52 protein-coding genes and 4 tRNA genes (2 of these 56 cut by a window edge) are annotated in these 55520 nt (G+C 59.4%); 30 read left to right on the top strand and 26 right to left on the bottom strand.

Annotation, left to right across the window (positions count from 1 at the left end; genetic code table 11):
* The 3 genes from ampC to ACA057_RS21585 form a co-directional block, all read right to left on the bottom strand.
* Positions 1-1118 carry the 5' portion of a class C beta-lactamase gene (gene ampC / locus ACA057_RS21595; RefSeq protein WP_497349974.1) on the bottom strand. 4 nt of this gene lie to the left of the window's left edge, so 1118 of the gene's 1122 nt are visible here — the first part of the coding sequence; it begins with the start codon at positions 1116-1118; the stop codon falls past the left edge of the window.
* 236 nt (positions 1119-1354) lie between these two features.
* A complete protein-coding gene (gudD, locus tag ACA057_RS21590; RefSeq protein ID WP_497342153.1) occupies positions 1355-2698 on the bottom strand; it encodes a glucarate dehydratase in 1344 nt (447 codons plus the stop codon).
* A gap of 24 nt (positions 2699-2722) precedes the next feature.
* A complete protein-coding gene (locus tag ACA057_RS21585) occupies positions 2723-4069 on the bottom strand; it encodes an MFS transporter (RefSeq protein ID WP_497342151.1) in 1347 nt (448 codons plus the stop codon).
* A gap of 281 nt (positions 4070-4350) precedes the next feature.
* On the opposite strand from ACA057_RS21585, the gene ACA057_RS21580 reads away from it, so the two are divergent.
* Positions 4351-5064 (top strand): FadR/GntR family transcriptional regulator, encoded by a 714-nt coding sequence (locus ACA057_RS21580; protein WP_497342149.1) that lies wholly within the window; start codon positions 4351-4353, stop codon positions 5062-5064.
* Between the two features lie 92 nt (positions 5065-5156).
* A complete protein-coding gene (locus tag ACA057_RS21575; RefSeq protein WP_059406509.1) occupies positions 5157-5387 on the top strand; it encodes a hypothetical protein in 231 nt (76 codons plus the stop codon).
* Positions 5388-5483: 96 nt separating this feature from the next.
* On the opposite strand, the gene ACA057_RS21570 is transcribed toward ACA057_RS21575, so the two are convergent.
* A complete protein-coding gene (locus ACA057_RS21570) occupies positions 5484-6392 on the bottom strand; it encodes a DMT family transporter (protein ID WP_497342147.1) in 909 nt (302 codons plus the stop codon).
* Positions 6393-6488: 96 nt separating this feature from the next.
* Between ACA057_RS21570 and ACA057_RS21565 the strand changes: the two genes are divergently transcribed.
* Positions 6489-7352, top strand: a complete 864-nt coding sequence (locus ACA057_RS21565) for a LysR family transcriptional regulator (RefSeq protein WP_401362862.1) — start codon at positions 6489-6491, stop codon at positions 7350-7352.
* 122 nt (positions 7353-7474) lie between these two features.
* On the opposite strand, the gene trhP is transcribed toward ACA057_RS21565, so the two are convergent.
* Positions 7475-8812 (bottom strand): prephenate-dependent tRNA uridine(34) hydroxylase TrhP, encoded by a 1338-nt coding sequence (trhP, locus tag ACA057_RS21560; RefSeq protein WP_497342144.1) that lies wholly within the window; start codon positions 8810-8812, stop codon positions 7475-7477.
* A gap of 162 nt (positions 8813-8974) precedes the next feature.
* Here trhP and ACA057_RS21555 point away from each other — a divergent pair, with 162 nt between their 5' ends.
* Positions 8975-10045 carry an AI-2E family transporter gene (locus ACA057_RS21555; RefSeq protein WP_497342142.1) on the top strand — a complete coding sequence of 357 codons (1071 nt, stop codon included), beginning with the start codon at positions 8975-8977 and terminating at the stop codon, positions 10043-10045.
* On the opposite strand, the gene ACA057_RS21550 is transcribed toward ACA057_RS21555, so the two are convergent.
* The 3 genes from ACA057_RS21550 to ACA057_RS21540 form a co-directional block, all read right to left on the bottom strand.
* Positions 10042-10224 (bottom strand): hypothetical protein, encoded by a 183-nt coding sequence (locus tag ACA057_RS21550; RefSeq protein WP_401362868.1) that lies wholly within the window; start codon positions 10222-10224, stop codon positions 10042-10044. The genes ACA057_RS21555 and ACA057_RS21550 overlap by 4 nt on opposite strands.
* Positions 10225-10335: 111 nt before the next feature.
* A complete protein-coding gene (locus ACA057_RS21545; protein WP_003179723.1) occupies positions 10336-10530 on the bottom strand; it encodes a hypothetical protein in 195 nt (64 codons plus the stop codon).
* A gap of 236 nt (positions 10531-10766) precedes the next feature.
* Positions 10767-11141 (bottom strand): hypothetical protein, encoded by a 375-nt coding sequence (locus ACA057_RS21540; RefSeq protein WP_497342140.1) that lies wholly within the window; start codon positions 11139-11141, stop codon positions 10767-10769.
* A gap of 245 nt (positions 11142-11386) precedes the next feature.
* Between ACA057_RS21540 and ACA057_RS21535 the strand changes: the two genes are divergently transcribed.
* Positions 11387-12205: a shikimate 5-dehydrogenase gene (locus ACA057_RS21535; protein WP_497342138.1), complete on the top strand. Its 819-nt coding sequence runs from the start codon at positions 11387-11389 to the stop codon at positions 12203-12205.
* 118 nt (positions 12206-12323) lie between these two features.
* Positions 12324-12842, top strand: coding sequence for a cupin domain-containing protein (locus ACA057_RS21530; RefSeq protein WP_497342136.1), 519 nt, complete (start codon positions 12324-12326; stop codon positions 12840-12842).
* Positions 12843-12969: 127 nt separating this feature from the next.
* Here ACA057_RS21530 and ACA057_RS21525 read toward each other — a convergent pair whose 3' ends face one another.
* The 3 genes from ACA057_RS21525 to moaA form a co-directional block, all read right to left on the bottom strand.
* Complete coding sequence (locus tag ACA057_RS21525; protein ID WP_497342134.1) at positions 12970-13617, bottom strand: YceH family protein; 648 nt, start codon at positions 13615-13617, stop codon at positions 12970-12972.
* 332 nt (positions 13618-13949) lie between these two features.
* On the bottom strand, positions 13950-14849 hold the full coding sequence (locus tag ACA057_RS21520) for a bestrophin family protein (RefSeq protein ID WP_497342132.1): 900 nt from the start codon (positions 14847-14849) through the stop codon (positions 13950-13952).
* A 4-nt stretch (positions 14850-14853) separates the two neighbouring features.
* Positions 14854-15852 (bottom strand): GTP 3',8-cyclase MoaA, encoded by a 999-nt coding sequence (gene moaA, locus ACA057_RS21515; RefSeq protein ID WP_497342130.1) that lies wholly within the window; start codon positions 15850-15852, stop codon positions 14854-14856.
* Between the two features lie 227 nt (positions 15853-16079).
* Here moaA and ACA057_RS21510 point away from each other — a divergent pair, with 227 nt between their 5' ends.
* On the top strand, positions 16080-16589 hold the full coding sequence (locus tag ACA057_RS21510; RefSeq protein ID WP_401362975.1) for a DUF1993 domain-containing protein: 510 nt from the start codon (positions 16080-16082) through the stop codon (positions 16587-16589).
* Positions 16590-16793: 204 nt separating this feature from the next.
* Here ACA057_RS21510 and sstT read toward each other — a convergent pair whose 3' ends face one another.
* A complete protein-coding gene (sstT, locus tag ACA057_RS21505) occupies positions 16794-18026 on the bottom strand; it encodes a serine/threonine transporter SstT (protein WP_497342128.1) in 1233 nt (410 codons plus the stop codon).
* Between the two features lie 282 nt (positions 18027-18308).
* Here sstT and ACA057_RS21500 point away from each other — a divergent pair, with 282 nt between their 5' ends.
* Positions 18309-19463 (top strand): MFS transporter, encoded by a 1155-nt coding sequence (locus ACA057_RS21500; RefSeq protein ID WP_497342126.1) that lies wholly within the window; start codon positions 18309-18311, stop codon positions 19461-19463.
* Positions 19464-19467: 4 nt separating this feature from the next.
* On the opposite strand, the gene nhaR is transcribed toward ACA057_RS21500, so the two are convergent.
* The gene (nhaR, locus tag ACA057_RS21495; RefSeq protein ID WP_497342124.1) at positions 19468-20367 is read right to left on the bottom strand and encodes a transcriptional activator NhaR; all 900 of its coding nucleotides are present in this window, start codon (positions 20365-20367) and stop codon (positions 19468-19470) included.
* A 135-nt stretch (positions 20368-20502) separates the two neighbouring features.
* Between nhaR and ACA057_RS21490 the strand changes: the two genes are divergently transcribed.
* Both ACA057_RS21490 and ACA057_RS21485 read left to right on the top strand, forming a co-directional pair.
* Positions 20503-20745, top strand: coding sequence for a hypothetical protein (locus tag ACA057_RS21490; RefSeq protein WP_059406525.1), 243 nt, complete (start codon positions 20503-20505; stop codon positions 20743-20745).
* Positions 20746-20774: 29 nt separating this feature from the next.
* Positions 20775-21524 carry a TerC family protein gene (locus ACA057_RS21485; protein ID WP_497342122.1) on the top strand — a complete coding sequence of 250 codons (750 nt, stop codon included), beginning with the start codon at positions 20775-20777 and terminating at the stop codon, positions 21522-21524.
* Positions 21525-21600: 76 nt separating this feature from the next.
* Here the strand turns inward: ACA057_RS21485 and ACA057_RS21480 are convergent, their stop codons facing one another.
* Positions 21601-21771, bottom strand: a complete 171-nt coding sequence (locus ACA057_RS21480) for a hypothetical protein (RefSeq protein WP_401362901.1) — start codon at positions 21769-21771, stop codon at positions 21601-21603.
* A gap of 167 nt (positions 21772-21938) precedes the next feature.
* Between ACA057_RS21480 and ACA057_RS21475 the strand changes: the two genes are divergently transcribed.
* The 3 genes from ACA057_RS21475 (at position 21939) to ACA057_RS21465 (ending at position 23198) form a co-directional block, all read left to right on the top strand.
* On the top strand, positions 21939-22667 hold the full coding sequence (locus ACA057_RS21475; protein WP_497342119.1) for a C39 family peptidase: 729 nt from the start codon (positions 21939-21941) through the stop codon (positions 22665-22667).
* A 92-nt stretch (positions 22668-22759) separates the two neighbouring features.
* The gene (locus ACA057_RS21470; RefSeq protein ID WP_059406528.1) at positions 22760-22966 is read left to right on the top strand and encodes a DUF6021 family protein; all 207 of its coding nucleotides are present in this window, start codon (positions 22760-22762) and stop codon (positions 22964-22966) included.
* A 16-nt stretch (positions 22967-22982) separates the two neighbouring features.
* Complete coding sequence (locus ACA057_RS21465) at positions 22983-23198, top strand: hypothetical protein (RefSeq protein WP_497342117.1); 216 nt, start codon at positions 22983-22985, stop codon at positions 23196-23198.
* Positions 23199-23270: 72 nt separating this feature from the next.
* Here the strand turns inward: ACA057_RS21465 and pbpG are convergent, their stop codons facing one another.
* Positions 23271-24209 (bottom strand): D-alanyl-D-alanine endopeptidase, encoded by a 939-nt coding sequence (pbpG, locus tag ACA057_RS21460; RefSeq protein WP_497342115.1) that lies wholly within the window; start codon positions 24207-24209, stop codon positions 23271-23273.
* Positions 24210-24448: 239 nt separating this feature from the next.
* Entirely contained in the window at positions 24449-25303 is an 855-nt protein-coding gene (gene folD, locus ACA057_RS21455; RefSeq protein ID WP_497342113.1) for a bifunctional methylenetetrahydrofolate dehydrogenase/methenyltetrahydrofolate cyclohydrolase FolD, read from the bottom strand.
* Positions 25304-25577: 274 nt separating this feature from the next.
* Between folD and ACA057_RS21450 the strand changes: the two genes are divergently transcribed.
* From ACA057_RS21450 to ACA057_RS21400, 11 genes are all read left to right on the top strand, one after another.
* Positions 25578-25654: transfer RNA gene (locus tag ACA057_RS21450), tRNA-Arg, on the top strand.
* Between the two features lie 32 nt (positions 25655-25686).
* Positions 25687-25762: transfer RNA gene (locus tag ACA057_RS21445), tRNA-His, on the top strand.
* A gap of 58 nt (positions 25763-25820) precedes the next feature.
* A tRNA-Leu gene (locus ACA057_RS21440) sits at positions 25821-25905 on the top strand.
* 78 nt (positions 25906-25983) lie between these two features.
* A tRNA-His gene (locus tag ACA057_RS21435) sits at positions 25984-26059 on the top strand.
* Positions 26060-26460: 401 nt separating this feature from the next.
* Complete coding sequence (gene tig, locus ACA057_RS21430) at positions 26461-27771, top strand: trigger factor (protein WP_401362914.1); 1311 nt, start codon at positions 26461-26463, stop codon at positions 27769-27771.
* A gap of 92 nt (positions 27772-27863) precedes the next feature.
* Entirely contained in the window at positions 27864-28499 is a 636-nt protein-coding gene (gene clpP / locus ACA057_RS21425; RefSeq protein ID WP_010458706.1) for an ATP-dependent Clp endopeptidase proteolytic subunit ClpP, read from the top strand.
* Positions 28500-28610: 111 nt separating this feature from the next.
* The gene (gene clpX, locus ACA057_RS21420; RefSeq protein ID WP_497342110.1) at positions 28611-29894 is read left to right on the top strand and encodes an ATP-dependent Clp protease ATP-binding subunit ClpX; all 1284 of its coding nucleotides are present in this window, start codon (positions 28611-28613) and stop codon (positions 29892-29894) included.
* A 251-nt stretch (positions 29895-30145) separates the two neighbouring features.
* Positions 30146-32542, top strand: a complete 2397-nt coding sequence (gene lon / locus ACA057_RS21415) for an endopeptidase La (RefSeq protein WP_059406533.1) — start codon at positions 30146-30148, stop codon at positions 32540-32542.
* A gap of 147 nt (positions 32543-32689) precedes the next feature.
* Positions 32690-32962: an HU family DNA-binding protein gene (locus ACA057_RS21410; RefSeq protein ID WP_024674124.1), complete on the top strand. Its 273-nt coding sequence runs from the start codon at positions 32690-32692 to the stop codon at positions 32960-32962.
* A 233-nt stretch (positions 32963-33195) separates the two neighbouring features.
* Complete coding sequence (locus ACA057_RS21405; RefSeq protein ID WP_497342107.1) at positions 33196-35067, top strand: SurA N-terminal domain-containing protein; 1872 nt, start codon at positions 33196-33198, stop codon at positions 35065-35067.
* A 204-nt stretch (positions 35068-35271) separates the two neighbouring features.
* Complete coding sequence (locus ACA057_RS21400; RefSeq protein WP_497342105.1) at positions 35272-36108, top strand: DUF2242 domain-containing protein; 837 nt, start codon at positions 35272-35274, stop codon at positions 36106-36108.
* Between the two features lie 348 nt (positions 36109-36456).
* Here the strand turns inward: ACA057_RS21400 and ACA057_RS21395 are convergent, their stop codons facing one another.
* Positions 36457-37497: an AraC family transcriptional regulator gene (locus ACA057_RS21395; protein ID WP_497342103.1), complete on the bottom strand. Its 1041-nt coding sequence runs from the start codon at positions 37495-37497 to the stop codon at positions 36457-36459.
* Positions 37498-37500: 3 nt separating this feature from the next.
* Positions 37501-38631, bottom strand: coding sequence for a carbon-nitrogen hydrolase family protein (locus ACA057_RS21390; RefSeq protein ID WP_497342101.1), 1131 nt, complete (start codon positions 38629-38631; stop codon positions 37501-37503).
* Positions 38632-38838: 207 nt separating this feature from the next.
* Between ACA057_RS21390 and ACA057_RS21385 the strand changes: the two genes are divergently transcribed.
* Together ACA057_RS21385 and ACA057_RS21380 are read left to right on the top strand one after the other, a co-directional pair.
* Complete coding sequence (locus ACA057_RS21385; RefSeq protein WP_497342099.1) at positions 38839-40878, top strand: oxidoreductase; 2040 nt, start codon at positions 38839-38841, stop codon at positions 40876-40878.
* Between the two features lie 156 nt (positions 40879-41034).
* A complete protein-coding gene (locus tag ACA057_RS21380; protein WP_497349972.1) occupies positions 41035-41961 on the top strand; it encodes a 1-aminocyclopropane-1-carboxylate deaminase/D-cysteine desulfhydrase in 927 nt (308 codons plus the stop codon).
* A 23-nt stretch (positions 41962-41984) separates the two neighbouring features.
* Here ACA057_RS21380 and ACA057_RS21375 read toward each other — a convergent pair whose 3' ends face one another.
* The 3 genes from ACA057_RS21375 to ACA057_RS21365 all read right to left on the bottom strand — a co-directional run bounded on the left by ACA057_RS21375 (position 41985) and on the right by ACA057_RS21365 (position 44889).
* Positions 41985-42545 (bottom strand): cytochrome b, encoded by a 561-nt coding sequence (locus tag ACA057_RS21375; RefSeq protein ID WP_497342097.1) that lies wholly within the window; start codon positions 42543-42545, stop codon positions 41985-41987.
* 265 nt (positions 42546-42810) lie between these two features.
* Positions 42811-43638, bottom strand: coding sequence for a phosphonoacetaldehyde hydrolase (phnX, locus tag ACA057_RS21370; protein WP_497342095.1), 828 nt, complete (start codon positions 43636-43638; stop codon positions 42811-42813).
* A gap of 141 nt (positions 43639-43779) precedes the next feature.
* On the bottom strand, positions 43780-44889 hold the full coding sequence (locus ACA057_RS21365) for a 2-aminoethylphosphonate--pyruvate transaminase (protein ID WP_497342093.1): 1110 nt from the start codon (positions 44887-44889) through the stop codon (positions 43780-43782).
* A gap of 109 nt (positions 44890-44998) precedes the next feature.
* Here ACA057_RS21365 and ACA057_RS21360 point away from each other — a divergent pair, with 109 nt between their 5' ends.
* The gene (locus ACA057_RS21360) at positions 44999-45862 is read left to right on the top strand and encodes a LysR substrate-binding domain-containing protein (protein ID WP_497342091.1); all 864 of its coding nucleotides are present in this window, start codon (positions 44999-45001) and stop codon (positions 45860-45862) included.
* Positions 45863-45889: 27 nt separating this feature from the next.
* Here ACA057_RS21360 and ACA057_RS21355 read toward each other — a convergent pair whose 3' ends face one another.
* Complete coding sequence (locus ACA057_RS21355) at positions 45890-46762, bottom strand: LysR family transcriptional regulator (protein ID WP_497342089.1); 873 nt, start codon at positions 46760-46762, stop codon at positions 45890-45892.
* 267 nt (positions 46763-47029) lie between these two features.
* On the opposite strand from ACA057_RS21355, the gene ACA057_RS21350 reads away from it, so the two are divergent.
* Both ACA057_RS21350 and ACA057_RS21345 read left to right on the top strand, forming a co-directional pair.
* On the top strand, positions 47030-48355 hold the full coding sequence (locus tag ACA057_RS21350; RefSeq protein ID WP_497342087.1) for an MFS transporter: 1326 nt from the start codon (positions 47030-47032) through the stop codon (positions 48353-48355).
* Between the two features lie 72 nt (positions 48356-48427).
* The gene (locus ACA057_RS21345) at positions 48428-49819 is read left to right on the top strand and encodes an FAD-dependent oxidoreductase (RefSeq protein ID WP_497342085.1); all 1392 of its coding nucleotides are present in this window, start codon (positions 48428-48430) and stop codon (positions 49817-49819) included.
* Between the two features lie 3 nt (positions 49820-49822).
* On the opposite strand, the gene ACA057_RS21340 is transcribed toward ACA057_RS21345, so the two are convergent.
* Complete coding sequence (locus ACA057_RS21340) at positions 49823-51253, bottom strand: type VI secretion system Vgr family protein (protein WP_497342083.1); 1431 nt, start codon at positions 51251-51253, stop codon at positions 49823-49825.
* A gap of 218 nt (positions 51254-51471) precedes the next feature.
* Between ACA057_RS21340 and ACA057_RS21335 the strand changes: the two genes are divergently transcribed.
* A complete protein-coding gene (locus ACA057_RS21335; protein ID WP_059406548.1) occupies positions 51472-52179 on the top strand; it encodes a YebC/PmpR family DNA-binding transcriptional regulator in 708 nt (235 codons plus the stop codon).
* Between the two features lie 130 nt (positions 52180-52309).
* Here ACA057_RS21335 and ACA057_RS21330 read toward each other — a convergent pair whose 3' ends face one another.
* From ACA057_RS21330 to ACA057_RS21320, 3 genes are all read right to left on the bottom strand, one after another.
* On the bottom strand, positions 52310-53623 hold the full coding sequence (locus ACA057_RS21330) for a leucine-rich repeat-containing protein kinase family protein (protein ID WP_497342081.1): 1314 nt from the start codon (positions 53621-53623) through the stop codon (positions 52310-52312).
* 122 nt (positions 53624-53745) lie between these two features.
* Complete coding sequence (zapE, locus tag ACA057_RS21325; RefSeq protein ID WP_497342079.1) at positions 53746-54870, bottom strand: cell division protein ZapE; 1125 nt, start codon at positions 54868-54870, stop codon at positions 53746-53748.
* Between the two features lie 265 nt (positions 54871-55135).
* Positions 55136-55520: the final stretch of an ABC transporter substrate-binding protein gene (locus ACA057_RS21320; protein WP_497342077.1), read on the bottom strand. The gene runs 662 nt beyond the window's last position; 385 of the gene's 1047 nt are visible here — the last part of the coding sequence; the start codon falls outside the window, past its right edge; the stop codon is at positions 55136-55138.

Genomic DNA, 55520 nt, shown 5'->3' with positions numbered 1-55520 from the left:
TCTGGGTGGGTCAAGGCGTTCAATACCGTGTGAGCGATTTTGACTCGGTCCGGGATCGGGTAGTTTTTGTTGGCCAAAATCACGATGCCGATACCCTTCGAGGGTACGTACGCGATGTAAGCACCGAAGCCACCCGTCGAGCCGGTTTTGTTGATCAGCACGTTTTCCGGTTGCGCTCGAGGCGGGTTCAGCCACTGGACTGCGTGTGCTTCCATGGCCATTGGCGTCGAGTTGCCGGCGAGCCATTTATCGAGGCTGATCGGATAGTTGTAAAGCTCCCAACCCAGGCCCTGAGTCATGTCGCCGACCGTGTAATAGCCGGTGTGAGTCGTGGCGATGGCTTGCTGCAGAGGTTTTTCCAGGCTCTCGGGTTTCATGTTCGCCTCAACATACCGGATCAGGTCCGCTGCGCTGGTCTTCACGCCATACGCCTCTGAGTCCAGCGCTCCCGGCGTGACACGCACCGGTTGGTCCTGCTTGTCGTAGCCCTGAGCGTACAGCCCCATCTGATCCTGCGGCACCTTGAGGTAGGTGTGCTTCAACCCGAGTTTCGGCAACAGGGTGTTTGCCATCACGTCATCAAACGGAGCGCCCAGGGTGTGCGCCGCGAGGTAACCGAACAATCCAATGCTTGGGTTCGAATACAGCCGATGGCTGCCAGCGGCATAGGTCGGTTTCCACTGTTTGAAATAGCCGAGCATCTTGTCCGGTGCGTCGGCTTCGCTGGGGAATTGCAGGGGCAGGCCGCCGGCGCTGTAGGTGCCGAGTTGCAACACGCTGATGGTGTCGAACGCGCTGCCACGCAATTCAGGAAGAATATGGCTGGCTTTGTCCGACAGGGAAATTTTGCCGCTGGCCTGGGCGTAGGCGGCGAGGGTGGCGGTGAAGGTTTTGCTCACCGAGCCGATCTCGAACAGGGTGTTTTCAGTAACGGCGTTGCCGTTTTCTTTCGAGGCCACACCGTAGTTGAAGTAATGCGGCTTACCGTTGACGGTCACGGCCACGGCGATACCGGGAACGGCCTGGGCTTGCATGACCGGTCGTACGGCGGCATTCACCACCGTCTCGATGTTATCCAGCGCAAAACACGGGCCTGTGGCGAACAAGGCTAAACCCATCGCCAGGATTTTTGGGCTGGCAACGCCGGTAAGGGTTTTCATCGATTTGTGAGAGTTCATTGCGCTGACCACTGATTTCAGAGCGGTTATTAAAACCCGGCCGCGATGATCAGGCCAAATTTCTGTGGGAGCGAGCTTGCTCGCGAAGACGGCGGCACATCCTGCATCGATGTGACTGAGAGACCGCTTTCGCGAGCAAGCTCGGCTCCTACAGGGTTGCGGTGTTTTTCAGAGCGCTAGCGCACCAGGCATGGCCGCTTGTTATCGAACGTCCACCCGGGAATCAAAAACTGCATCGCCACGCTGTCATCCCGCGCACCCAATCCCATGCCTTTGTACAGTTCATGGGCCTTGGCCAGTTGATCCATGTCCAGTTCCACCCCCAGCCCGGGTTTCTTCGGCACCTGTACGCAGCCGCCGACGATTTGCAGTGGCGCCTTGGTCAGGCGCTGGCCGTCCTGCCAGATCCAGTGCGTGTCGATGGCGGTGATTTCACCCGGCGCGGCGGCCGCGACGTGGGTGAACATCGCCAGGGAAATGTCGAAGTGGTTGTTGGAATGCGAGCCCCAGGTCAGGCCCCACTCGTGGCACATCTGCGCCACGCGGACCGAGCCTTGCATCGTCCAGAAGTGCGGGTCGGCCAGCGGAATATCCACTGATTGCAACTGGATCGCGTGGCCCATTTCCCGCCAGTCGGTGGCGATCATGTTGGTCGCGGTTTTCAGGCCCGTGGCACGGCGGAACTCGGCCATGACTTCGCGGCCCGAGTAACCGTTTTCCGCACCGCACGGGTCTTCGGCGTAGGCCAGCACTTGATGCTGATCGCGGCACAAACGGATGGCTTCTTTCAGCGACCAGGCGCCATTCGGATCGAGGGTGATGCGCGCATCAGGAAAGCGTTCGGCCAGGGCGGTGACGGCTTCGATTTCTTCGTCGCCACTGAGCACTCCGCCCTTGAGTTTGAAGTCCTTGAAGCCGTAACGGGCGTGCGCGGCGACCGCCAGGCGCACCACCGCGTCGGCGGTCATGGCTTTCTCGTGACGCACGCGGAACCAGTCGTTGTCGGCGTCGGGTTCGCTGCGGTAAGCCAGGTCGGTTTCGTTGCGATCGCCGACGTAAAACAGGTAGCCCAGCATCTTCACTTCATCGCGCTGCTGGCCCTCGCCGAGCAGTGCCGCCACGGGCACGTCCAGGTGTTGACCGAGCAGATCAAGCAGCGCCGCTTCCAGGCCGGTGACAGCGTGAATGGTGATGCGCAGGTCGAACGTCTGCAGGCCACGGCCGCCAGCATCACGGTCGGCGAAGGTCTGGCGCACCTGATTGAGAATCTTCTGATACGTGCCAATCGGGCTGCCGACCACCAGGTTGCGTGCGTCTTCCAGCGTCTGGCGAATGCGCTCGCCACCCGGTACTTCGCCGACACCGGTGTGCCCGGCGTTGTCCTTGAGGATCACGATGTTGCGGGTAAAAAACGGTCCGTGGGCGCCGCTCAGGTTGAGCAACATGCCATCGTGCCCAGCCACTGGAACGACTTGCATGCTGGTGATGATCGGGGCTTTAGCGGCTTCTTGTGGGTTCATGTTCTTGTCCTTTTAAAGCAATGTTCAGGCGTGATTGGGCGCTGGTTGGTCCAGTGCAACGGCAGGTGCGGATTTCGGTGTATTGCGAGCGGCGAAGACGATGATCGCGGCAATGATCGAGGTGGCGGCCAAGCCATACAGCCCGCCCTGAATCGAACCGGTGTGTTCTTCCAGCAGGCCGAAGGTGGTCGGCGCGACGAAACCGCCGAGGTTGCCCACCGAGTTGATCAAGGCGATCACGCCAGCGGCGATGCGCGCATCCAGGTACGCCTGGGGAATCGGCCAGAACAGCGACGACGCCGATTTGAAACCCAGTGCCGCGAAGCAGATCGCCACGAAGGCGAAGATCGGCCCGCCGGTGGTGGACATGAACATGCCGGCGGCAGCGATCAGCAGGGCAGCGGCGACCCAGGCTTGCTGATGTTTCCATTTGGCCGACAGCGAAGCGAAGGCGTACATGCCGACGATCGACAGCAGCCACGGGATCGAGTTGAACAGCCCGACCTGAATGTCGCTGAGGTCGCCCATCTTTTTGATGATGCTCGGCAGCCAGAAGGTCGCGGCATAGATGGTCAGCTGGATAAAGAAGTAGATCAGGCAGAACAGGATGATCTGGCGATCCTTGAGCAGCTTGCTCAAGGACGGTTTGATCGGCGTCGCGGCTTCACGGGCCAGTTGTTCGTCGTCGATGGCCTTGACCAGCGCGTCCTGCTCTTCGCGGCTCAGCCACTTGGCGTCGTGGGGTTTGGAGTCGAGCCAGAACCAGACAAATACGCACAGCCCGACCGAGAACATGCCCTCGATGAAGTACATCCATTGCCAGCCGTGCAAGCCAAAGCCGCTGATTTGCAGGAGCAAGCCGGACAACGGGCCGGAAATCAGTGAGGCAATCGCCGAGCCACTGAGGAAAATCGCAATCGCCTTGCCGCGCTCAACGCCGGGCAACCAGCGGGTGAAGTAATAAATCACTCCGGGAAAGAACCCGGCTTCCGCCACGCCCAGCAGGAATCGCAGGATATAGAAGTGGGTTTCGTTCTGGATGAAGGCCATGCCGGCGGCCACCAGGCCCCAGGTCAGCATGATGCGGGTCAGCCAGATTCGTGCGCCGACTTTTTGCAGGAGGATGTTGGAGGGGACTTCGAACAGCGCGTAACCGATAAAGAACAAACCGGCACCGAGGCCATACGCGGCAGCACCAATGCCCAGGTCATGTTCCATGTGGGCGCGGACGAAGCCGATATTCACGCGGTCGATGTAGTTGACGATGAACATGATGACAAACAGGGGCAGGACATGCCGTTTCACTTTCGAGATGGCGGACGTCAGGACCGAATCGGCGCCGTCGTGCATCCTGGATATGGATGTATTCACTGCGTTATCTCCCACTGATTATTTTTATGCGGGGTGTGTCTGGGTGTTGCTTGTTGCTAGACATCATACAACTAGGTTTTTTCGCCCCGCAAGCGGTTCTGCTCAATAAAATAGAGCTTTATTGACGCGGCGTGACTCATTTTGCGGTTGCATGCAGCGGCCGTTGCGGCGTTTGTTGCAGTAAATGTTGAGTGTTGTCATACAAGTTTGAGCGGGTTTTCGGGAGATTCCAACGGATCGCAGTGCTACGATCCCGTTAGCCCTGCTTTTGGATGATCACCATGCAAGAAGACCTCGACGCGCCTGCGCGCAAGCGCACCCACAACCTGGCCCATGACCTGGTCGCCAAACTGACCCAGAGCATCCTGCTCGGGCAGATGTCGCCGGGCGACAAGCTGCCGTCGGAGAACTCGATCGTTCAGGAACACGGGGTCAGTCGCACCGTGGTGCGCGAGGCGATCTCGAAGTTGCAGGCCTCAGGGCTGGTGGAAACCCGCCACGGCATCGGCACGTTTGTGATTGAACGGGCACCGGAGCAGGGCCTGCGACTGAACGTGGATACCGCGCTGGGGGTGCGCAGCATTCTGGAGTTGCGCATGGGCCTCGAAACCCAGGCTGCGGCGCTGGCGGCCATCCGCCGCACTGACCAGCAACTGGTGCAGATGCGCGAAGCGCTTGATGATTATCAAAGCCTGCTGGCCAACAACGACAGCTGCGTCGAGGCCGACAAACGCTTCCACCTGCTGATCGCCGAAGCCACTGGCAATGTGTGCTTCACCGAGATCATGCAGCAACTGGGCAACGCCATGATCCCGCGCACCCGGGTCAACGCGGCGGAACGAGGATCGGCGGATTTGAGCAAGCTCGGGCAGCTTGCCAACCTTGAACACGAGGCGATTCTCAACGCCATCAAACGCCAGGATGCCGATGCGGCGCGGGCCGCCATGTGGCTGCACCTGAGTAATAGTCGCGACCGTTTTTCGGCGGATCGCTGACAACCGTTGGTCTTCTCGATAGCACCCCGATTGCGGGGCCGTTTCCAACGAGTACGGCCCAGATTTGCTGGACCTCATCAGTGAGGTGCGTCATGGCTAACGATTCAATGTTCCAGGGTGGAACGTCCAACATCGACCCCACCAGACCGATCCCCGGTACGGAAGAGGTGCCTGCGGACAACGATATGCCGCCCGGCCGGGATCCTTCGCTGGACCCGGCCAGCGCAGACTCCGATCCCCCTGAAGACTGGATGGACCCGGGAGCGAAAGAGGACGTGCCTCCGGCGGATGAACCGACACCGCTGTCCGATGACAGGCGATAAACAAAACCCGGCCAATGTGCCGGGCAGGTCAACCGCGTCATCGTTCATCGCGGGCTTGCCCGCGATGGCGTCCGACGCATCAACACAGTTCACAGATCAGACGCTAGCCGCCTTAACCACCCCCCGCGGCTCCAGATTCAACGCCAACACACTCACCAACACTACCAGCCCACCCACGACAATCATCAACGTCGGCCGCTCACCCAACGCAAAAGACGCAATCGCCATGGCCATCGGTGGCACCAGATACAAGGTCATCGTCGCGCGGCTCAGGTCCACATGAGCCAACACATACGCCCAGGCCAGATACGCCAAGGCACTGGGAAACACGCCTAGCGAAACCACCGCCAACTGCACATGACCCGGCGCACGGATCACCTGATCCACCAGGCCAGGCAGGTAAATCAGCAGCAGCGCCGTCCCGGTCCACACCGTGTAGCAGACCAGCGTCAGCCCGTCGTAGCGCCGGGCATGATGCTTTTGCAGCGCAAAGTAAAAACTCCAGGACAACGCCGCCAGCAAAATCAACAAGCCGTGCGCGTCAATGCTCCCCAGGCCGTGATCGCCAGCCACCACGATGACCACGCCGATCAATCCGAGCAATACACAACCCCAACGCCATAGGCTCACCCGGTCCTTGAACACGAAGCGCGCCAGCAGCGTGCTGAACAGCGGGGTGGTTTGTGCCAACACACTGGAGGCTCCGGCGCTGACACCTTGCTGGCCGAAATTGATCGCCACGTGGTGCAGGCTCACCGCAAAAAAACCGAGGGCGAACATCAGCGGCAGGTCGCGAAGCGTAGGCAGGTGGATACCTCGGAACACAGCGACCACGGCCATGAACACCGAGGCCAGCAGAAACCGCAGCAGTGCAAGGTGAACAGGGTCGTAGGCCTGCAAGCCGATGTGGATGCCGGTCGGGGAATAACCCCAGCAGGCGACGACAAACGCCATGGCCAGGATAATTTTGACCGGAGAATGAGAGGCGGCAGTGAGCGCTTGCATGGTCGGGCACCTGAGGGGATAGGCACCGAGTATCAGAATTCAGACCGTTCGCTACAACTGACTTATACTGCGTCAACTGTTCACTTTAGGTGATGTATGGAACTGGCTCAGTTACGCATGTTCAAGACCGTCGCCGACGTTGGCAGCATCGCCCGGGCGGCCGAGCTGTTGCATTGCGTGCCATCGAACATCACGGCACGGATCAAGTCCCTGGAGGCGGAGTTGGGTGTCGCGCTGTTTCTGCGCGAGGGTCGCGGGTTGCGCATCAGCCCGTCGGGGCAGACCTTTCTGGTGTACGCCTCAAGGATTCTCGCCCTGACGGCGGAAGCGAAACGCGCGGTGGACCCGTCGGCCGAGCCGTCCGGGCCGTTGCGCATCGGCGCCATCGAATCGTCCGCGACCGGTCGCTTGCCGCGCTTGCTGGCGAAATTCCACAAGCGTTTCCCGGCGGTTGCGCTGGAGCTGACCACTGGCACCTGGGGGCAATTGCTCGATGACACGGTCAATCACCGGCTCGACGGCGCGATCGTCGCGGTGGATGTCGAGCGCTCGCAACTCAAGCGCACGCCGATGTACCGCGAGGAGTTGCTGCTGATTGCTTCGACGTCGATGGGGCCGGTGCGCGATATCGCCGATTTGCAGGACAAGACCGTGTTCATGTGGCCCCAGGGTTGTCCTTATCGGGCGGCGCTGGAGCATTGGCTGTTGCGCCAGGGGCAAGCGCTGCCGATTGTCAGCCTGGCCAGTTACGGGGCGATTGTCGGGTGTGTCAGCGCTGGCGCCGGCGTGGCGTTGGTGCCCAAAGGCGTCTTCGATCAATACGCCAAGGGCGCCGGTTGCGTGGGGTATGAATTCCCCGAGCTGACGGCCATCGACAACCTGTTTTACTGGCATGAAAACGCCGGGGTGCACCCGGCGCGAGAAGCGTTTGTGGCGATGTTGCGCGAGGAGTTTGCTTGACCTGATACCTGTGGGAGCGGGCTTGCTCGCGATGACGGTGTGTCAGCCCGCATGGATGTTGAATGTGAAGGCCTCATCGCGAGCAGGCTCGCTCCCACAGGGGGGATGTGTGTGCTTGATGATCAGGTCATGCTCACATCCCGCATCAGCAGGCCGAAACCCAATTCCACCGCATCCGGAATCGGCAAATACACCGTGTGCCCATCCCCCGGCGCCACGTCGATCGGCTCGCCTTTGATGTTCTGCAGCTGGTGCAAATCGAAGTGAAAGTTGCCCTTGGGCGTCATCAGTTCCATGTGGTCGCCCAGGGCAAAACGATTCTTCACTTTGACTTCAGCCAAGCGATCACGCCGCTCGCCGGTCAGCTCACCGACAAACTGTTGTCGCTCCGACACCGAGCTGCCGTGCTGATAATTCTGGTATTCGTCATGCACGTGCCGACGTAAGAAACCTTCGGTGTAGCCGCGTTGTGCGAGGGATTCCAGATCGGTCATCAGGCTGCGGTCGAAGTCGCGACCGGCCACGGCGTCGTCAATCGCCCGGCGATACACCTGAGTGGTCCGCGCGCAATAAAAATGCGATTTGGTCCGGCCTTCGATTTTCAATGAGTGCACGCCCATTTGCGTCAGGCGCTCGACATGCTGCACGGCGCGCAGGTCCTTGGCGTTCATGATGTAGGTGCCGTGCTCGTCCTCGAAGGCCGGCATCAGTTCGTCAGGTCGATTGGCTTCCTGCAACAGGAACACCTGATCGGTCGGTGCGCCGATGCCCAGCGTGGGTTCGGGCTGGAAGGTCTGCACGATCTCGCCGAGCTGATTTTCCGTGGCCTGCTGCGCCGAGTACTTCCAGCGACAGGCGTTGGTGCAACTGCCCTGATTGGCGTCGCGCTTGTTCAGGTAGCCCGAGAGCAGGCAGCGTCCGGAGTAGGCCATGCACAGCGCGCCGTGGACGAAAACCTCCAGCTCCATGGCCGGGACGTGCTGGCGGATTTCGCCGATTTCCTCCAGGGACAGTTCCCGCGACAGGATGATCCGGCTCAAGCCTTGTTGCTGCCAGAACTCGACACTCGCCCAATTCACCGTATTGGCCTGCACCGACAAATGAATCGGCGTCTGCGGGTAATGCCGGCGCACGAGCATGATCAGCCCTGGGTCGGACATGATCAGCGCGTCCGGCGCCATGGCGATGACCGGCTCCAGATCCTTGAGGAAGGTCTTGAGCTTGGCGTTGTGCGGGGCGATGTTCACCACCACGTAAAAACGCTTGCCCTGGGCCTGGGCCTCGCGAATGCCAAGCGCGAGGTGGGCGTGGTCGAATTCGTTGTTGCGCACCCGCAGGCTGTAGCGCGGCTGGCCGGCGTATACCGCATCGGCGCCATAGGCGAAGGCGTATCGCATGTTTTTCAGGGTGCCGGCGGGGGCGAGCAGCTCTGGGGTTGAGAGGGGCGTGGCAAAGGTCATGGCGGTGTCGATCGCAAAAGCCGCCGAGAGTAAGCGCCTTGCCTCCGGGGTTCATTGATCTGGATCTATGCTTGATGAACAAACGGATGGCACTCGCGCGAACCGTGGCGGACTAAGCATCAGGACGCGCCATAGCGTCTGGCGGACTGACATGGATCGGACATGAACGAAGAGACAGAAAAGACAGTACAAAACAAATCGCTGGTGATTTTGCTGGGGCTGGTCACCGCCGCTTTCATCTGGATTTTGCTGCCGTTCTACGGTGCGGTGTTCTGGGCGGTGATCCTCGGCATCCTCTTCGCGCCCCTGCAGCGTCGGATGCAATTGAAGTTCGGCTGGCAACGCAACCTGACGTCACTGCTGACCCTGAGCATCTGTCTGGTCATCGCCATTTTGCCGGTGATCATCCTCAGTATTCTGCTGGTTCAAGAGGGAACCACGCTGTACAAAAGCATCGAAAGCGGCGAGCTGGATATCGCGGGGTATGTCGCGCATTTCAAGCACAGCCTGCCGCCGTATTTTCAGCACATGCTCGACCGGGCCGGGGTTGGCGAGCTGGACGGGCTGCGGGAGAAAATCATCAAGAGTGCGGTGACGGGCAATGAATTCATCGCCAACAAAGCCTTCAGTTTCGGCCAGGGCACGTTCGATTTCGTGGTGGGGTTCTTCATCATGCTCTACTTGCTGTTCTTCTTTTTACGCGACGGCGCCGAGTTGGCGCGCAAGGTCCGCGCTGCCGTGCCGCTGGAGGAGCACCAGAAACGCCGTTTGCAACTCAAGTTCAATCGGGTGGTGCGGGCCACGGTGAAGGGCAACCTGCTGGTGGCGATCACGCAAGGTGCGTTGGGCGGTTTGATTTTCTGGTTTCTGGACATCCCCAGCGCGTTGCTCTGGGCGGTGTTGATGGCGTTTCTGTCGCTGTTGCCAGCGGTGGGGGCGGGGATTGTCTGGGCGCCGGTGGCGGCGTTTTTCCTGTTCACCGGGGCGATCTGGCAGGGCGTGGTGCTGGGGTTGTTCGGGGTGTTTGTAATCGGCTTGGTGGATAACGTGCTGCGCCCGATTTTGGTGGGCAAGGATACGAAGATGCCGGACTACCTGATCCTCATCTCGACCCTGGGCGGCCTGGCGATCTTCGGCCTTAATGGCTTTGTGATCGGGCCGCTGATTGCCGCGCTGTTCATGTCGAGCTGGGCGATCTTCATCGAAACCAAGCCACGGGTTCAGCTGCCTTAGGCGCTGAGCTGGCCCTGGCCGACTTTTTGCGACAACGCCTGGGCGGCCGGCAACGAGGTGAGCGGACCGCTGATCGGTTCGCCGTCCTGCACCAGGTACCAACAGGCGAGCAATCCTAGCTCTCTGAGCGGTGCGGGAACGGCGCTGCCGATAACGGACATGATCTGAACCTGGGACATAAGTACCTCCATCAATCTATGGAGACACCTTACGGACCCGGCGCTGGAACGGACAATCAACGCTTTCGATAGTCGTCATTGACGCCAGCGGTACAAACGACCGGCTGTCGGTCAGTCGACCACCAGATCCAGCATATGGACCACTTCCTGCTCGTTGAGCAAGCCTTTGCGCACCAGGTTTTCCGCCAGCAACGAGAGAAACTTGGCGCTGCGATGGCCTTCCAGGTGCTTGAGTTCGGTCAGGGCGTTGTACACCTTGCTGGAAGTGCACAAGCCGACAATGCGGTGCGGGTTTTGCGTGGGCATAAGGTCGTCCTTGTTATTATCAACCTGTTGTTTACGGACAGATCCAAGCTTGCGGACCTGCCATGACATAAATATGACCGTTTTCCCCAAAGCGGGGGAAGAGTGCTCGAGTCAATCTTGCCAACTTAAACCGCCGAGACTGTCCCGACAGCGACCTTGACGCGATTTTTTCAGACCTGCGCCGACGAGCGGCCACAAAAAAGGCCCCGCTGTTAAGGCGGGGCCTGATGAATCTGTTACCAGCGGCCATAACCACGGGGAGGGCCGTAGTAGCCGCGGGGAGGGCCGTAGTAACCACGTGGCGGGCCGTAATAAACCGGTGGCGGCGCGTAGTAGACCGGTTGTTGCACGTAGACCGGGGCCGGCTGGTAGTAAACCGGTGGCGGTTGTTGCACGTAAACCGGTTGCGGCTGGACATAAACCGGTTGCTGTACATACACCGGCCGGTTGCTGTTGATAAGGGCCGAACCGACGATGGCCGTACCGACAATCGCGCCAAATACCGCCGGTCCTTCCCAACCGTGACCGCCGTGGCCACCGCCAGCTTCTGCCTGACTAGCGACAGCGAGCACACCGATCAGCAAGGCTACTGTGGGGATTTTACGGATCATGATAATTCCTCGGTTCTTCGACCCGGCGCTTGCGTCTGCAATAGACCCAAGGATTGTCGCGGGGATACATCTAAGACAGCGTTTTTTTGAAAATCAGCACAGCCGTTGGGTAAATTTTGTGTAAGGTCTGTACCGGCTTCCTTACCGACCTGCGATGCAGCGCGCAGGCAGGTTTTTATGATCGATCAGAACACGATGGCCTGGCTAATCCCGTCCATCCGAAAGTGCAATTGAAGGAGATTCACATGCAGATGAACCCCAACAAAGACACCCAGTTGTGCATGTCCCTCTCGGGGCGCCCCGGGAACTTTGGCCTGCGTTTTCACAATCATCTGTACGAGCAACTGGGCCTGAACTTCTACTACAAAGCCTTCAGTAGCCAGGACCTGCCGGGCGCAGTCGGCGGCATTCGCGCGTTGGGGATTCGGGGTTGCGGCGTGTCGATGCCGTTCAAGGAGGCCTGCATTGCGTTGGTCGATGAGTTGGACGCATCAGCGGCGGCCATTCAATCGATCAACACTATCGTCAATACCCAGGGCCATTTGAAGGCGTACAACACAGATTACATCGCCATTGCCCAGTTGCTTGCCAAGCACCAGGTGCCCAAGGAATCGGCCTTCGCCCTGCGCGGCAGCGGCGGCATGGCCAACGCGGTGGCCAGTGCGTTGCGCGACGGTGGTTACAAAAACGGCGTGATCGTCGCCCGCAATGAACAAGCGGGTCGTGCGTTGGCAAAATCGTTGGGCTATGAATGGCAAGCCGACTTGGGCGCTCGGCGCCCGCAGATGCTGATCAACGTCACGCCGATCGGCATGACCGGCGGGCCGGAAGCCGATCAACTGGCATTCGACGCTGAAACCATTGCAGCGGCGGAAACGGTGTTCGATGTGGTGGCGATCCCCTCGGAAACGCCGCTGATCGTGCGCGGTCGTGCCGAGGGCAAGCGAGTGATCACCGGGCTGGAAGTGATCGCGATCCAGGCGCTGGAGCAGTTTGTGCTTTACACCGGCGTGCGGCCGACGGATGAGCAGTTTCAGCAAGCGGTAGCGTTCGCCCGGAGCTGATTTCTTCAATTAATTGTTGGCTGTACTGGCCTCTTCGCGAGCAACTCGGTCTTTAAGAGGAATCACCACCTCGGCCTATACTGCTCGCCAGTTCGTCAAACCGTGACCGAGGTTTCCCATGCATCCCGCCATCCTCAACCTGAATCAGGTCGAACTAGAGCCACTGCCCGAAGCGCTTGCCCCCACCGGTGACACCGCTGGCCGCTATCAACAACGCCTGGCCCGTATCGGCCAGCAATTGGGCGCGCAGAAGCTCGGCTATCGCTTGTATGTCCTGGAACCGGGCATGCGCGGCAGTCCGTTCCATAGCCATCGGGTCAACGAGGAGATGTTCTACATCGTGGCCGGGGAAGGGGAGATTCGCTTGGGGGCCGAGCGTTTTCCGATTCGTGCGGGGGATGTGATTGCCTGCCCACCGGGCGGACCGGAAGCCGCGCACCAGATCATCAATACCAGCAACGGCGAGTTGCGCTACCTGGCGGTCAGCACCCAGCAATCGCCGGAGATTTGTGAGTACCCGGATTCCGGCAAGTACGCGGTGATGGACAACTTCCAGGTCGACGCCGAGGGCAATGCCACGGGCTTCGTCGCCGTCGCTCGACAGGCCGATGGCGTTGATTACTGGGACGGCGAGTAACCCCACCACCAATCCACTGTGGGAGCGAGCCTGCTCGCGAATGCGGCGTATCTGTCAACGATGATTTCAACTGACAAACCGCATTCGCGAGCAGGCTCGCTCCCACATTTATTTTGCGGCGTCTGGTTTATTCGAGGCGTGCCAGGCGTTCTTCCAGCGCTGCAATCCGCGCCTCCAGCTCTTCGATTCGCTCGACCGAAACGCCGCTACTGCCACCGCGTTCCGCCGGATTCTGCCGTGCCGCGAGGATCACTTCGATGTCCGCCGGATCGCCCAACGCATGCATGTAACGGTCTTCACGCTGGCCGGCCTGGCGCGGGATCAGCAGCGCGAGGCCGCGAGCAATCAGCCGTTCCAGTTGATGCACCACCTGTTCGGCATCTTCGAAGTCATGCATGCGGCCGCTGCGGGTCAGCAGTTCATTGACCGTTTGCGGACCGCGCAGGAACAGCAGTCCCGCCAGAATGACCTGCGCCGGCACCAGTTCCAGTGCCTTGTCGACCTTGTGCTCCCAGCGATCAGCACGGCTGCCCATCACCAGTTTGGTAAAGCCGCGCCCTTCAAGGGCGCGCAGGCTCTGGCCGACTTGACCCTGGGTAAGGTTCATCACCGGTTCGCGGCTGGTCTTCTGGTTGCAGGCCAGCACCAGCGCGTTGAGCGTCAGCGGATAGGTTTCCGGGCTGGTGGCCTGTTTCTCGATCAGCGAACCGAGGATGCGGATTTCCGTGCTGTTGAGTCGCGGCTCGTCGAAGGTCGTCTCTTGCTCGGTACTCATAGGTTCTGGACCCTTACCAACAGTAGGTTCATGGGCGCTGTGTCCAGCGCTGTCAAAAGTGCTCGCACCCGATGAGTTTGCCTGTACTGCCTGTCAACCACAAAGGGCGGTGTGCGGGTTCTGGGCAGAGATTAGCTGAAGCGCCGCCGTGCCAGGCAGACTTCCTGTGTAATCAGTCAATCCGGCATTGATGTTGACTGACACGCCGCCATCGCGAGCAGGCTCGCTCCCACCGTTTGATCTTCGGCGAGCAAGAAATATGTAGTCGCAACAAATCCGCTGTAGGAGCGAGGCTTGCCCGCGAAGAGGCCAGCCGGTCCAACTCAGGCCCTTCAACTCAACACATAATCCACCGGCTCCAGCTGCGGTGGCAGTTGCGTCACGCCCAGCGCGGCGAGGACGTCCCGTTCGATGGTGCGCACCAGTGCATCGGTGGGCAGGTCGTTTTCATCGCGGCCGAACGGGTCTTCCAGTTCATCGCCAATCGCATCCAGGCCGAAAAACGTGTAGCTGACAATCGCCGTGAAAATCGGTGTCAGCCAGCCCAGCGGTTCGGCCATCGCGAAGGGCAGCAAGATGCAGAACAAGTAGGTCGTCCGGTGCAGCAACAAGGTGTAGGGGAAGGGCAGCGGCGTGTGTTTGATTCGCTCGCACACAGCCTGCGCCTGGGTCAGGCGGGTCAGGTGATTGGCCATCAGCGTGTAGCGCCATTCACTGATGGCCCCGGATTCGCTGAGCGCCGAACACTGTTGGCCGACCTGCATCAAAATGCGCCCACTGATGTCAGTCGTGGTGCCCGTGGGTACCGGATTGAGCCAGTCACCACTGGCCATCAGTTCACTTTCCGAGCGCAGCTTTGCATTCAGCGCATGGGCGAAGCCGCAGAGGTTACTGAGTATTTTGTGCCGCTCGCTGGCGTCCTTGATGACCTGGGTTTCGCGGATCATCGAACGGGTCTCCACGATCATGTCGCCCCACGCCTTGCGCGCTTCATACCAGCGGTCATAACAGGCGTTGTTGCGAAAGCTCATGAAGATCGACAACGACAAGCCCAGCAGGGTGAACGGCGTAGCGCTGACCTTGGAGAAATAACTGGGGTGCAATGTCTCGACCAACACGATGGCCGAAGCCAGCAACGTCACCATCAGGGCGCGCATGGCAATGCGTTTGGCGATCGACCCCTTGAGGGAAGTCAGCACGCCGATCAGGTTGGGCTTGGGTCTCACGATCATGGTTTCAGCCGCCCGTCATGTTCATGAAGCGAACCACCTGAACGTCATCGTTCACTTCGAAATTGTGCCGATAAGGCTTGAGCTGCATCGCCTCGATGATGGCTTCTTCCAGGCGTTCGGGCTGGCCGGGATGACCGCGCAATACCGCCTTCAGGTCAACGGAATGCTCGTTGCCCAGGCACAGCAGGAGCCGACCTTCCACGGTCAGCCGCACCCGATTGCAGGTGCCGCAAAAGTTGTGGCTGTGAGGCGAAATGAACCCTAGGCGTATCTGCGGCGCCTCGGCCAGGCGCCAGTAGCGCGAAGGGCCCTGTGTCGACTCGGCGGAGTCAATCAAAGTGTAACGCTCGGCAATCCGTTCACGGACCTGGGCGCTGGAATAAAACGACTCCGCGCGGCTGTGTTCATCGATGGTGCCCAAGGGCATTTCTTCGATGAATGAAATGTCGAGCTGGCGGTCGATGGCGAAGCTCACCAGGTCGTTGATGTCATGATCGTTGCGGCCCTTCATCACCACGCAGTTGAGCTTGGTGTTGCGAAAGCCGGCCTTGATGGCCGCATCAATCCCTTTGATCACCTGCGCCAGATCGCCGGTGCGGGTCAGCTCGCGAAAGCGTTGCGGGTCCAGACAATCGAGGCTGATGTTTAGGCGCTTGACCCCGGCCTCGAACAGCGGCTCTGCCAGTTTGGCCAACTGCGAGCCGTTGGTGGTCATGCACAGTTCGCGCAGGCCGGGCAGGGCAGCGATCTTTTCGCAGAGCTGCACCACCCCCGAACGAATCAGCGGCTCGCCCCCGGTCAGGCGGATCTTGCGGGTGCCCAGCGCCACGAAGCGTTCGGCCAGTTGATAGATTTCTTCCAGTGACAGGACCCGCTGGCGCGGCAGAAACTGCATGTCTTCAGCCATGCAATACACGCAACGGAAATCACAGCGATCGGTAACCGACATCCGCAGATAGTCCACACGCCGGGCGAACCCATCGATCAAGATTCGCTCAGACATGACTACCTCGCTTGGATCATTAATCCGCTGTTAACGCAATTGTTGAGCGCAGGCTAAGTACAACGTGATAGATCGTCCAATCACTATTAATGACCGGGTGATCGACCGGCTCTATGAGGGATCGAACCGGCGAAGGCCAGCGGCCGGATAAAAGACCGGTCGCAGGAGGGACACGCATGGCTATAATCGACGCCGACGTTTTCCTCCTGTCACCACATGAGACTGCCATGACCATTTCCCTGTACGCCGCTTCCGTTCCGGTTTTCCAACAAATGCTCAACGCCCTGAGCGATGTGCTGAACAAGGCCGAAGCCCACGCCACCGCCAAGAACATCGACCCGAACGCCTTCCTGCAAGCCCGTCTGTACCCGGACATGTTCCCGCTGGTGCGTCAGGTGCAGATCGCCGTTGATTTCGCCAAGGGCGTTTCTTCGCGTCTGGCCGAGATCGAAGTGCCGAAGTACGACGACACCGAAACCACCTTCGCCGAGCTGCAAGCGTTGATTACCAAAGTGCTGGCCTACATCGGCGAGATCAAACCTGAACAGATCGACGGCAAGGAAGGCATCGAAATCGTCACGCGTCCAGGCACGCCGAAAGAGAAGCGTTTCAGCGGCCAGGCTTACCTGCTGAGCTACGGTCTGCCGCAATTCTTCTTCCACGTCACCACCACCTACGCACTGCTGCGTCACAACGGTGTGGAAGTGGGCAAGCGCGATTACATGGGCGCGTTCTAAACCGCCCAGGTACAAAAAAGCCCGCCAAGGTGTAAGCCTTGGCGGGCTTTTTCGTTTTGTTTTTTGTAGGAGCCAGGCTTGCCGGCTGTGGGAGCTGCCTGCCAGGGATGCGGCCACCTCGATGTGTCTTAAGACCGAGGTGATGCCATCGCTGGCAGGCCAGCTCCCACAGCCAGCAAGCCTGGCGCCTGCAGGGACGGTGTTTTAAGCCATACGGTGGGCTTTCTCTTCTTCACCCAGGCACGCCGCTGCGGTAAACAACACGTCAGTAGACGAGTTCAGCGCCGTCTCCGCCGAATCCTGCAACACCCCAATAATGAAACCCACTGCCACCACCTGCATGGCGATTTCGCTCGGGATGCCGAACAGGCTGCACGCCAGCGGAATTAGTAACAACGAGCCACCGGCCACGCCCGAGGCGCCACAGGCGCAGATCGCCGCCACAACGCTGAGCAGAATGGCCGTCGGAATGTCCACGGCAATGCCCAAGGTATGCACAGCCGCCAACGTCAGCACGGTAATGGTGATCGCCGCGCCGGCCATGTTGATGGTCGCTCCCAGCGGAATCGATACTGAGTAAGTGTCTTCGTGCAGGCCCAGACGTTTGCTCAGTTCCAGGTTGACCGGAATATTCGCCGCCGAACTGCGGGTGAAAAACGCCGTGATGCCGCTTTCCCGCAGGCACATGATCACCAGCGGATACGGGTTGCGACGAAGCTTCCAGAACACGATCACCGGGTTCATCACCAGCGCCACGAACAGCATGCAGCCCAGCAGCACGGCCAGCAGATGCATGTAGCCGAGCAACGCACCGAAACCGGAGCTGGCGAGGGTCGACGCCACCAGGCCGAAAATCCCCAGCGGCGCAAACCGGATCACCAGGCGCACGATCAAGGTCACACCGTTGGACAGGTCGCCGAGCACTTCGCGGGTGGTGTCACCGGCATGACGAATCGCAACGCCCATGCCGATGGCCCAGGCCAGGATGCCAATGAAGTTGGCGTTCATCAGCGCACTGACCGGGTTGTCGACCACGCTGAGCACCAGGCTTTGCAGCACTTCGCCGATACCGCCGGGCGCCGTAACGGCAACGTCGTGAGTGGCCAGCACCAGGCTCGACGGGAACATCATGCTGGCCACCACCGCGACCACCGCAGCGGCAAAAGTCCCCAGCAGGTACAAAAACAGAATCGGCCGGATGTGGGTTTCCTGGCCGTGCTTATGGTTGGCGATCGACGCCATCACCAACACAAATACCAGGATCGGCGCGACCGCTTTAAGCGCGGCGACGAACACCTTGCCGATAAAGGCAGTGGATTTCGCCACTTCCGGCGCGAACTGGGCCAAGGCAATCCCGGCGATCAGGCCGATGATGATTTGCGAGACCAGACTCAAGCGTTTCAGGCGGAGCAATAGAGGAGGGGATGAAGCGGTCATAAAAACGGCATCTCTGATTTTTTTTGGGTGCGGGGTATCGCGACATCAATGCCAATGACTGGCCGATGATTAGGGTGTACGAATCGCAGGGCGCGGACTTTATCACAGCCTCGTCTGGATGCTTTAGCCCTGTGACGATCTGCCACCCGCGTGGTCAACGAGATCGGCAGGTTCGTGCAAGCCCATTTGGAAACACTCTGTTAAGCTTGCGCCTCCTCATTTTCCTGTTCTGCCAGTGGGCCTTCCGGCTATCACTGGTGTCGTCGTTTTCTGGAGTTCTGCATGCTGTTGCCCATTCTTCTGTTGTCCGCCGCCGGTTTCACGGTGCTGACCACGGAATTCGTCATCGTCGGCCTGTTGCCGGCCATCGCTCGGGATCTGCAGGTCAGCATCCCGCAAGCGGGCTTGCTGGTGACCTTGTTCGCCTTCACCGTCGCCGCGTTCGGTCCGTTCCTGACGGCGTACTTCGCCCGGTTTGAACGGCGCAAGCTGTTCATCTCGGTGCTCATCATGTTCGGCCTGGCCAACACCCTCGCCGCATTTGCGCCGAACATTTGGGTGATGGCCATCGCCCGATTGATTCCGGCGCTCGGGCTCCCGGTGTTCTGGGCACTGGCCAGCGAGACGGCGGTGGACATCGTCGGGCCGGACTACGCCGGCCGCGCCATCGCCAAGATCGGTTTCGGGATTGTCTGCGCCACGGTGTTCGGCATTCCCGTGGGCACGCTGATTTCCGACGCGTTCGGCTGGCGCAGTGCCTTCGGCATTCTGGCGGTGATCGCGTTTGCCAAGGCGTTGCTGCTGTTTATCTACCTGCCCAAAACCAATCTGCACCAGCATCAGGTGAGCTTCCGTTCGCAGTTCAAGATCCTGCGCAGCCCGCTGATGGTGGGGCATGTGGTGCTGTCGATCCTGGTGTTCAGCGGCATGTTCACCGCTTACACCTACCTGGCGGACATTCTTGAACGCCTGGCCGGGTTCAACGGCACGGTGGTCGGCTGGTGCCTGATGGGCTTCGGCGCGGTCGGTTTGATCGGCAACTCGCTGGGCGGCCGCGCGGTGGACCGTCATCCGCTGATCGCTTCGATGATGTTCTGCGCGTTCATGATCGCCGGGCTGGTGGCGCTGGTGCCGAACATTCATTCGCCGCTCGGTCTGGCGGCGGCGATGGGCATCTGGGGCGTGACTCAGGCGGCGTTGTTCCTGGTCAGCCATGTGCGCTTGATGAAGGCTGCGCCCGAGGCGCCGGCGTTCGCGGCTTCGTTGAACATTGCCGGGGCCAACCTCGGCATCGGCCTGGGCGCCATGATCGGCGGCCGGGTCATTAACGGTGTCGGGCTGCAAGGACTGGGTTTCGCGGCTGCCGCTTTTATCCTGGCCTCGATCCTTCTGGCCATGGCGCTGATGACCATGAAGCCGCGTGAAGTCTGCGCCTGAGGCTTCACATCTCGGTGAACAGCTCGCGTCGGGCACCTTCGGTAATCGCAACAATGCCGGGGTGCTTGACCTTGCGTTCGACTGAAATGGCATAGAACGACTCGGTCACGGCGTCAGTCTGGCCCATCAACTCCACGCCATACTGGCGTTTCACTTCATCGGCAATCACGCTCGGGCCGATGAAAATCCCGCTGCCGGATTGACCGAAAGCCTGCATCAGCGCGCTGTCGTCGAACTCTCCGACTATTTTTGGCTGAATCTGTTGCTCGGCGAACCAGCGCTGCAAGCGACTGCGCACCACGGTTTCCGGCCCGGGAATCAGCAGCGGAGCGCCGTGCAGGCTGCGCGGGAAATCCTGACCATACAGCGCCGCCAGTTCGGCGGTGGCGAAGAAACTGATCCCGCACTCACCGAGCTTTTGGCTATAGCCCTTGATGTCCAGGTGCGATGGCATCGGGCTGTCCGAGATCACCAGGTCGAGGCGCTGGATCGCCAGATCGGCGAGCAAGCGTTCGAGTTTGTCTTCGCGACAGGTGATGCGCAGCGGCTCGCTCAATTCCATGGTCGGTGCGATCAGTCGATAGACGATGGATTTCGGCACTACGTCAGCCACGCCTACGCGAAACAGAATCTGCTGCTCGTTGGGTTGCGCCCGCAGCATCAACTCCAGTTCGCCACCGAGCTGAAACATTTGCTCGGCGTAGGGCAGCGTCTGACGTCCGGCTTCCGTGAGTTCAAGCTGCCGCCCGACCCGGCGAAACAATTCGATGCCATAGGTGTGTTCGAGCAAGGAAATCTGCCCGCTGATGGTCTGGGGCGTCAGGTTCAGCTGCTCGCAGGCGCGCACGATGCTGCCGGTTTTGGCCACGACCCAGAAGTAATGCAGCTGTCGGTAATTAAGCATGGCGACCTACAGTTCGTAAAAGCCGAAGTATAACCGCTAAAAATACGAATTTTCCTGAAGTGTTTGCCTCCCTAGAATGCCTCGCTATCGACGGATCGCCTTTTCGGTCCTGTCTGTTCTATCGAGGAAAGCATCATGAAGCTTAAAACCACGGCGCTGCTATTTACGTCTTTACTGGTATTGGCCGGTTGCGACCAGGCCGAAAAGAGCGCTCAGCAATTGATGGGCAAGGCTGCCGAAACCGCCAAACAAGCCATTGATGACACCCACAAGGCTGCAGAACAAGCGATCAGCGACGCCACCGGCGGGTTGATCAGCAAAAAAGAATCAACGGAAAAAGACGCGGATAAAACCAACTCTTCTTCCCAGGAAATCTAAACCGTCTTACAGCGAGTCAGGACTGACCCATGGAATACCTTTTACAACTTGCCGCCAGCCCCACCGCCTGGGTCGCCCTGGCCACCTTGATCGTCATGGAAATCGTGCTCGGCATCGATAACCTGATCTTCATCTCGATCCTGACCAATAAACTGCCGGAGCAGCATCGGCAGAAGGCGCGACGCATCGGTATCGGCATGGCGCTGATTCTGCGATTGGGCCTGTTGAGCACCATCGCCTTCATCGTTCAGTTGACCGAGCCGGTGATCGAACTTCTCGGCCATGCGTTCTCCTGGAAGGACATGATCCTGATTGCCGGTGGCCTGTTCCTGTTGTGGAAGGCGACCACCGAGATCCATCACAGCATGGACCCTGCGCCGGAAGATCCAAAGTCCGCTACATCGACCGTGACCCTGGGCTTCGCTGCTGCGATCGGTCAGATCCTGATGCTGGACATGGTGTTCTCCATCGACAGCATCATTACCGCTGTCGGCATGACTGAACACTTGCCGATCATGATCATCGCGGTGGTGGTGTCGGTACTGGTGATGTTGCTGGCGGCTGATCCGCTGGCCAAGTTCATCAACGACAACCCGACGGTGGTGATGCTGGCGCTGGGCTTCTTGATCATGATCGGCATGACGCTGATCGCCGAAGGCTTTGGCGCTCACGTACCGAAAGGCTACGTCTACGCTGCCATGGCGTTCTCGGCAACGATCGAGGGCTTGAACATGATGTCGCGACGAGCCAGGCAGAAGCGTGTCGCCACTGAGGCGTAACTTTCGCTAAAAGAAACGGCCGCCTGCGCTCGAAAGAGCCCAGGCGGCCGTTTTTGTTTGAGGGCGAAAACCTCAGTCAGTGTGCGGCTGCATGGCGTGCAGCGGCTTCATCGGGTTTCACCACCGGCGCCGATTGCGCAGGGTGGTGATGGTGCCGACGGGTAATACGCAGGACTCCCCACAACATGGCGGCGGCCACAGCCAGCCAGCCGCCAATCAACATCACAATGGTCATTGTCAGGCTCATCAGCGCCTCCTCTTTGCCCTGCTTCGGGCACACGCTCTTTGCAAATGACAGTCTAGTCGCTGCCATGTTTCAGGCTATTGACCAAAGGTCGGCTGTCACCAATCAGTTCGCTCTATCGAATGCAATCAACTGCCGGTTAAGGCTATACCGCTGCCGCGCGGCGCCCTATGATCGACGGCCAAGCCGGGAGTGCATACGCCTGGCGTCTGAACAAGAGAGTGATGATGGTGCGGGTATTTTCTCGAATTCTATCGGCCGCGCTGCTGGTCGGTTGCGTTGCAAGTCTGGCGGGTTGCGCGGGGAGCGTTGCACCTGAGATCAAGCGTCTGCCGGAGCGGGTCGAACTCAGTGGCCGGTTCTACCGCGGAGTGGCCAATCAGAGCGGCCCGCAAGTGCTGGCCAGCATGTTGTCGCAGCAAGGCGTGGTGATCACGCCGGGCTTGCTCGACAAGCCTTTGCATTTGCCGGGCGCCGAAGCCCAGTTGCAGCAGAACATGCAGAACCTCGCCCGCGAGTACGGCATGGTCGTCTATCCACTCGACAGCAATCTGCCTGCGTTACTGACCCAGGTCGCGGCCGGTTATTCGGTGATGGTGCGTTTCACCGAAGGCTCGGCGTTCTGGGCTGAACCGCGGTACGCCATTCTTGCCGGCTACAACCGTCAGAAGCAGACCGTTTTGCTGCGCGCCGGCATGGATCGCCGGACGCTGATGAGCTTCAGTTCATTTGAATCGGCGTTCAAGGATGCGGGCGGTTGGGCGGTACTGATTCAGCGGCCGACACAGATTCCGGCGCAGGTCGATCAGCAACGCTGGCTCAAGGCTGCGAACGATCTTGCTCAGGCGGGTCAGGAACAGGCCGCCGCCAGGGCGAAAAAAGCCCTCGGCGAGCAATAACTCCGTTCGTCATCTGCCGGGCACCTCCGCCCATTGCGAGCCTCCATATGCATAGCGCCCGGATTCTTCCGGGCCTTTATCAGGAGGCGCCCATGGCACATTCCAATACTCCCTCCGGCCCGCACTCGTCCGAACATTCGTCCGGCGATGACTTGGGGTTCGATCCCGATTCGCCCGACCTCGCCGATCCTCAGGTCGATCCCATCGGACCTGCCAAGGCGCCCAGGGATGTGAAGCCGGGCGACAACAGTAAGGCGCCGGCGAAGCCTTATGATCCACTTGCCGATCTGAAACCTTGAGCTTAGTGAGGTGCGTATGTCGACTGATTCGAGCTTCAATGACAAACGTCCGGACAGTGTTCCCACCACTCCGGAGAAGGACTTGGACCCGGTGATGGATCCGAATGATCCGTTACGGGATCCGTTGGCCAGGCCGGCGGTGGTGACGACGGAACATCCGCTGGGGAGGAGAGACCCGAGTGCTGGAGATGGCATTCCGGATGACGATCAGATGCCGTTGCCGAATGACTGATTCCTCGGCGGGGGCTTGATTGGGGGCTTGGATCAACGTTGGTGCCAGCCCCCAGTCGGTGTCACCGCCTGTTTACTTCGACGCTTCCACCACGCCGCTCTGACGGTGCTTGAGGTTCTTTTCCGATTTGTACTGCAAGGCTACGGAGGGGACATCTGCACTACTGCCGGTTTCCACCCAGCTGCGAATCCGGCTGGCATCGGCAAAGTGGGTGTACTTGCCGAAGGCATCAAGAATGACCAGTGCAACCTGGCGATTACCCATGCTGGTGACCAGCACCAGGCAATGACCGGCTTCGTTGGTAAAACCGGTTTTTGTCAGCTTGATATCCCAATTCGGCTTCCTGACCAGATGGTCGGTATTGCGAAAGCCCAGGCTGTAATTGGGTTTACGGAACGTGACGGTTTTTTCCTTGGTCGTACTCAGCTCGGTCAGCAGCGGGTACTTGTGCGCGGCCACCAGCAGCTTGCTCAGATCTCGGGCGGTCGACACGTTACGCGGAGAAAGACCGGTCGGTTCGACAAAATGGGTGCTGGTCATGCCCAGTGCCTTGGCTTTGGCATTCATCGCTGCGATGAACGCGACATAGCCGCCTGGGTAGTGATGCGCGAGGCTCGCGGCAGCACGGTTTTCCGAGGACATCAACGCAATCAGCAGCATTTCCCTGCGTGGCAATTCGCTCTTGAGTTTGACCCGGGAAAACACCCCTTTCATTTCCGGGGTGTCGCTGATGTTGATGTTGATGTATTCGTCCATGTTCTGCCGGGCTTCAACCACGATCAGGCCGGTCATCAGCTTGCTGACAGACGCGATCGGCACCACCACGTCAGGATTGCTGGCATAAATGATCTTATTGGTCTGCATGTCCATCAGCAATGCACTGCCGGAAGCGATCTTCAGTTGTTTTGTATCTCGCGGCGCCGAGGTGGTTTCGGCAGCGTTGGCAAATGGCGTGATAACAATCCCTGTAAATGCAAAAACTAGGCTCAGGATGGAAAGACGGATTTTCACGCTGGCAGACTCATAAAAAGTGTTGATAAGCCGTTTTGTAACGGGCTGTTTCTCAAAAAGCGCCACATTCTGGAGTATGGCTGAATAACTGTCGATGGTTGTTCAAAGAACAGGGGAAAGTCCTTGGAAACATGAAAAAAAACTCATTTTCCGGCGGATGGTCGATCTTTTTCTGTGGGCAAAAAGAACCCCGCCATTGGCGGGGTTCTTGGGTTCGTCGCTCAGGCTCAAACGTGAACTCAGCTGTGCAGTGTTTCCGCTGCGTACAGCGTGTTTTCCAGCAGACAAGCGCGGGTCATCGGGCCAACGCCGCCGGGGACTGGCGTGATCCAGCCGGCGCGGGGCAGGGCGGTTTCGTAGATCACGTCACCGACCAGTTTGCCGTCTTCCTGACGGTTGATGCCGACGTCGATCACGATCGCGCCTTCCTTGATCCACTCACCTTTGACCAGGCCCGGCTTGCCGGCGGCAACGACCACCAGGTCGGCGCGGCCGACGTGGCCTGCCAGGTCCTTGGTGAAACGGTGGGTGACGGTCACGGTGCAACCGGCCAGCAACAATTCCATCGCCATCGGACGGCCAACAATGTTGGAAGCCCCGACAATCACCGCGTCCATTCCGTAAAGATCGACACCGGTGCTTTCCAGCAAGGTCATGATGCCTTTCGGGGTGCACGGGCGCAGCAGCGGAATGCGTTGGGCCAGGCGGCCGACGTTATAAGGGTGGAAACCGTCGACGTCTTTGTCCGGACGAATGCGCTCCAGCAATTTGGAGGCGTCCAGGTGCTCAGGTAAAGGAAGCTGAAGCAGAACGCCGTCGATCGTCGGGTCGTCGTTCAGGCGATCGATTAGATCGGTCAGCGCTTCTTGAGTGGTTTCGGCAGGCAGGTCGTAGGCTTGGGAAATGAAGCCGACCTCTTCACAGTCTTTACGCTTGTGCGAGACATAAACCTGAGAGGCAGGATCGCTGCCGACCAGGATCACCGCGAGGCCGGGCGTGCGCAGGCCTTGCTGGCGACGCTCGGTGACGCGTTTGGCGATCTGCTGGCGCAGGCTGGCGGCGATCGATTTGCCGTCGATTAGTTGTGCAGTCATTGCGCGTGATTAACCATCGAGAGGGGAAAAAAAGAGAACGCATTCTCGCATGTCATGAGGTGAGGGCAAAGGCGCTTGGTCTGCAAATTCCCCTAACCCCTTTAATTAAATGAATTTTTTTTAAAAAGGATTTGACGGCCTTTAGGGTGCTCTATACTATTCGTCGCACTTGTCGGGCACAGCCTAGCACTGGATGAGAAGGTCAAGCGGGATTACGGTTCCGTGAGGCTGGAAGCACTTAGTTTGTAGTCCTCCAAGAGTACAGATTAATAAGGCGCCCGTAGCTCAGCTGGATAGAGCATCCGCCTTCTAAGCGGATGGTCGCAGGTTCGAGTCCTGCCGGGTGCGCCATTAGGCAGCTTTGGCACAAGTAGCGCAATATGGTGGGCGTAGCTCAGTTGGTAGAGCACGGGATTGTGACTCCCGTTGTCGAGGGTTCGATCCCCTTCGTCCACCCCATATTTCGAAAGGCGCCAGATTTAACAGTCTGGCGCCTTTGCTTTAACAGCTTCAAACCGCGGATGTGGTGGAATTGGTAGACACACTGGATTTAGGTTCCAGCGCCGCGAGGCGTAAGAGTTCGAGTCTCTTCATCCGCACCAAATAAAGCTTCACTCAGGCCGGTTGGCTTGGCTGGAGCGCAGCAAGGAAGTTGTTTGGCTTCTTTGCAAGGCAATATGGTGGGCGTAGCTCAGTTGGTAGAGCACGGGATTGTGACTCCCGTTGTCGAGGGTTCGATCCCCTTCGTCCACCCCATATTTCGAGAGGCGCCAGATTTAACAGTCTGGCGCCTTTTTTGTTTTAGCGGTTCGAGTATTCAGCGACTGCAGGTTCTGGGTCGCAGGGGTGGGGTTTCATCGTATTTATGTTTCTCGATGATGCGCCGCCGCCCGCCGGCCTTGCTCGCAAGATCGGCAGTCGGGGAGATCATTGGCAGCTTCTTCTATATATAGAAGGATTGATGCAGAGCCCTGGCATGATTGGCTGTATTTGCTAACAGGGCGAGGCACAACCGTTTGTCCCCGCCTAATAAATTGCCTGCTGCTTTTTTACCCGTTTTCAGTAGGGTGACTTCTTGAGTTTGACCCACTAGAATGCATGCCCTTGATTCTGGGGTCGGAAACGGCCGGCTAACGTCTGTGCAACGAGGAATATCCATGCAAGTTTCTGTTGAAAATACTTCTGCTCTTGAGCGCCGCATGAGCATCACCGTGCCGGCTGAGCGCATTGAGACTCAGGTCAACAAGCGTCTGCAGCAGACTGCCCAAAAGGCCAAGATTGCTGGCTTCCGTCCAGGCAAAGTGCCAATGAGCGAAATCAAGCGCCGTTTCGGTGCCGATGCGCGTCAGGAAGCGGTAGGCGACGTGATCCAGTCTTCTTTCTACGAAGCTGTTGTCGAGCAAAAGCTGAACCCGGCTGGCGCACCTTCGATCGAGCCTAAGTCGATCGAAGCTGGCAAAGACCTGGAATACGTCGCAGTTTTCGAAGTGTTCCCAGAGTTCACCGTTGCCGGTTTCGACGGCATCACCGTAGAGCGCCTGAGCGCTGACGTGGCTGACGCCGATCTGGACAAAATGCTCGACGTGCTGCGCAAGCAGAACACCCGTTTCGAAGTGGCCGATCGCGCTGCCCAGAACGAAGACCAGCTGAACATCGATTTCGTCGGCAAGGTTGACGGTGAAGTGTTCGCTGGCGGTTCCGCCAAAGGCACTCAGCTGGTGCTGGGTTCCGGCCGCATGATCCCTGGCTTCGAAGACGGTCTGGTTGGCGCCAAGGCCGGTGAAGAACGCGTTCTGAACCTGACCTTCCCTGAGGACTATCAGAACCTCGACCTGGCTGGCAAAACCGCCGAGTTCACCGTTACCGTGAACACTGTTTCCGAGCCAAAACTGCCAGAGCTGAATGAAGAATTCTTCACTCAATTCGGCATCAAGGAAACCGGTCTGGAAGGCTTCCGCACCGAAGTTCGCAAGAACATGGAGCGCGAACTGCGTCAGGCGATCAAATCCAAGGTCAAGAATCAGGTCATGGACGGTCTGCTGGCCACCAACCCGATCGAAGTGCCTAAGGCGCTGCTGTCCAACGAAGTTGACCGTCTGCGCGTGCAGGCTGTTCAGCAGTTCGGCGGCAACATCAAGCCTGACCAACTGCCGGCCGAGCTGTTCGAAGAACAAGCCAAGCGCCGCGTTGTGCTGGGTCTGATCGTGGCTGAAGTGGTCAAGCAATTCGACCTCAAGCCTGACGAAGCCCGCGTTCGCGAAATGATTCAGGAAATGGCTTCGGCCTACCAAGAGCCTGAGCAGGTTGTGTCCTGGTACTACAAGAACGACCAGCAGCTGAACGAAGTTCGTTCTGTTGTGCTGGAAGAACAAGTTGTGGATACTGTTCTGCAGAAAGCTAGCGTGACCGACAAATCGGTCTCTTACGAAGAAGCGGTCAAGCCGGTAGAAGCTCCACAAGCCGACTGATTGTTTTTGCGTTAGAAGCACACACCATAAGCCAGCTCTCGAGCTGGCTTATGCGTATTCAAGACATAACTATTTGGGAGTGACTGCAGAGCATGTTCCGTAATTCGTATATTCAGCAGAACTCTGATATCCAGGCCGCAGGCGGCCTGGTCCCGATGGTTGTCGAGCAGTCCGCTCGTGGCGAGCGCGCCTACGACATTTACTCGCGCCTCCTCAAGGAGCGAGTGATCTTTCTGGTAGGTCCTGTAGAAGACTACATGGCCAACCTGATCTGTGCGCAACTGCTGTTCCTTGAAGCGGAAAACCCGGACAAGGACATCCATCTCTATATCAACTCCCCGGGCGGTTCGGTGACAGCAGGCATGTCGATCTACGACACCATGCAGTTCATCAAACCCAACGTGTCGACTACCTGTATCGGCCAGGCGTGCAGCATGGGCGCTTTCCTGTTGACGGCCGGTGCCGCGGGCAAGCGTTACTGCCTGCCGAACTCGCGCGTGATGATTCACCAGCCATTGGGCGGTTTCCAGGGCCAGGCGTCGGATATCGAAATCCATGCCAAGGAAATCCTCTTCATTCGTGAGCGTCTCAACACGCTGATGGCCAAGCACAGCGGGCACACGCTTGAAGAAATCGAGCGCGACACCAACCGCGATAATTTCATGAGCGCAGAAGCCGCGCGTGAATACGGGTTGATCGATGAAGTGATCAATCAGCGCCCCGCTTAAATAAGCAGCTCAAAATAGGCGTGGTCGGCCGCTCCGATCACTAGCGGGCTTGAAAAAGCCCGCAATAGCCTTCATCTTGTGTTGCAAGCCTATCGGATTTGGATCGAACGAATGACTGACACCCGCAACGGCGAGGACAACGGCAAGCTGCTCTATTGCTCCTTCTGTGGCAAAAGCCAGCATGAAGTGCGCAAATTGATTGCCGGCCCCTCGGTCTTTATCTGCGACGAGTGCGTCGACCTGTGCAATGACATCATCCGAGAGGAGGTGCAGGAAGCCCAGGCCGAGAGCAACGCGCATAAATTGCCTTCGCCTAAAGAAATCAGCGGCATCCTTGATCAGTACGTGATTGGTCAAGAGCGTGCAAAAAAGGTTCTGGCCGTAGCGGTGTACAACCACTACAAACGTCTGAATCAGCGTGACAAAAAGAATGACGACGTCGAACTCGGCAAAAGCAACATCTTGCTGATCGGCCCGACAGGCTCGGGTAAAACCCTGCTTGCCGAAACACTGGCCCGCTTGCTGAACGTTCCGTTCACCATCGCCGACGCAACCACCCTCACCGAGGCGGGTTACGTGGGTGAAGATGTCGAGAACATCATTCAGAAGCTGCTGCAGAAGTGCGATTACGACGTAGAAAAAGCCCAGATGGGCATTGTCTATATCGATGAAATCGACAAGATTTCGCGCAAGTCTGACAACCCGTCGATCACCCGGGACGTTTCCGGTGAAGGCGTGCAGCAGGCCCTGCTCAAGTTGATCGAAGGCACGGTCGCTTCCGTTCCACCTCAAGGTGGTCGCAAGCATCCGCAGCAGGAATTCCTTCAGGTCGACACCCGTAACATCCTGTTCATCTGCGGTGGTGCGTTCTCTGGTCTGGAAAAGGTTATCCAAAACCGTTCCACCAAGGGCGGCATCGGCTTCAACGCAGAAGTGCGCAGCAAGGAAGAAGGCAAGAAAGTCGGTGAATCCCTGCGTGAAGTCGAGCCTGACGATCTGGTCAAGTTCGGTCTGATCCCGGAATTCGTCGGTCGTCTGCCGGTGCTTGCCACGCTGGACGAGCTGGATGAGGCTGCGTTGATGCAGATTCTCACCGAGCCGAAAAATGCGCTGACCAAACAGTATGCCAAGCTGTTCGAGATGGAAGGCGTGGACCTGGAATTCCGCGCCGACGCGCTGAAATCAGTCGCCAAACGTGCCCTGGAACGCAAGACCGGTGCCCGTGGACTGCGTTCGATTCTCGAAGGTGTATTGCTCGACACTATGTATGAAATCCCCTCGCAATCCGAGGTGAGTAAAGTAGTGATCGATGAAAGCGTTATCGAAGGCAAGTCCAAGCCACTGTATATCTACGAAAACAGTGAGCCGGCTGCCAAGGCTGCGCCAGACGCTTAAGCGTCACGCTGCTGGAACATAGAAGGGGCCTTCGGGCCCCTTTGCTATTGTGGGAGCGGGCTCGCCAGCGATGACAGCTGACAGTCAGCCTGATTTTTTGGATGTATCCGGACCTATGCAATCGCTGCCTTAGGTTGCAATCTTTTAAGTGGTTCTTTTATCCGCTTGTTTTTTTCCAAACCAGCCCCCATCTTGGTTTCAAGCTTACTTCCATCTGTTTACGGCCTTATGGCCGCCGTAGAGGCGAAATCATGAAGACAACCATCGAATTGCCTCTCCTGCCATTGCGTGATGTTGTGGTTTATCCGCACATGGTTATCCCGCTGTTCGTGGGGCGCGAGAAATCCATCGAAGCCCTCGAGGCTGCGATGACGGGCGACAAGCAGATCCTTCTGCTGGCTCAGAGAAACCCTGCTGACGACGATCCCGGTGAAGATGCACTTTATCGCGTAGGTACCATCGCGACCGTTCTGCAGCTGCTCAAGCTGCCTGACGGCACGGTCAAGGTTTTGGTCGAAGGTGAGCAGCGGGGCGCCGTGGAGCGCTTCAGCGAAGTGGACGGCCACTGCCGTGCCGAAGTCTCATTGATCGACGAAGTCGACGCGCCTGAGCGCGAGTCGGAAGTGTTTGTCCGCAGCCTGCTGGCTCAGTTTGAACAATATGTGCAGCTGGGCAAGAAAGTCCCCGCTGAAGTCCTGTCGTCGCTCAACAGCATCGACGAGCCAGGCCGCCTGGTCGACACCATGGCCGCGCACATGGCCCTGAAGATCGAGCAGAAGCAGGAAATCCTCGAAATCATCGATTTGTCGGCCCGTGTCGAACACGTGCTGGCGTTGCTGGATGCCGAGATCGACCTGCTGCAAGTCGAAAAACGCATTCGCGGTCGCGTTAAAAAACAAATGGAGCGCAGTCAGCGCGAGTACTACCTGAATGAGCAGATGAAGGCCATTCAGAAAGAGCTCGGCGATAGCGACGAAGGCCACAACGAAATCGAAGAGCTGAAAAAGCGCATCGATGCCGCCGGTCTGCCGAAAGATGCCTTGGCCAAAGCCCAGGGCGAACTGAACAAACTCAAGCAAATGTCGCCAATGTCCGCGGAAGCGACCGTGGTGCGTTCGTACATCGACTGGCTGGTTCAGGTGCCGTGGAAGGCTCAGAGCAAAGTCCGCCTGGACCTTGCACGTGCCGAAGACATTCTCGACGCCGACCATTACGGTCTGGAAGAAGTCAAAGAGCGGATCCTCGAATACCTCGCCGTGCAAAAGCGCGTGAAGAAGATTCGCGGTCCGGTGTTGTGCCTGGTCGGTCCTCCTGGGGTGGGTAAAACCTCTCTGGCGGAGTCGATTGCTCACGCCACCAACCGTAAATTCGTGCGCATGGCCCTCGGCGGTGTCCGCGATGAAGCGGAAATCCGTGGTCATCGCCGTACTTATATCGGTTCGATGCCCGGAAGATTGATTCAAAAGATGACAAAGGTGGGCGTTCGCAACCCGCTGTTCCTGCTCGATGAAATCGACAAAATGGGCAGCGACATGCGTGGCGATCCGGCGTCGGCGTTGCTGGAAGTGCTCGACCCTGAGCAAAACCACAACTTCAACGATCACTATCTGGAAGTCGACTACGACCTGTCCGATGTGATGTTCCTTTGCACTTCCAACTCGATGAACATTCCACCGGCGCTGCTGGACCGGATGGAAGTGATTCGTCTGCCAGGCTACACCGAAGACGAGAAGATCAACATCGCTGTGAAATACCTGTCGCCGAAGCAGATTACGGCCAACGGTTTGAAGAAAGGCGAGCTGGAATTCGAGGCCGAGGCGATCCGCGACATCATCCGCTACTACACCCGCGAAGCCGGTGTACGTGGGCTGGAGCGCCAGATTGCCAAGGTTTGCCGCAAGGCGGTCAAAGAGCATGCAATGGAAAAACGCTTCTCGGTGAAGGTCACGGCCGACATGCTGGAACACTTCCTGGGCGTGCGTAAATTCCGCTACGGCCTGGCTGAATCGCAGGATCAGATCGGTCAGGTCACCGGCCTGGCGTGGACTCAGGTGGGCGGTGAATTGCTGACCATTGAAGCCGCTGTCGTACCGGGTAAAGGCCAACTGATCAAGACCGGTTCCCTGGGTGACGTGATGGTCGAATCGATCACCGCAGCCCTGACCGTTGTCCGCAGTCGCGCGAAGAGCCTGGGGATCCCTCTGGACTTCCACGAGAAGCGTGACACGCACATCCACATGCCGGAAGGGGCGACCCCGAAGGACGGCCCTAGCGCCGGTGTAGGCATGTGCACGGCTCTGGTGTCGGCATTGACCGGGATTCCGGTGCGTGCGGACGTTGCCATGACCGGTGAAATTACCCTGCGTGGTCAGGTGCTGGCGATTGGTGGCTTGAAAGAAAAACTGCTCGCGGCTCACCGTGGCGGAATCAAGACAGTGATCATTCCTGAAGAGAACGTACGCGATCTGAAGGAAATTCCTGACAATATCAAGCAAGATCTGCAGATTAAACCAGTTAAATGGATTGACGAGGTCCTGCAAATTGCGCTGCAATACGCGCCGGAGCCCCTGCCTGATGTGGTTCCCGAGATAGTTGCAAAGGATGAAAAACGCGAGTCTGACTCTAAGGAAAGAATTAGCACGCATTAGTACGCATTTGCCTGGGGGGCTTGTTGACAGCTTTTTAGAGCCCTTGTTATAAAGCGGCTCTTAAGTGTCTGTAGGCCATTCAGCACTCGTTTTTGCTTTCACCAAAAAACTTAGAATCATACTCAAATAGATATAAGGGGACTTAGAGTGAACAAGTCGGAACTGATTGATGCTATCGCTGCATCCGCTGATATCCCGAAAGCTGCTGCTGGCCGTGCGCTGGACGCTGTAATCGAATCCGTCACTGGCGCTCTCAAGGCTGGCGACTCTGTTGTTCTGGTTGGTTTCGGTACTTTCTCCGTTACTGATCGTCCAGCTCGCATTGGTCGTAACCCACAGACCGGTAAGTCGCTGGAAATTGCAGCTGCTAAAAAACCAGGTTTCAAAGCCGGTAAAGCACTGAAAGAAGCTGTCAACTAAGTTCGATTCAGGTTTTTGCCTATCCGGGTCGGGGTCATGCCTGACCTGGCAGCGGAGCGGTAGTCCAGTCGGCAACTCGCCGGTCCGAGACACCGAGGCTCGCAAGTTCGAGTCATCGGTCCGCTCCGCCAGTTACGAGAAGGCGCATCCTCGGATGCGCCTTTCTTCTATCCGGATTCTACCCACGCTCCACGGTTGCCTAATTTTGAAGTTCAACCGTTTCTGGGGGACGCATGCTGCAGAATATCAGGGACAATTCACAAGGCTGGATTGCCAAGACCATTATCGGGATCATCGTTGTACTGATGGCTTTCACCGGTATCGAGGCCATTTTTCAGGCAACGACCAACAGCCAGGATGCGGCCAAGGTCAATGGTGAAGAAATCAGCCAGAACGAGCTGAGCCAGGCGGTCGATATGCAACGCCGTCAGCTCATGCAACAACTGGGCAAGGATTTCGATGCTTCCTTGCTCGACGAAAAAATGCTGCGCGAATCGGCCCTCAAAGGCCTGATCGATCGCAAACTGCTGCTGCAAGGCGCAGAAAACTCGAAATTCGCTTTCTCCGAAGCTGCTTTGGACCAGGTGATCCTGCAAACGCCTGAATTCCAGGTGGACGGCAAGTTCAGTCCTGAGCGTTTCGACCAGGTTATTCGCCAACTGGGCTACAGCCGCATGCAATTCCGCCAGATGCTGGCTCAGGAAATGCTGATTGGTCAGTTGCGTGCAGGTCTGGCAGGTAGCGGTTTCGTCACCGATGCACAGGTGCTGGCGTTTGCCCGTCTGGAAAAACAGACCCGCGATTTCGCTTCCCTGAACGTCAAGGCTGACCCGGCGGCTGTGAAACTGACCGACGAAGAGGTCAAGGCCTACTACGACGAACACGCCAAGGAATTCATGACGCCGGATCAGGTGGTCATCGACTACCTCGAGTTGAAGAAGGCTTCCTTCTTCGATCAGGTCAGCGTCAAGGACGAAGACCTGCAGGCGGCGTATCAGAAAGAAATCGCGAACCTGTCCGAACAACGTCGGGCTGCGCACATTCTGATCGAAGTGAATGACAAGATGACCGAGGCGCAAGCCAAGGCCAAGATCGAAGAGATCCAGGCGCGTCTGGCCAAAGGCGAGAAATTCGAGGCGCTGGCCAAGGAATTCTCCCAGGATCCAGGTTCGGCGAGCAACGGCGGTGACCTCGGCTACGCAGGTCCTGGTGTCTACGATCCCGCCTTCGAAAAAGTCCTGTATTCGTTGGCCAAGGATCAAGTCTCGGAGCCGGTTCGCACTGACTTCGGTTTCCACCTGATCAAGCTGCTGGGCGTAGAGGCACCTGAGGTGCCAACGTTTGCCAGCCTCAAAGGCAAGCTGACCCGTGAGCTGAAAACCCAGCAGGTTGAGCAACGTTTCGTCGAGGCGACCAAGCAATTGGAAGACTCGTCGTTCGAAGCCTCTGATCTGGCTCAGCCAGCACAGGACCTGAAACTGACCGTTCACACTTCCGCGCCGTTTGGCCGTGAGGGTGGCGAAGGTATTGCGGCCAACCGTGCCGTGGTGACTGCTGCGTTCAGTCCTGAAGTGCTGGATGAGGGTGCCAACAGCACCGCCATCGAGCTCGATCCGGAAACCGTGATCGTGTTGCGCGCCAAGGAACACCTGAAGCCTGCGCAACTGCCGCTTGAAAGCGTTGCTGCCAGCATTCGCGTGCAATTGGCCAAGGAGCACGCCAGTGCTGATGCCAAGACCAAGGCTGAACAGCTGATCGTCAGCCTGCGTGAAGGCAAGACGCCGCTGGACAAGGCTATCGACGGTCAGAACTGGAAAGTGACCCAGGCGGCCACGCGTGCTCAGGAAGGGGTTGACCCAACCGTGCTGCAAGCCTTGTTCCGCATGCCGAAGCCGGCCGACAAGGACAAGCCGACCTTCAGCAGCGTGACCCTGGCCGATGGTAGCCTGGTGATCGTGCGTCTGAACGGCGTGAACGAAGCTGCCGCGCCGACCGAAGAAGAGAAGGTTCAATACCGCCGCTTCCTCGCCTCGCGCATTGGCCAGCAGGACTTCGCGGCTTACCGCAAGCAGCTGGAAAGCCAGGCTGAAATCAAGCGGTACTGATGCCTGACTGAGTTGTGCGATACACAAAAACCCCGGCCGAAAGGCTGGGGTTTTTTAATTTTTGGCGGTCGCTTTCTGCTTTTTGCGACTTTTGTTTAATATCGGAGTCAACACCTCTGTAACCGTTTTAAGACACAATCGATGCTCCGCTAAGCATCGATCTGTTGCACAATACGCCCCGAACCGTTTTCCTCAGGATGTTCAATGATCAAATCAATTCCCATGCAGGTTGTCGGGCTGGCGCTGGTGCTGGCCGCTGCGGCCGGTTGCTCGTCGAAGAAAGCCGCCATCTATGAGCATGAGAACTTCGATGACTCTGGAACGTTTTCCCGGAATTATCCGGTGACTGATGCGCAAACCTGTGAAGCCGCCCGTCGGGCGTTGCTCAGTCAGGGCTACATCATCACCAGCAGTGATCCAAAACTGGTCAGTGGCCACAAGAGCTTCCAGCAGACTGGCGATACCCACATGGAGATCAGCTTCAGTGTGGTCTGTGCCGATGATGGCACCGAAGGCCATCATGCGACCATGTTCGCCAACGCCCTGCAGGACCGCTATGCGCTGAAGAAGACCAACAACTCCGCCAGCCTCGGCGTAGGCGTATTGGGCTCGGTGTCGATGCCGATCGGCTCGTCGGACGACTCGATGGTCAAGGTCGCCAGCGAAACCGTATCGTCGGCCAAGTTCTACGAACGTTTCTTCGCCCTGGTCGAGCTGTTCCTGCCGCCGGAAGCGAAGAAAGCCGCACACATCGTCGAAAAACCGAAAACCGACCTGGGTGTACCTGAAGCCAAGGTCGCACCGGCTTCGTTGGCACCGACTCCGGCACCGGCGGCAGAACCTGCACCGGCCCCAGCGGCTGAGCCTGCCCCGGCGCCCGCCGCCTCGGAACCGGTTGCACCGCCGCCTGAAGCCGCGCCCATCGCGCCGACCGAGAACAGCGAACCTTCGTCTTCCACGGAAACGGTCACTCCACCCGCGGAGTCGAGCTTGCCTCCACCGACCGAGCCGATTCCGGCCATGCCTGTCTCCAGCCAGTGATCGGCTTCTGACTTTACGGGGTCGTGTCGGACGACACCGATCCCGTGAAGGCTTTAAGATTGATCCGCGTCAACCAAGGCTCTAGTCCTACAGCCTGTATCGAAAAAATCCTGTGATAAATTCCTGACTGCCTGCTACGTTTTATTAAGTAGCCGCTGAGTGTCGTGCCTGCGTCATTTTTCTTTCACGTGGGCACTTTATGCTCGGGGCGCTGGTCATTTATTCAGGCATTTTTTAAACGAGCGTGGGGGATTTGAAATGGACGAGTATCAAGAAGAGTTGCTTGAGTATCAGGCTTTTGAATTGGACCCGCTGGAACCCGCTGAAGACGCTACCGAGCTGTAAGCGTCAGGCGGTTTGGCGATGACTGCGGCGAAACTCGCCGGGTGTCTGGCCGTTCCAGCGTTTGAAGGCCCGTTGAAACGCTTCGGCTGAGGCAAAGCCCAGCAGGTAGGCGATTTCTCCGAACGCCAGTTCCGTATCGCGTATGTAGGTCATGGCCAGGTCGCGACGCGTGTCGTTGAGAATCGCACGATATTGCGTGCCTTCCTCGGCGAGTTTGCGACGCAAGGTCCAGGTGGGCAGCTTCAGGCGTGCCGCCACTTCTTCCAGGTCGGGCTCCCGGCCACCATTGAGCAACGGTCCCAGCAGCGCAATGATCCGTTCACGCAGGCTGCGGGTGCGTGTCAGTTGCTCCAGTTCCCGTTCACACAGTTGCAGCAAATGTCGCCAGGTGCTCGGGCAATGCTCCGGGTTGCGTTGGGCGAGGCTGGCCAGGCTCAAGCGCAGTTGATTGTGCTCGGCGCCGAACTGGATCGGGCAATCACCCAGCACGGCATAAGCTTCACGGTAATCCGGTGCTTCGAACTCGATCTCGACCCGTTCGGCGCGCAACGGGGCAGGGCTCAGGCTGGACAATTGCTGCAACCAGCCGGAAATGATCGAATCCACCACGAAGCGGTTGTAGGCGTTGTAAGGGCTGATGGAATAGAACCGCAGCCACGCGCCTTGAGCGTCTTCGTGAAAGCTCGATTGACCGCGATAATTGGAGCCGTACAAGGCTTCGAAGCGAATCAGGCAGCGTGCCGCTTCGCGCACCGTTGGCGCCTGAGCGGCAGTGACCCCGGCCAGGCCGGCCTGACTCAGGCGACTGACTTGGCCCATGCGCAAACCCAGGGCCGGGTTGTTGGTCAGCGCAATGGCGCCGTGGCCCAGGCGCATGTAGCGCGGGATCGACAGGCGTGCGCTCGCCTCGCCAAGGCGTGCCGCATCCAGGCCGTATTGTTCAAGCAATGGCTGTGGGTCTACACCTTGGCTGCGCACGGCGTCCGCCAGGCTGTGAACGAAGCCCACTGACAGATCGCCGAGCCGCATCGGCTGCGGTTTCATCGCTTATAACCAGAGATTCAGCAAACGCGCGCCACGGGCATTGCCGTCGGAGAACTGCTGCCCGTTGCTGCTGAGAAAGCTTTGACCGGCGCTGCCCTGGTCCCAGAATTGACCGCGCAAAAATACGCTCATGCCGGCAATGGCCTGGCTGCTGGGCGGTTGCGCGGTCAGTGTCAGGCGATGCCAGGCTTGGCCTTCGCTGAGTTCGCCGGACTTGAGGCTGACCGAGCCTGGCGTCGACAGGCCTTTGTAACCGCGCCAAGGTTTGTCCCAGGTGCCGCGCCCGATCACAAAGGCCGGGACCGCGATGAACTGCGCGCCCTGACCGTCGAGCTTGCGGTAGTTGTCCGGGTACCAGCTGTCGCTGCCGATCAGGATGCCCAGGCGTCCGGCCGGGGTGTCGACCACGCTGAGGGAATGCTCGCCATTCGCTGCAATCACCTCGTGTTCATCGAAGATCGGATGCATTTGACGCTGAGGCTGGCCAATCGGGAGCCCGTCGCGGCCGAACACCACGCTGCTGTTGTACAGCGCGCCACGCCCGATTTTCAGGGCTCCGTCAATGATGCTGGGCTCGGGCAGCACGATGGAGCCGGCCACCAGCGTCACGTTGAATTCCTTCGCCAGGCCACCGAACAGCGCCTGGTACTCCTTGGCCATGCCCTTGGCTTTCATGCGCAGGTGGGCGTCGTCCAGGCGACTGTCACCTTTGGCGCTGATCAGCGCCCGGAGGAATTTCAAGGGGTTGCTCACCGCCAGCCAGTTCATCGCTTCCTTGAGCGTGGTGGCCTGGTACAGCTCGTCCTTCTCGCCGCTGACCATCAGCCACGTGCCAATATGTTCGGGCAGTACGACGATGGTTTTTTCATTCAACAGGCCCTGGTCCCGGGCTTTCTGCAAATAGGCCGCGAGTTTGCGATGCAGGCGTTCGGGGCTTTGATAGTCGGTGGGAAACAGCTCTGGCTGGATGCCCAGCAGATTGCCGCGATCGGCGGGCGTGCCTTGATCGACCGCGAGATTGATCCGCAGGTCCGACAGGTAATGACCCACCGGACGATCCGCGGCCCACATCGCGTAGGTCGTGAGGGCGGCGATCAACGCCATGGAAAATGTCAGGTACAGAAGTTTGCGCATGGGAAAACAGTCAACAGCCGTGTGCAGGGTTCATCGACTAGGGTAGGGCCCATGCCCTCGCTTGCCAAGGGCTGCTGCGCATTTGGATCAATAAGTTGTCAGTTACGGTCATTGAGCGACGTCGGAAGTGCTCATAGTCTGTTGCACATGAGAGGGGCGCCAAAGAGCGCCCACATTTTTCCGTGATCGCTCGTTGTGGAGTTACCGATGACCGCCGCTCATTACCCGCACCTGTTGGCCCCGCTGGACCTGGGTTTTACCACGTTGCGCAACCGCACCCTGATGGGCTCGATGCACACCGGTCTTGAGGAAAAACCCGGTGGCTTCGAGCGCATGGCGGCGTACTTTGCCGAACGTGCTCGCGGCGGCGTTGGCTTGATGGTTACCGGTGGCATCGGCCCGAACGACGAAGGCGGCGTGTATTCCGGCGCGGCCAAGCTGACCACGGAAGAAGAAGCGCTCAAGCACCAGATCGTGACACGCGCGGTGCACGAGGCGGGCGGCAAGATCTGCATGCAGATCCTCCACGCCGGCCGTTATGCCTACAGCCCGAAACAGGTCGCGCCCAGCGCCATTCAGGCGCCGATCAACCCGTTCAAGCCTAAAGAGCTGGACGAGGAAGGTATCGAGAAGCAGATCAGCGATTTCGTCACCTGTTCGAGCCTGGCGCAAAAAGCCGAGTACGACGGCGTCGAGATCATGGGCTCCGAAGGTTATTTCATTAACCAGTTCCTCGCGGCCCATACCAACCACCGTACTGACCGCTGGGGCGGCAGCTACGAAAACCGCATGCGCCTGCCGGTGGAAATCGTCCGCCGGGTGCGTGAAGCGGTCGGACCGAACTTCATCATCATTTTCCGCCTGTCGATGCTCGATCTGGTGGAAGGTGGTAGCACCTGGGAAGAAATCGTGCAGTTGGCCAAGGCCATCGAGCAGGCGGGTGCAACCATCATCAATACCGGCATCGGCTGGCATGAAGCGCGGATCCCGACCATCGCCACCAAGGTCCCGCGCGGCGCATTCAGCAAAGTGACCGCGAAGCTGCGCGGCTCGGTGAGCATTCCGTTGATCACCACCAACCGCATCAACACCCCGGAAGTGGCCGAGCAGATCCTGGCGGAAGGCGATGCCGACATGGTCTCCATGGCGCGGCCCTTTCTCGCCGACCCGGACTTCGTCAACAAGGCCGCCGCTGGCCGCGCCGATGAAATCAACACCTGCATCGGTTGCAACCAGGCGTGCCTCGATCACACCTTCGGCGGCAAGTTGACCAGCTGCCTGGTTAACCCGCGCGCCTGCCATGAAACCGAGCTCAATTACCTGCCGGTGCAGCAGATCAAGAAAATCGCCGTGGTCGGTGCCGGTCCTGCGGGGCTGTCTGCAGCGACCGTGGCCGCCGAGCGTGGTCATCAGGTGACGCTGTTTGATTCGGCCAGTGAAATCGGTGGCCAGTTCAACATCGCCAAGCGTGTGCCGGGCAAGGAAGAGTTCTTCGAAACCCTGCGCTATTTCAACCGCAAACTGCAGACGACTAACGTTGAGGTCTGCCTGAACACCCGTGTCGATGTGGCCCAATTGGTCCAGGGCGGTTACGACGAGATCATTCTGGCCACCGGCATTGCGCCGCGTACGCCGGCCATTGAAGGCGTCGAGAATGCCAAGGTGCTGAGTTACCTGGACGTGATCCTCGAGCGCAAACCGGTGGGCAAGCGTGTTGCGGTGATTGGCGCCGGCGGGATCGGTTTCGACGTGTCGGAGTTTTTGGTTCACGAAGGTGTTGCCACCAGCCTCGACCGTGCCGCGTTCTGGAAAGAGTGGGGCATTGATACGCACCTTGAGGCGCGCGGCGGCGTGGCCGGGATCAAGGCCCAACCGCATGCACCGGCCCGCGAGGTGTTCCTGCTGCAACGCAAGAAATCCAAGGTCGGCGACGGCCTGGGCAAGACCACCGGCTGGATTCACCGCACCGGTCTGAAGAACAAGCAGGTGCAGATGCTCAACAGCGTCGAGTACCTGAAGATCGACGACGAAGGTCTGCACATCCGCATCGGCGAAACCGGCGAGCCGCAAGTGCTGCCGGTGGACAACATCGTGATCTGCGCCGGGCAGGATCCGCTGCGTGAATTGCACGACGGTCTGGTTGCGGCGGGGCAGAACGTGCATTTGATTGGTGGCGCGGATGTCGCGGCGGAGCTGGATGCCAAGCGCGCGATCAATCAGGGTTCGCGGTTGGCTGCCGAGTTGTAATAGGCAGGGTTAACGTGCCAATGGCTTTCGCGAGCAAGCCCGCTCCCACACTGGATCTATGTTGCGGCGAGGATCAAATGTGGGAGCGGGCTAGCTCGCGAAGGCGTCCTTTGAGCGACTAGAATGCAGGCTCTTTCCGAGCACATTCAGGCGCCGATGCTTTTCCCTTCCGAACACTGGCTACCCCAAGTCCCGCTCCAACCCCTGCATCTCGACTGGCTCACCGCCGCCGGCATCGAAGTCGCGATCCTGCGCCTGGACCAGATCGACCCGCTGATCAGCGGCAACAAGTGGTTCAAACTCATCGAACACCTGAAAGCCGCTGACCTTGCCGGTGCCGAAGGCATCATCAGCCTGGGCGGTGCGCACTCCAACCATTTGCATGCACTGGCGGCCGCGGGTAAACGCTTTGGTTTCCCCACCGTCGGCCTGTTGCGCGGTCATCCGCAAGACACCCCGACGGTGAAGGATTTGCAGGCCTTTGGCATGCAGTTGCATTGGCTCGGTTATGGCGGCTATCGAGCGCGGCATGAAGCGGATTTCTGGTTGCCGTGGCAATCTCGATACCCGACGTTGCAGCCGGTGCCGGAAGGAGGCGGTGGTTTGCGTGGCGCGTGCGGTTGCATGCAACTGAAGGCGCAGGTAGTCGGGCAACTGAAGGCGTTGGGCTGGAGCGATTACGACGGTTGGTGGCTGGCCTGCGGAACCGGCACGACCCTGGCCGGGCTGGTGCTGGCGGAAGCGGGTGAGCATCCGGTTTACGGTGCGTTGGCGGTTCCCGACGACCATGGCGTAGCGCAGCAGGTTGAGGCGATTGTGCGAGAGGCGGCTTTGGAACATCCGACCTACGAGCTGTTCGACGCCAGCCGTGGCGGCTTTGCCAAAGTCGATCCGCTGTTGCTCGAATTCATTGAACAGACCGAACTGGCCAGCGGTATTCCCCTGGAACCGCTGTACACCGGCAAAGCATTGTTGGCGCTCAAGCAACACGTTGACGCCGCAAGATTTGCACAGGGCACGCGCCTGATCTTCATCCATACCGGTGGCTTGCAGGGCCGCCGGGGATTCAATCCCCAAACCTGAAAATCACCGCCAACCCTGTGGTGTCAGTTGTTACGGGGTTCGCGCTTGGGCATCATCCGCAGCAAGGTGTTATCGCCCACCACGTAGTGATGATAAATCCCCGCCACGGCATGCAGGCCGATCAGCCAGTAACCAATCGTGCCGCCGAGTTCATGCCAGCCCTGGATCTGCTTGGCCAATGCCTTGTCTTCCGCAACCAGCAACGGCAGGTCGAAGCCGTAGAACATCACTTGATGACCTTTGGCGCTGGTCACCAGCCAGCCCAGAATCGGCATGGCGATCATGAAAATGTACAGCGCCCAGTGCATCAGCCTGGCCAGAACCGTCTGCCAGTGCGGCGATGCCGGGAAGATTTGCGGCGCCGGCCCCAGGCTGCGAGCGAACAGCCGCAGCCATACCAGCACAAACACCGTCAAACCCAGCATGAAGTGCGATTCAGTGATCAGCGCCCGACCGCCGCTGCCTTTGGGGAAGACGCCGCGAAATTCGATACAGGCGTAAACCAGCACCAGCAACACCAGCATCAACCAATGCAGCGTGATCGACACGGTGCTGTAGCGCGAATCGGAGTTTTTCCACGGCATACGGCGTTCCTCACAGGTCGGGTCGAGCCACCGTTCTTGTTCGACGGTGTGCTTTAACTGTAATCCGTTTCGGAGGGTTTGCCCGAGGCGATCGAGCGCCGAATGCGCTGGTTCAGGTAATAGACAGAAAAACGCACCGCCCCTGTGGGAGCGAGCCTGCTCGCGATGGCGGTCCTCCATTCAACAGGCGTGTTGACTGAACTGACCTCATCGCGAGCAGGCTCGCTCCCACGGGGACGGTGCGTTTTTTATGAGGTGGTTGTTATCAGTTGGTTTGCGGCATCTCGCCGTTGGCCAGGCGCTTGTTGATGTCGGCGATCACTTCCGGCAGGTCGGTGATGGTGTCGATCATGTAGTGCGGTCGCGAGCCGGCGAAGAGGGCGTGGATGCGCTTGCGTTCGCTGGCCAGGGTGTCGCTGCTGAGTGCGCGATAACCTTCGTAGTCCAGGCCCAGCGCATTGCCCGAGCAGATCAACGCCACGGTCCACATGCCGGCGCGACGGCCTTCGAGAATGCCCGGCACCGTGTCGTCGATCTTCACGCACGCCGCGACATCATCAATGCCCAAAGCGATGACGTTGGCCAAGGCTTGAGCCGGCCATGGGCGACCATTCGGCACTTCATCGGTGGCGACCACGTGGTCGGCGATGTAACCGTTGGTGGCGGCCAGTTCCACGACCTTGTCCATGACCTGTTTCGGGTAGCCGGAGCAGGAGCCGATCTTGATCCCTTGCTGGCGCAGGTTGGCGATGGTGTCCAGTGCGCCCGGAATCAGCGCCGAGTGCTCGGCGATTTTCTCGATCTGCAAGGGCATGAAGCGTTCGTAGATGGCGGTGACGTCGTCATCGGTCGGCGTGCGGCCGAAGGCCTTGCGATAACGCTCGGCGACTTGCGGCTGATCGCACAGGGTGCGGATGTGATCCCACTTGCCCATGCCCATCGGCCCACGGGCTTCTTCAATGGACACCTGGACGTCGAACTCGGCGAAGGCTTCGACAAAAATTTGCGTCGGGGCGAAGGAGCCGAAATCGACCACGGTGCCGGCCCAGTCGAGGATGGCGGCTTGCAGTTTGGTTGGGTTTGCGTAATTCATGTCTGAAATTCCTTTGTAGGAGCGAGCGATGCGGCGTTCCGACTTGCCCGCGAATAACGATAACTGGGTCTAATGGATATACCGCGTCGCCTGTGTTCGCGGGCAAGCCTCGCTCCTACAGGTACGGGGTCGTTCGTAAAATCAGATGTCGAGGACTTCCATTTCGCGCAGCACTTCGGCGACCGCAGCCACGGCCGCGTGCATCTCGGCCTGGTTGACGTGACCGATGCAGCCGACGCGGAAGGTTTCGACCTGGGTCAATTTGCCGGGATAAAGGATGAAACCCTTGGCCTTGACGCGTTCGTAGAACTCCTTGAACTGGTAGCGCGGGTCTTTCGGCGCATGGAAAGTCACGATGATCGGCGCCTGGATGTCGGCTGGTAAAAAGCTGCGCAGTCCGAGTTTGGCCATGTCGTCAAGCAGCACTTTGCAGTTGTCGACGTAACGCTGGTGCCGCGCCGGCAAGCCACCTTCTTCGTTGTATTGCAGCAGCGCTTCGTGCAGCGCCGCGACCACATGGGTCGGCGGGGTGAAGCGCCACTGGCCGGTCTTGGCCATGTAGGTGTGCTGGTCATACAAGTCCATCGCCAGCGAATGCGAGTTGCCAGCGGCATTGGCCAATGCTTCTTTGCGAGCGAAGACAAACCCCATGCCCGGCACGCCTTCCAGGCATTTGCCCGAGGCGGCGATCAGTGCGTCGAACGGCACCTGTTGCGCGTCGACCGGCAGGGCGCCAAAAGAACTCATGGCGTCGATGATCAGGCGTTTGCCATGTTGCGCAATGACGTGGGCAATTTCCGGCAGCGGGTTAAGGATGCCGGTGCTGGTTTCGCAGTGAATCAGCGCGACGTGGGTGATGCTGTTATCTGCGCGCAGCAGACGGTCGACGTCGGCGGCGGTGGTCGGTTCGTCTTCAGCGGTTTCGAAGGTGCTGAACGGACGGCCGAGCACTTCGCAGATTTTCGCCAGGCGTTTGCCATAAGCGCCGTTGATCAGCACCAGAACCTTGCCATCGCGCGGCACCAGTGTGCCGATCGCCGCTTCGACGGCGAAGGTGCCGCTGCCTTGCAAGGGCACGCAGTGGTGACTGTCGCCGCCGTTGATGATCGCCAGCAGTTGCTCGCAGAGGCTGGCGGTCAGTTGGTTGAAGCGGTCATCCCATGAACCCCAGTCGACCATCATCGCCTGACGGGTGCGGGCCGATGTGGTCAGTGGGCCGGGGGTGAGCAGGATGGGTTCGGCAGTACTCATTCTCGTGTCCTCGCAATCGATGGGATGAAGCTACGGGGCTTAAATTGCAATTTGCCGAGCTATCAATCAAATTGTTTGTTGTTATGCCAGCCATCAGTGAGGGTTATTCATGAACCTGTTCCAGCTCCGCGCCTTCGATGCGGTAGCCCGTGAGGGCAGTTTTACCCGGGCCGCCGCGCGGCTGTTCATCAGCCAACCGGCGGTCACCGGGCACATCAAGGCACTGGAGGAGCACTACCAGATCACCTTGTTGCGCCGTACCGCCCGACGGGTGGAACTGACGGAAGAGGGCACCAAACTTGCCGCGATCACCCGCGCGATGTTTGGCTTGGCCGAAGAAGCTCAGGTGATGCTGGAGGCGAATCGGCAGTTGTTGACCGGGCGTCTGGAAGTGGCGGCGGACGGGCCGCACATGGTGATGCCGATGCTGGCGAGCTTGCGGGCGCGGTATCCGGGGATCACCGTGAATTTGCGCTTGGGCAATGCCCAGGAAACACTGGCGGCGCTGTTGTCGGAACATGCCGACGTCGCGGTGCTGACCGAGGTCGAGCCGCGCAAAGGGCTGCATCTGCAAGCGTTGAGCGAATCAAGGATTTGCGCGTTGGTGCCCGACAGCCATCCGTGGGCGCGGAAGTCGAAGGGGGTGCAGCTCAAGGAACTCGATCAGGTGATCATGGTGTTGCGTGAGCCGAGTTCGATTACCCGGCGTACGTTTGATGAGGCTTGTACCCAGGCGAAGGTGAGTCCACGGGTGTTGCTGGAACTGGACAGTCGCGAGGCAGTGACCGAGGCCGTCGCCGCAGAGTTGGGTGTCGGGGTGGTGTCATCGGTGGAAGTCAGCCACGACCCGCGGGTGGCGGCGGTGCCGATTATTGGTGAGGGGTTGGTGAATCGGCACATGATTGGCTGCATGGAACGGCGGCGGGATTTGCGCTTGATACAGGCGTTTTTCGAGTTGGCGCCAGTCAGATAGACCGCGGCGCGGCCTTCGCGAGCAAGCCTACGCAAGACTCTCGCGAACCATCTCCAGAAACGTCGCCACCACCCGCCGCGAACTCTGCTCGCGCAGGCACACCAGCGTCTCTGTCAGCCGCCGTTTGCAATCGGTAATCGGCAACGCACACACCCGCGAATCCGCACCAAACTCGGCGGCCGACACCACGCCGACACCAATCCCGACCACCACTGCCTCACGCGCCGCTTCCCGGCCTTCGACCTGAATCGCCGGGCGGATGCGAAACCCGGCCTGGGCCATTTCCTCTTCCAGGGTTTGCCGGGTCACCGAGCCGATTTCCCGCAGCACCAGCGGCGTGTCGTCGAGGTCCGCCAGGCAGATGGACTCGCGATCAGCCCACGGATGATTGCGCGACACGAACGCCACCATCGGGTCATTGCGCAGCGGCAGCGAGATCAGTCGTTCGTCACTGACATCGCGCCCCAGCAGCGCCAGATCAGCCTGATAATTGAACAACCGAAACAGCGATTCATCGGTGTTACCGGTTTCGATCTTCACGCTGATGCCGGGGTAGCGTTCGCAAAACCGCGCGATCTGCGGCAGCACATGCACCGGTGCATCGACCGCGAGGATCAGGCTGCCGGTCTGCAATGCCTGCGAATCTTGAAGCAGCTCCTGCGCCTCGGCTTCGATGACGAACAGCCGCTGCGTGATGCTGAGCAAACGCTCACCCAGATCCGTCAGGCGCACCGAGCGTTTGTTGCGGTGGAACAGCAACACACCAAAACGCTCTTCGAGTTTGCGCACCTGGTCGGAAATCGCCGGTTGCGTCAGAAATAACCGCTCGGCGGCTTTGGTAAAGCTTCCGTGGACGGCCACGGCGTGGAAGGCTTTGAGCTGGGCGTGGGAAACCGACATCGAAACCTCCAGTAACAAGCTGAGCTTATATTGGAAATACGATAAATCGATTTCACTTATTAATCAGTAATTGTTTTTATCGACCTCAGCCCCGGTGACTGGTCAGTCGAACAGCAGCGGTGGCCATGAGCCTGGCGTGCAACAGCAGGTCTCATCTGACCGATATCGCCTCAGGGAAGCAGCGGTATCGAAGTGCTCAACAATAAAAAAACAGGCGTTATTTCTCAAATTCTGCCGGCACACTCACACCCTGAGGTCAGAACCACAATGAACAAGCACATCGGCACCATCAAGCGTTGGCGCGTGCAGATCTTCGCGATCACCTGGCTCGCTTACGCCGCTTTCTACTTCACCCGCAAAGCCTTTTCCGTGGCAAAACTGGGGATCGCCGAAGACCCCACCTTCATGCTCGACAAAATGGCCATGGCCAACCTCGACGCCATCTACCTCACCGCGTACGCCATCGGCCAATTCACCTGGGGCATCCTGGCCGATCGCTTCGGCCCTCGGGTCGTGGTGTTTGGCGGGTTGCTGATTTCCGCCGCTGCCGCGCTGGTAATGGGCAGCTTCGCCACGCTGCCGATTTTCGCCACGTGCATGTTGATTCAAGGGTTCGCGCAGTCCACGGGATGGTCGGGGCTGTGCAAGAACATCGGCAGCTTCTTTCCCGCTGAGCAGCGCGGGCGGGTGCTGGGGTTATGGAGTTCCTGCTACGCCTTCGGCGGTCTGGTTGCGTCACCGTTTGCTGGCTGGTGGGCGTATACGCTGATCGGCACCTGGCATGCGGCGTTCATTTCCAGTGCGGCGGTGGTTGGGCTGGTCGCCGTGTTGTTTTTTATTTTTCAACGCAACAAACCGGAAGACGTCGGCTTGCCGGCGGTGGAACCGGAGCCGGAACTGACGGCGGAAGAGACTTACGCGCAAAGCAAGATCAGCGTTCTGGAGCCGTTAAAGGAAATCCTGCGCAACCGCACCGTGCTGGTTCTCGGCCTCGCGTACTTTCTGCTGAAACCGGCGCGCTACGCAATTCTGCTCTGGGGGCCGGTGATCGTCTTCGAACAAATGCCGACCGTGGGCAAGGTCGGCGCGGCGATCATTCCCACCGCGTTCGAACTGGCCGGGCTGCTTGGGCCGATCCTGCTCGGTCTGGCATCCGACAAGCTGTTCGGTGCCCGGCGCATGCCAGCGTGCGTACTCAGCCTCTTGGCGCTGACCCTGACCCTGGCCTTGTTCATGGGTGCTTTGCACACCGGTAGCGTGTTGCTGGTGGTGGTGCTGTTGTTCGTCATGGGCCTGACGTTGTACGGACCGGACTCGATGATCAGCGGTGCGGCCGCGATCGATTTCGGCACCGCCAAGGCGGGCGCAACGGCGGCCGGTTTCGTCAACGGCTGTGGCTCGGTCGGGGCGATTCTCGGCGGGTTGCTGCCGGGCTATTTCGACTCGGTCACGGTGTTTATCGTCTTCGCCGGCTGCGCCATGTTCTCAGCCCTGGTGTTGATCCCGCATTGGAACAGCCGCCCGGCTGGCCTGCGCCCCGACAGCGCCTTCGTGCCTAACCAACCGATGACCGTCAAACCCCTGCGTAGCTGACCCCCTTTCCCTCGCGACCTGCTGCGCCTGCGGCAGGCCGCCGTGTGGATACCTGACTGGAGATTTTCCCCCATGAGACCCTTTTGGCTGGACCAGGCCTTGAAGGCGGATGCATCCGAAACCTGCCCGGCACTGGACGGCGACACCCGCGCCGATGTCTGCATCGTCGGCGGCGGCTACACCGGGTTGTGGACCGCGATCATGCTCAAGGAGCAAAACCCCGAGCTGGATGTGCTGCTGATCGAGGCCGACATTTGCGGAGCCGGTGCCAGCGGGCGCAACGGTGGTTGCGCGCTGTCGTGGTCGGCCAAGTACTTCACCCTTGAGCGGCTGTTCGGCGTCGAAGAAGCGGTGCGTCTGGTCAAGGAGTCGGAGCGCAGCATCCACGCCATCGGCACCTTCTGCGAGCAGTACGCGGTGGACGCCGATTACCGTCTCGATGGCACGCTCTACACCGCCACCAACCGCGCCCAATGCGGCTCGACCGATGCGGTGATCGCGGCGCTGGAGCGCAACGGCATCAACTCTTTCACTCAACGGCCGGTGGCCGATGTGCAACGCATGGCCGGTTCCAGCAAACATTTGGAAGGCTGGTTTTCCCCGGCCGCTGCGAGTGTGCAGCCCGGCAAGCTGGTACGCGGTTTACGCCGGGTCGCTTTGCAACTCGGGGTGAGGATTCATGAAAAGACCGCCATGACCGGACTGGAGGAGGGCAAGCCTGCGGGGATTAAAACCCCGAACGGCAACATCCGCGCAGACCGGGTGGTGTTGGCGATGAACGCCTGGATGGCCCGCGCATTCCCGCAGTTCGAGCGCAGCGTGGCGATCGTTTCCAGCGACATGCTGATCACTGAACCGCGCCCCGACCTGCTTAACGAAATCGGTTTGACCAGCGGCGTCACGGTGCTTGATTCGCGGATTTTCGTGCACTACTACCACAACACACCGGACGGTCGAATCATGCTCGGCAAGGGCGGCAATACCTTCGCCTACGGTGGGCGCATGCTGCCGGTGTTCGACCAGCCATCGCCTTATGCGGGGTTGTTGCAGCACAGCCTGGCGGAGTTTTTTCCGGCGTTTGCCGAGGTCAAGGTCGAAGCGACCTGGAACGGTCCTTCGGATCGCTCAGTGACGGGGTTGCCGTTTTTCGGCCAGATGAGTGCCAGCGGCAATGTGTTCTACGGTTTCGGTTATTCCGGCAGCGGGGTCGGGCCGTGTCACATGGGCGGGCAGATTCTCGCCTCGATGGTCCAGGGCCTGGACAACGCCTGGACCCGCTCGCCACTGGTGAATGGGCCTTTGGGCTTCTTTCCTCCGGAGCCGATTCGTTACCTCGGCTCTCTGATGGTGCGCAACGCGATCCGCCGCAAGGAACGCGCCGAGGATCACGGGCGCCGGCCACGGCATCTGGACGTGCGCCTGGCGAAATTCGCGGCGGCGGCCGGCAAGGCTGACAAGGGTTGAGGGTCAGGGCCTGAGGTCGGGGCGATTGACCAGCCAATCGAGCAGCAAGCGGGTATCACTGCGTGGCTCCGGCGTTGTCGCCGGCCGAGGCGTGTGAGTGCGGCCCAGCCCAGCACAAAGCACCGGGCGGTCCGGGTCGCTGTCGAGAAAACTGATGAGCACATCACTGCCGGCCCTCGGCAGTGTCGACGGGTCGATCCGGGCGCCCGGCGTGGCGAGGGCAACCGGCAACCAGATGCCGATGGATGGGTCCGGATCGTATTCCACGCTGGGCCACAGCCTGACCTGGATTCTCCCGCGCTCATCCAGCATCGCCGGTTCCCCGGCAGCGCCCAGTACCCGGGCTGGCTGATACCCCGGGATGCTTGGCCGGGTGTGTTTGAGCGCCGGTCGGAATACCGTTGACCAGGGAATGGCGGTGAACTGATTGCGGTACGTCAGGGCGAGATCGGCGTTATCTAAAGCAAGAATCGAAGGCTGTTGCCCCTGATGTCGGGTCTCGGTGACCAGCCATTGATCATTGAAACTCGACAGTGGATGCTCGGCCACTTGCACGACCCGCGCGCTCTGGATGGCGCTCTGGTTGCTTTGGCCATGGACCTGCAAATACGGGCAACGCAGACGCTCCAGGTGTCGGCGGCTGCGCTGATCACGATGGCTCTGCTCGGGGGCGGGGCGTGGCAGCCTTGACGCCGAGCCGGCAAAGGCGTGGTTGGCCGCTCCGTCGTCGGCGTTCAGCGCGCCACGGTTTTGCACATCGGCTTTTGGTGGCGCGGGCGGTGAGTCATGCCGCTGGAACAACTCAGTGATCGTCGGCCGTGTACTTTCGCCGCTGGCATCGTCCTCGAAGGCCATCAACAGCGGCTCCTGCGGGAAACTCAGGCTGTCATCCGCCAGGACCAGCACATGCCCGTCGCGATGATGTTCGAAGTGATAGTGGATGCCTTCCTCTTCGCACAGCCGTTGCAGCAAGGCCAGGTCGGTCTCTTCGTACTGGATGCAGAAGGGCCGTAGCGGGTAGTGCCCGTTCACCAGCTCAAAACGATAGCTGTCCTCGGCCAGGTCATGTTCTGCGAACAACTGGTGCAGGATCATCGGCACGCTCAGGCGATGGAACACACGACGTGGGCGGTGCCGGTCCAGCGCTTGCAGGGAGGGCACCAGTTGCAGTGTGTAGCCAATCCGGTGCGGGCCGCGATGTTCACGGCTGACGCTGTGGAGCACGCCGTGAATACCCTGGCCATCCCCCAGGCTGAGGAAAGCCGCCTGTTGCAGCAGTCGGTCGAGGGATATGGCCGGTGCCAGGCCGATCACTTCAATGTCGAATCGATACAGCCGGTTAAGGCCTTCACGGCCACTGAACTGCAACACCTGCAAACTCAAATCGCCGTCGAGGAGTGTCAGGGTGAAGGGACTTTCCTTGTCGTTGTGCATCGATTGCGCTTCTGCCATGGGTACGGGCGCAGAGGGTACGAAACCATAGCGGTTTAAGGACATGGCAAATCGACTTTTCAGAATCGCCCTACAACCTTCGGTGAAGATGCCGATGCGTCGTTGCAATTTTTTTGGTCGATTGCCAACTTTAGGCCGTATAAACTTGCGCCATGCGTCGGCCAATAGATGTCTCGGCGCCATAGACAAGAGAGTGAGTAATGGGCGCACAGTGGAAGGTTAAACACAAAGAAGCGGCATCTAACGCCAAGGGCAAGATCTTCGGCAAACTGGTGAAAGAAATCACCATTGCTGCCCGTAACGGTGCCGATGTGGCCACTAACGCACACCTGCGTCTGGTGGTTGAGCAGGCTAAAAAAGCTTCGATGCCCCGCGAAACCCTGGAACGCGCAATCAAGAAAGGCTCGGGCCAGCTCGGCGAAACCGTGCAATACCATCGCGTGACCTACGAAGGCTTCGCGCCGCATCAGGTGCCGCTGATCGTTGAATGCGTGACTGACAACATCAACCGCACCGTCGCGGAAATCCGCGTGGCGTTCCGCAAGGGCCAATTGGGCGCTTCGGGTTCGGTGGCGTGGGACTTCAACCATGTCGGCATGATCGAGGCGTCCCCGGACAGCCCTGACGCCGATCCGGAAATGGCCGCGATCGAAGCCGGTGCCCAGGATTTCGAGCCGGGTGAAGAAGAGGGCACGACCCTGTTCCTGACCGAGCCTGCGGACCTCGATGCGGTGCAGAAAGCGCTGCCAGAGCAGGGTTTCACGGTGTTGTCGGCGAAGTTGGGTTATCAGCCGAAGAACCCGGTCACCGGTTTGAGCGATGAGCAGATGGCTGAAGTCGAAGCGTTCCTCGAAGGCCTCGATAACCATGATGACGTGCAGGACATGTTTGTCGGGTTGGCGGGTTAAGTCATTGTGTCAGTGACGGCTCTGGCGTCTGACAGGCCGTCATCGCGAGCAGGCTCGCTCCCACAGGGGATTTGTGAACGACGCAGATCCTATGTGGGAGCGAGCCTGCTCGCGAATGACCGCGAAGCGGTCACCAGCCATTCAACGCCCGCACAATCTCGCTGAACCCCGGCCGCGTCAGCACATCCGCCTGACAGCAGCGCTGCTGTAAATCTTCCAACTGCCCACGTCCCTCATCGCTCAACCCCGAGTCGATCCGCTCCAGCAATTCCCCCAGCAAAACCCCGAACGCGCGCACTTCGATCCGCTGCAACGCACGGCTTTCAAGGTTATCGGTGGTGGCATGGAAAGACGCCGCGCCAAAGTCACCCAACAGGCAATCACCGTGCTCGTTCCACAAAATATTGTGGCCGTAGAGGTCGCCGTGGGTGATGCCGTGTTGGTGCAAATGCTCGGCCACCGACGCGATGCCACTGGCGATGCGCAAGGCTACGCCGGCGCTGAAACGGGTGTCGTTGGCATAGACGTCCCGCGTGCAAGACGCCAGGCTCGGCAGTCCGGCCAGGTTGCGATAATTCGGATCGATCAGCTGCATGACCAGCCCGGCTTGATCGTGTGGATGGCCAACAATCCGCCCCTCGACCCGGATCAGGTTGGGGTGGATGCCGGCGGTGATGCAGGCGTTCATTTCGTGCAGTGGCGAGCCATCGCTGGTCATTTCGCCTTTGTAAAGTTTGATCGCGACCGGCATGGCCGGTTGACCCGGTCGTTGCCACGTTGCCTGATGAATCACCCCCGAAGCACCTTCGCCCAGTTGCTGCGACAGATGCAGCTCTGACCAGGGAATGCTCGGGGTCGCTTCAAGGGCGGCGGCGTCGGCTTCGGTTTCCAGCGGGTTACCGGCGTAGGCCAGCCAGGTCAGGCTCGGCAGGGTCAGCAGCCACTCGGGCAGTTCGGTCAACCGGTTGGCGGCGATGCGGATCAGTTCGAGCCGATGGCAGTGACGCAAGCTCTCGGGCAAGTGCTGCAAGCGGTTACCGGCCAGCATGAGTTTTTGCAGGTGCGGGCGCTCACCCAGCTCGGTCGGCAGCGCTTCGACGCCGTTGTCGGTCAGAATCAGCCAGCGCAACAACGGCGGCAGGGCGGCGGCCGGGACCGTTTCGATGCGGTTGGCCTTGAAGCCGACCATGGTCAGCGCCGCGCACTGGCCCAGGCAGGCGGGCAGTTCGGTGAACTGATTGTCCGAGCAGAACAATACGCGCAGGCGAGTCAGGCGGTGCAGGTCGTCCGGCAGGCAGGTCAAGGCATTGCCGCTGAGGTTGAGCACTTCCAGCGAGTCGGCCAGGTCGAAGATTTCCCGCGGAAACTCGGTCAGTCCGCAAGAGAGGTCCAGGCGGGTGATGCCCGACAATTGACCGGCGCGCAGTTGTGCAAGGGTATCCATGAACAGATTCACTATTGATCGGGGAGGGCGCGGGGCCTGGGAATGGGTGACATGATAGCGGGAAAGGTGTGTTGCCTGTCAGGCCGCCTTCGCGAGCAAGCCGCCACACCGAAGAATATTGATCAGACCGCTCCCTTCACTTCCACCAACTGCCCCAACCGACTCCGCGTGCGCGCCAGATCAATGGCATCGCCCCCCAGGCTTTCGCGCAGTGACCGCTGCCCGAGCAGAACCAAATGCTTGTCCTGGTCGTACAAGACATCGACCAGATTGATAAAGCGCTGCTGGGCGGCGATGGAACAATCGGCAAGGTTGGGCAGTTCATCGATTATCCAGTGATCGAAACGCCGGCACAGCTCCAGGTAGTCCATGACGGCAGTGGGTTGATCGCACACGTCGCCGAAGGTGAACCCGATGGTGCGCTCGACACAATATCGGGCTTGCAGGTGCCGGGCTCCGACGGGTAGCGCGATGGCTGGCGCGTTGTGTTCGGGCAGGTTCAGCGTCTGACGTTGTGCCGCCGTGGCCGGCCAGATGTACTGGCCCTGGGTGAACACCTGCTGGGCGTGGGTTCTGACCTGACTGCGGTAATCGTGAGGGCCGCCGACCTCAAGGACCTGCATGCGCGCGTTGATCAGGTCGATCACCGGTTTGAAGCGCGCGTGGTACAGCGGGTTGGGCAGCAGGCCTTCCGGTGGGTAATTGGAGGTGACCAGCAGCAGAATGCCCCGGCGAAACAGCGCCTTGAACAGCCGCGTGATGAGCATCGCATCGCCGATGTCGTGGACGTGAAACTCGTCGAAGCACAGCACCCGGCAATCGCGCAGCAGCTCATCGAGGGTGGCCGCGAGCGCATCGGGCTGATCGCGATGGCTGAACATGCCCTGGTGCAATTGGGCGAAGAACTGATGGAAGTGCAGACGCTGTTTTTCCACGATCGGCAGGGCCTGGAAAAAACCGTCCAGCAGCCAACTCTTGCCGCGCCCGACAGCGCCGTGCAGGTAAAGGCCGGGCAGTGTTTTTGCCGAGGTACCGAGCAGCGCCGTGGCGTGTTGCGCCATGCAATCGATCACGCGCTGTTGGCTGTGGCTGAGGGTGTAACCCTGGGCGTGGGCCTTGTGGTGGAAGTAGTCGTGGATGACTCGACCGCAGGCACTGGCTGGCGCAACCGATGCCTTGCCGAACAAGCGGCGTAGCGTCGGCCAGCGTGCGGTGAGTCGCGAACGGTTGGGCAGTCGAACGGCCACTGTGATGTCACCCCCGTGATCTTCAGCCCGGCTTACCGGACTGCGGCGGCGTAGTGTAACCAAACGGGGAATTTTCATTCCAGTGGCGTTATGGCGAGCGGGCTTGTTCTGAGGCCCGCCAGGACAGCACCAAACCTGTGGGAGCGGGCTTGCCCGCGATTGCGCAGGGTCAGGCAACATCAATGTCGACTGACGAACCGCCTTCGCGGGCAAGCCCGCTACCACAGAGTTTGCTTCGTTGCCTCAATCGTCTTGCATCAGTTGCCTAGCGCTCGATGCTGCGATTCCACCGCGCATTCCATGCCGGGCGCTGTTCGTTGACCTGATCCCAATCGATCGCAATCGCGGTGGTCAGGTATTGCTTCATCGCCTCGACCTGACCGCGAGTCTTGTCAGTGGTCGGGGTGTTCGGGTTGGACGGGATCTGGTCGCCATCTTCAAGCGCGGCGGCTTGTGCTTCTGGCGTCAGCAGGAACGCGGCGAGTTTCTGCGCCAGTTCTGGCTGGGTGTTGTTGGCGATGGCGCATTCGGCGACGTTGAGCACCACGGCGCCTTCCTTCGGTTGCGCGTACTCCACCGGCATGCCCTTGAGTTTCAGGGCGGTGACCTGGGTTGGCGTCAGCGGGAACAGCGCCGCTTCGTCGGTCTGG

It is taken from the genome of Pseudomonas sp. LBUM1661, assembly GCF_059695925.1.
Note: the sequence above shows the minus strand (reverse complement) of the source record. Positions and strands in the feature narration are given on the sequence as shown.

What these genes read in the sequence shown, in the direction of transcription:
- gudD (WP_497342153.1), bottom strand. Translation starts at nt 2,698, where the DNA reads ATGAACCCACAAGAAGCCGCTAAAGCCCCGATCATCACCAGCATGCAA.
- ACA057_RS21580 (WP_497342149.1), top strand. Translation starts at nt 4,351, where the DNA reads ATGCAAGAAGACCTCGACGCGCCTGCGCGCAAGCGCACCCACAACCTG.
- ACA057_RS21575 (WP_059406509.1), top strand. Translation starts at nt 5,157, where the DNA reads ATGGCTAACGATTCAATGTTCCAGGGTGGAACGTCCAACATCGACCCC.
- ACA057_RS21570 (WP_497342147.1), bottom strand. Translation starts at nt 6,392, where the DNA reads ATGCAAGCGCTCACTGCCGCCTCTCATTCTCCGGTCAAAATTATCCTG.
- ACA057_RS21565 (WP_401362862.1), top strand. Translation starts at nt 6,489, where the DNA reads ATGGAACTGGCTCAGTTACGCATGTTCAAGACCGTCGCCGACGTTGGC.
- trhP (WP_497342144.1), bottom strand. Translation starts at nt 8,812, where the DNA reads ATGACCTTTGCCACGCCCCTCTCAACCCCAGAGCTGCTCGCCCCCGCC.
- ACA057_RS21555 (WP_497342142.1), top strand. Translation starts at nt 8,975, where the DNA reads ATGAACGAAGAGACAGAAAAGACAGTACAAAACAAATCGCTGGTGATT.
- ACA057_RS21550 (WP_401362868.1), bottom strand. Translation starts at nt 10,224, where the DNA reads ATGTCCCAGGTTCAGATCATGTCCGTTATCGGCAGCGCCGTTCCCGCA.
- ACA057_RS21545 (WP_003179723.1), bottom strand. Translation starts at nt 10,530, where the DNA reads ATGCCCACGCAAAACCCGCACCGCATTGTCGGCTTGTGCACTTCCAGC.
- ACA057_RS21540 (WP_497342140.1), bottom strand. Translation starts at nt 11,141, where the DNA reads ATGATCCGTAAAATCCCCACAGTAGCCTTGCTGATCGGTGTGCTCGCT.
- ACA057_RS21535 (WP_497342138.1), top strand. Translation starts at nt 11,387, where the DNA reads ATGCAGATGAACCCCAACAAAGACACCCAGTTGTGCATGTCCCTCTCG.
- ACA057_RS21530 (WP_497342136.1), top strand. Translation starts at nt 12,324, where the DNA reads ATGCATCCCGCCATCCTCAACCTGAATCAGGTCGAACTAGAGCCACTG.
- ACA057_RS21525 (WP_497342134.1), bottom strand. Translation starts at nt 13,617, where the DNA reads ATGAGTACCGAGCAAGAGACGACCTTCGACGAGCCGCGACTCAACAGC.
- ACA057_RS21520 (WP_497342132.1), bottom strand. Translation starts at nt 14,849, where the DNA reads ATGATCGTGAGACCCAAGCCCAACCTGATCGGCGTGCTGACTTCCCTC.
- moaA (WP_497342130.1), bottom strand. Translation starts at nt 15,852, where the DNA reads ATGTCTGAGCGAATCTTGATCGATGGGTTCGCCCGGCGTGTGGACTAT.
- ACA057_RS21510 (WP_401362975.1), top strand. Translation starts at nt 16,080, where the DNA reads ATGACCATTTCCCTGTACGCCGCTTCCGTTCCGGTTTTCCAACAAATG.
- sstT (WP_497342128.1), bottom strand. Translation starts at nt 18,026, where the DNA reads ATGACCGCTTCATCCCCTCCTCTATTGCTCCGCCTGAAACGCTTGAGT.
- ACA057_RS21500 (WP_497342126.1), top strand. Translation starts at nt 18,309, where the DNA reads ATGCTGTTGCCCATTCTTCTGTTGTCCGCCGCCGGTTTCACGGTGCTG.
- nhaR (WP_497342124.1), bottom strand. Translation starts at nt 20,367, where the DNA reads ATGCTTAATTACCGACAGCTGCATTACTTCTGGGTCGTGGCCAAAACC.
- ACA057_RS21490 (WP_059406525.1), top strand. Translation starts at nt 20,503, where the DNA reads ATGAAGCTTAAAACCACGGCGCTGCTATTTACGTCTTTACTGGTATTG.
- ACA057_RS21485 (WP_497342122.1), top strand. Translation starts at nt 20,775, where the DNA reads ATGGAATACCTTTTACAACTTGCCGCCAGCCCCACCGCCTGGGTCGCC.
- ACA057_RS21480 (WP_401362901.1), bottom strand. Translation starts at nt 21,771, where the DNA reads ATGAGCCTGACAATGACCATTGTGATGTTGATTGGCGGCTGGCTGGCT.
- ACA057_RS21475 (WP_497342119.1), top strand. Translation starts at nt 21,939, where the DNA reads ATGATCGACGGCCAAGCCGGGAGTGCATACGCCTGGCGTCTGAACAAG.
- ACA057_RS21470 (WP_059406528.1), top strand. Translation starts at nt 22,760, where the DNA reads ATGGCACATTCCAATACTCCCTCCGGCCCGCACTCGTCCGAACATTCG.
- ACA057_RS21465 (WP_497342117.1), top strand. Translation starts at nt 22,983, where the DNA reads ATGTCGACTGATTCGAGCTTCAATGACAAACGTCCGGACAGTGTTCCC.
- folD (WP_497342113.1), bottom strand. Translation starts at nt 25,303, where the DNA reads ATGACTGCACAACTAATCGACGGCAAATCGATCGCCGCCAGCCTGCGC.
- tig (WP_401362914.1), top strand. Translation starts at nt 26,461, where the DNA reads ATGCAAGTTTCTGTTGAAAATACTTCTGCTCTTGAGCGCCGCATGAGC.
- clpP (WP_010458706.1), top strand. Translation starts at nt 27,864, where the DNA reads ATGTTCCGTAATTCGTATATTCAGCAGAACTCTGATATCCAGGCCGCA.
- clpX (WP_497342110.1), top strand. Translation starts at nt 28,611, where the DNA reads ATGACTGACACCCGCAACGGCGAGGACAACGGCAAGCTGCTCTATTGC.
- lon (WP_059406533.1), top strand. Translation starts at nt 30,146, where the DNA reads ATGAAGACAACCATCGAATTGCCTCTCCTGCCATTGCGTGATGTTGTG.
- ACA057_RS21405 (WP_497342107.1), top strand. Translation starts at nt 33,196, where the DNA reads ATGCTGCAGAATATCAGGGACAATTCACAAGGCTGGATTGCCAAGACC.
- ACA057_RS21400 (WP_497342105.1), top strand. Translation starts at nt 35,272, where the DNA reads ATGATCAAATCAATTCCCATGCAGGTTGTCGGGCTGGCGCTGGTGCTG.
- ACA057_RS21395 (WP_497342103.1), bottom strand. Translation starts at nt 37,497, where the DNA reads ATGAAACCGCAGCCGATGCGGCTCGGCGATCTGTCAGTGGGCTTCGTT.
- ACA057_RS21390 (WP_497342101.1), bottom strand. Translation starts at nt 38,631, where the DNA reads ATGCGCAAACTTCTGTACCTGACATTTTCCATGGCGTTGATCGCCGCC.
- ACA057_RS21385 (WP_497342099.1), top strand. Translation starts at nt 38,839, where the DNA reads ATGACCGCCGCTCATTACCCGCACCTGTTGGCCCCGCTGGACCTGGGT.
- ACA057_RS21380 (WP_497349972.1), top strand. Translation starts at nt 41,035, where the DNA reads ATGCTTTTCCCTTCCGAACACTGGCTACCCCAAGTCCCGCTCCAACCC.
- ACA057_RS21375 (WP_497342097.1), bottom strand. Translation starts at nt 42,545, where the DNA reads ATGCCGTGGAAAAACTCCGATTCGCGCTACAGCACCGTGTCGATCACG.
- phnX (WP_497342095.1), bottom strand. Translation starts at nt 43,638, where the DNA reads ATGAATTACGCAAACCCAACCAAACTGCAAGCCGCCATCCTCGACTGG.
- ACA057_RS21365 (WP_497342093.1), bottom strand. Translation starts at nt 44,889, where the DNA reads ATGAGTACTGCCGAACCCATCCTGCTCACCCCCGGCCCACTGACCACA.
- ACA057_RS21360 (WP_497342091.1), top strand. Translation starts at nt 44,999, where the DNA reads ATGAACCTGTTCCAGCTCCGCGCCTTCGATGCGGTAGCCCGTGAGGGC.
- ACA057_RS21355 (WP_497342089.1), bottom strand. Translation starts at nt 46,762, where the DNA reads ATGTCGGTTTCCCACGCCCAGCTCAAAGCCTTCCACGCCGTGGCCGTC.
- ACA057_RS21350 (WP_497342087.1), top strand. Translation starts at nt 47,030, where the DNA reads ATGAACAAGCACATCGGCACCATCAAGCGTTGGCGCGTGCAGATCTTC.
- ACA057_RS21345 (WP_497342085.1), top strand. Translation starts at nt 48,428, where the DNA reads ATGAGACCCTTTTGGCTGGACCAGGCCTTGAAGGCGGATGCATCCGAA.
- ACA057_RS21340 (WP_497342083.1), bottom strand. Translation starts at nt 51,253, where the DNA reads ATGCACAACGACAAGGAAAGTCCCTTCACCCTGACACTCCTCGACGGC.
- ACA057_RS21335 (WP_059406548.1), top strand. Translation starts at nt 51,472, where the DNA reads ATGGGCGCACAGTGGAAGGTTAAACACAAAGAAGCGGCATCTAACGCC.
- ACA057_RS21330 (WP_497342081.1), bottom strand. Translation starts at nt 53,623, where the DNA reads ATGGATACCCTTGCACAACTGCGCGCCGGTCAATTGTCGGGCATCACC.